The organism is Mesorhizobium sp. ArgA1, from assembly GCF_053714375.1.
Genome location: NZ_JBSKBQ010000001.1, coordinates 1,446,664 through 1,500,161 on the forward strand (window position 1 = coordinate 1,446,664; position 53,498 = coordinate 1,500,161).

Genomic DNA, 53,498 nt, shown 5'->3' on the forward strand with positions numbered 1-53,498 from the left:
GCCTGTCGAACGCCGGGTTGAGCGGCTTGTCGGTCTTCCCCGCCGGGAACATCCAGTTGGTCTCCGGAATGACATCCTGGAATTTCGGCCCGGTCATAAAGGCGAGAAACCTTGCCGCCAGCGGGTTCTTCTCACCCGTGGTGGTGATGCCGGCGACCTCGATCTGCAGATACTCGCCTTCCTCGAAAGACGCCGCCTGATAGCGCTCGGTGTTCTCGGCCACCATGTGGTAGGCCGGCGACGTCGTGTAGGACAGCACCATCGGCGCCTCGCCCTTGGTGAACAGGCCGTAGGCCTCGCTCCAGCCCGGCGTCACCGTCAGCACTTTCGGCTTGAGCTTCGCCCATGCCTCCGGCGCCTTGTCGCCATAGACCGATTTGACCCACAGCAGCAGGCCGAGGCCCGGCGTCGAAGTCCGCGGATCCTGGATGACGATCTTGTCGGCAGCGGCGCCCTCGACCAATTCCTTCAGGCTCTTCGGCGGGTTCTTCAGCTTTTCGGTGTCGTAGACGACGGCGAAATAGCCATAGTCGTAGGGAACGAAAGTATCGTCGCTCCAGCCGCCCGGCACGTTGTTTTCGGCCACTGGCCCATGCGGGACAAACAACCCGGAGGCCTTGGCTTCGGCGGTCAGGTTGGTGTCGAGGCCGAGCACGATATCGGCCTTGGTCGAGGCGCCTTCGAGCTTGACGCGGTTGAGCAGCGCGACGCCGTCGGCGACCGAGACGAAGTCGAGGGTGCAGCCGCATTCGGCCTCGAACTCCTTCTTGACCGCAGGGCCCGGCCCCCAGTCGGCGGTGAAACTCTCATAGGTGTAGACGGTGAGTTTTTCCTGCGCGGAAGCTGGCGCAGCCAGAAGCGAAACAGCAAGGCCCAGGGCTGGGACAAGACGGGACAAGAACATGCGCATCGGCGCCTCCTTCGTTCGTGTTGAAAGGAATTGAGGCGTCGGGCTGTCCGAAGCGTCTAATCCCTCCGCCGGTACAAACCGGATCAGGTTCAGCGGGTTGGCGAGACTGCCTCTCAGCCGGTCCGCGAAGATCGCGTCCGGCACCCCGTTAGAGCGTTTCGACACATAGGCCCGGCCAAGGTGCCACGCAAGCGGAAGTTTGCTCGAGCATGATCCCGAACCGAAGGTCAGCGACCGCAAAGAGTGGGAACCGGTTTTCTCAAAAAAGATCATGCTCCAAAAAAGGATCTGGATCAGGATGACGATTCAACCAAACGTCATCCTGATCTGGCGGCGGAAGGGCTCGGCCTTCCGTTTCACCGGCGGGGCTGGTAAGGGCCACCGGATATGAGCACATTCACCATCCTGCTTGGCGGCGATCTCATCCGCACGCCGCGGCTCGACCGCCAGGTCGAAGGCACGCGCATCATCGCCGCGGACGCCGGCATCGGCCATGCCCGCCTGCTCGGCCTGATGCCGGAGCTTTGGGTCGGCGACTTCGATTCCGTGCCGGCGGACCTGCCGGCCGATCTCGCCGCAGTGCCACGGCAGGTATTTCCGCCCGAAAAGGACAAGACCGACGGCGAACTGGCCATCGCCGCCGCATTGGAACGCGGCGCCACCAGCCTGGTGCTGGCCGGCGCTTTCGGCGGCAAGCGCGCCGACCATGCATACCTGCACCTTGCGCTCAGCCTGCGGCTGGCCGAGGCAGGCACAAAAGTGCTGTTGACCAGTGGCGCGCAAGAAGGCGTCCCCCTTTTGCCGGGCAAGGCCGGCTTCGACTATGACGACGGCACGCTGTTTTCCGTGCTTGGCTTTTCCGATCTCTCGGGCCTCACCGTTTCCGGTGCCAAATGGCCGCTCGACCATGTCGAGGTCGCCTTCGGCTCGTCGCTGACCATCTCCAATGAGGTCAAAGGCAACCTCGAAATCGCGCTTGGCCATGGCCGCGCGCTGCTGCTCGCCCATCCCTATCCCTTGCCTGAAAGCTGACATGGCCCCGCCCCTTCTCAACCTCGACGGGATAAGACTGACCTTCGGCGGCACGCCGCTGCTCGACGGCGCCGAACTCACCGCGTCCGCCGGCGACAAGATCGCGCTCGTCGGCCGCAACGGCTCCGGCAAATCTACGCTCTTGAAGATCGCCGCCGGGATGATCGAGCCGCAGGACGGCGAGGTGTTCCGCCAGCCTTCGGCGACCGTGCGTTATCTCCCGCAGATGCCCGACATGGATGGCTTTGCCAATGTCCGTGCCTATGTCGAGGCCGGGCTCGGTCCCGCCGACGATCCCTACCGAGCCACCTATCTGATGGAGCATCTCGGCCTCACCGGCACCGAAAATCCCAACGATCTTTCCGGCGGCGAGGCCCGCCGTGCCGCGCTTGCCCGCGTCATGGCGCCGGAGCCCGACATTCTGCTGCTTGATGAGCCGACCAACCATCTCGATCTGTCTGTCATCGAGTGGCTGGAAGCGGAGCTTGTCCGCACCTCGTCGGCGCTGATCGTCATTTCGCACGACCGTCGCTTCCTCGAACGCGTCTCGCGCGCCACCGTCTGGCTCGACCGTGGCCAGACCCGCCGTCTGGACAAGGGCTTTGGCCATTTCGAGGAATGGCGTGACCAGGTGCTGGAAGAGGAAGAGCGCGAGCAGCACAAGCTCGGTCGGCAGATCGTGCGCGAGGAGCACTGGCTGCGCTACGGCGTGACGGCGCGGCGCAAGCGCAACATGCGCCGCCTCGGCGAGCTCCAGACCATGCGCCAGCGTTTTCGCGGCCATCGCGGCGCAGAAGGCTCGGCCACCATGGTGGCGAGCGACGCCGCGGAATCCGGCAAGCTGGTGATCGAGGCCAAGAACATCGAAAAGAGTTTTGGCGACCTCACCGTGGTCAAAGGCTTTTCGACCCGCATCCAGCGCGGCGACCGGGTCGGCCTGGTCGGACCGAACGGTGCCGGCAAGACGACGCTGTTGAAGATGCTGACCGGTGAGTTGAAGCCGGATGCCGGCTCGGTGCGGCTTGGCACCAATCTGGAAATCGCCACGCTCGATCAAAAGCGCGAGTCGGTCGACCCGGCCGAGACGCTGGCGCAATATCTCACCGACGGGCGCGGCGAAAACCTCGTCATCAATGGCGAACAACGCCATGTCGTCTCCTACATGAAGGATTTCCTGTTCAAGCCGGAACAGGCGCGCACGCCGGTGCGCGAGCTTTCCGGCGGCGAACGGGCGCGGCTGCTTTTGGCCCGCGTCCTGGCCCGGCCGGCCAACCTTCTGGTGCTTGATGAGCCGACCAACGATCTCGACATGGAGACGCTGGAGCTTCTGCAGGAACTGGTCGCCGGCTTTGCCGGTACGGTCATCCTGGTCAGCCATGATCGCGACTTCCTCGACCGCACCGTGACCAGCATCATCGCGCCGGACGGTGGCGGCCGCTGGATCGAATATGCCGGCGGCTATTCCGACATGCTGGCGCAGCGCGGCGGCACCCGGCTCGACGACCGCAAGGTGCGGACCAAGACTGAGGCCGGCGACACGCCCGCAGCAGGCAGAAGCGAGGCGGCGGCGCCGAAAGGGCCCGCCAAGAAACTGTCGTTCAAGCAGAAATTCGCGCTGGAATCGCTGCCCAAGAAGATCGAGGCGGTGACGGCCTCGATTTCACGGCTGGAGAACAACATCGCCGATCCCGCCTATTACGAGCGCGACCCCGCCTCGTTCCAGAAGACCATTGCCGCCCTCGACAAGGAACGAGCGACGCTGGCTGCGCTGGAGGAAGAGTGGCTGGAGCTAGAAATGCTGCGCGAGGAGATGGAGGGCTAAGCTTGCAGCTTTGCAGGCGTGCTGCCATGCTCTTGTCCATAGATATCGTAGGGCCGTTGAAATGGCTGATGCTCAGTCTTCGCTCAAGCTCTCCATCGAGCTTCCATTGATCGAAGAGGCTGAAGCCTTGGGGATCAACATCGCTCACGCCGCAGAGGCGGGCATCGTCAAAGCGATCGCTGCGGAAAAGACACGTCGATGGCACGAAGAAAACAAGGATGCCATCGACAGCTATAACGACTACGTCAGGCGTAACGGCCTGCCGCTGGCCAAATATCGCCCGTTTTGAACTGGCCTCGATTTCTCTCTGCAACCGAAAGAGCAGCGAACGGATTGAACGTCGCTTCTCAGCCCGCTGTCTTCGCCTGCCAGGCCTTCAGCGCCTCGTCGAAGACCTTCTCGCCGGGGATGCCTTTTTCCATAGTCAGCAGGGCCCGGCGTCCGGTCTTGTAGACCACCGGCACGTCGATCCAGTCCTGTCCCCTGAGCAAGGTCAGATTGGCGTCCTCGTCGGCCTTGGTGTCGTTGAGCGCCACCAGGAAGAAGCCGTCGGCGATCTTGGCCGGAATGCCGATAAGCGGGCTGCCCGCATCCTGCTCCGAGCTCTTCATGGCCACGCGCAGGATGTTGTCAACGCCACCGCCGTCAAAGCCCTGCGGCGTCAGGAAGATCATCTCGATGATGTGGCTGGCCGGCAGCGTCTGGTCGGTGTTGCGGCGGATGGTCATGCGCAGCTGGATGTCCTTGCCGGGAATGGTCGCCTCGGCGCGGATCGCCGGCTCGGGCGGCGCGTCGCCACCGGGCGATTCCTGCACCAGCGACCAGACGATGCTGCCGGGTTCGGCCGAGCCTTGCGAAGTCGAAGTGCGTTCCTCATAGAAGATCGCCTTCTGGCCAACCGCAACGGCCGGCTCGGGAGCGGCGGCCGTCGGCGCCGCGGGCTGCGTGCCGGCTGCGGGCGCCGGCGGAGTGGCCGCGGCATCAGCCGGTGCTGCCCCATTGGCCGGCGGAGCGGCGCCATCGGCTGGCGGCGTTGCCGGCGGCGTGGCGGAAGCGTCAGGCGCCGGTGTGGCGGGCGCGGGCGTGGCGGGCACTGCAGTGGCTGCGGCATCGCTGGGGGGTGGGGTCGCAGGCGCTGGCGTCGCCGCTGGGGCCGGAGCCGGAGGCGGCGGCGTGGTCAGCGCGGCGACGGATTCGCCCTCGCCAATGCCGCTTTGACCGGCCGCGGGACCAGGGTCGGTCTCACCGCCTTCGGGCGTCAGGCGCTGCGTGAATTTGGTTCCCTCGCCGGCAGCAGCCGGTGCGGGCGCCTCGGCCGCGGGCTTGGCCGGCATCGGCTTGACCAGCGGTTCGGTCGAGACCGTCTTGGTGTCGCCAAGACCGAACATCGAGCTGAACGCATCCTTGTTCAGCCAGATGCCGTAGCCGCCGCCGGCGACCACAAGCAGCGCGGCGACAGCGGCGATCAGCCCGCCATAGCTGCGCTTGCGTTCGGCCGGGCGCAGGCGTTGGAATGTATCCCCGGCCGGCTGCTCGTCATTGGCAAACACATCGACGCTGTCGTCGTCGGCGTCCAGCTCCGCGGCCTGCTCGTTGACGGTTTCGGCGCGCGCAGCAGGCGGCGGTGGTGTCGGTGCGGGCCTCTGCCAGCTCGGCTCCGTCCGGGCGACCGGCGCCGGCTGCACGGGTTTCGCCGGCTGCCAGGCCGGTGCAGGTGCCGATGCAGGCGTGGTGGACGGCTTTACATGACTGGGCTGGTTCTTGTTGCGGTCGATGGAGGAGAAGATGTGTTCGAGCTCGGCCAGCGGATCGGATGCCGGTGCCGGTTTGGCATAGTCCCGCTCGACACTCGAAATGGCGTCTTCCAGCGAGCGTTTCTGCTTGGCGATGACATCGGCGGACAGCGGCGGCGAAAAATCGGCGAGCTTCTTGACCAGCGCGGCACGGGCGCCGTCATAGGTCCGCGTGCGCACGTCCAGAGCCGGCTCGCCATACTTGTCGAGCGCCTTTTTCAGAACAGCAACGAAATCTGCCATGCTTCAGTCGACCTGTATTTTTGTTTCCGCGCCGGCCCCCGCAAATCAGCCGCGATGCCCGGAAAGGCTTCAGAAAACTAGTCTTGAAACGGATCGGTCACAAGTATTGTGTCGTCCCGCTCCGGGCTGGTGGAAAGGAGCGCGACGGGTGCGCCGATGAGCTCCTCGATGTAACGGACATATTTGACGGCCTGCGCCGGAAGGTCGTTCCAGCTGCGTGCGCCGGCAGTGGTGCCTTTCCAGCCTTCCAGCGTCTCGTAGACCGGTTCGACACGCGCCTGCGCGCCCTGGCTCGCCGGCAGATAGTCGATCATTTCGCCGTCGAGCCGGTAACCCGTGCAGACCTTGATCTCGTCCAGCCCGTCGAGCACGTCGAGCTTGGTCAGCGCGATGCCCTTGATGCCGTTGACAGCGACGGCCTGGCGCACCAGCACGGCGTCGAACCAGCCGCAGCGGCGCTTGCGCCCGGTGACGACGCCGAATTCGTGGCCGCGCGTGCCGAGGAATTCGCCGATCTCGTTCTTCTGCTCGGTCGGGAACGGGCCTTCGCCCACACGCGTCGTATAGGCCTTGGTGATGCCCAGCACATAGCCGATGGCGCCGGGGCCGACGCCCGAACCGGCAGCGGCCTGGCCGGCGACAGTGTTGGACGAGGTGACGAACGGATAGGTGCCGTGGTCGATGTCGAGCAGCGTGCCTTGCGCGCCCTCGAACAGGATGCGCTCACCGGCGCGGCGCTTGTCGTCGAGGATTTTCCAGACGCGGTCCATATAGGGCAGGATCTCATCGGCGACCGAGGTCAGTTCGGTCATGATCGCCTCATGGGTGACCTCCCCATGGCCAAGCCCGCGACGTAGCGCGTTGTGATGCGTCAGCAGCCGATCGACCTTGAGGGGAAGCGTTTCCAAATCCGCCAGATCCATCACCCTGACCGCGCGCCGGCCCACCTTGTCCTCATAGGCGGGGCCGATGCCACGACGGGTCGTGCCAATTTTCGTCCCGGAATTGGAGGCGGCGTCCTCGCGGAATCCGTCCAGTTCCCGGTGCAGCGACAGGATAAGCGCGGTGTTTTCGGCTATTTTCAGGCGGTCCGGCGTCACCTCGACGCCTTGCGCCTTGAGTTTTGCCACTTCGGCGACAAAGGCGTGCGGGTCGAAGACGACGCCATTGCCGATGATCGACAGCTTGCCTTGCCGCACCACGCCCGACGGCAGCAGCGACAGTTTGTAGACCTTGCCGTCGACCACCAGCGTATGGCCGGCATTGTGGCCGCCCTGGAAGCGCACGACCACGTCGGCGCGCTCCGACAACCAGTCGACGATCTTGCCCTTGCCTTCGTCGCCCCATTGCGAGCCGACGACCACCACATTGGCCATATTTCTTTTCCCTTGAGATGCCGCCCTGGCGGCCTGGATATGGTTCGAAACGACAGGCCTCTATAGCGTCAAGACCTCGCAAGTGCGACCTTTCTTTGCCGCCGAAAATGCCCTGAGGCACAACAATTTTCGGCTTTGACATCATTTACTTGGGCCGGCGGGGGCAATAGGCCGCCAAACACCGCACCTCCGGCGGCCGGAATCCTGCAATGCATCGACACGCCTACCTGTTCTTGGCCGTCACCACCTTGCTGTGGGGCGGCAATTCCGTCGCCGGCAAGCTGGCGGTCGATCATGTCTCGCCGATGATGCTGGTCTTCCTGCGCTGGGTGCTGGCGGTCGCGGTCCTGCTGCCGATCGGCTGGCGGACGATCAAGGAGGACTGGCCCGTGGTGCGCAAACACTGGCTCGTCCTGGCTGCACTGGGGGCCAGCGGCTTCACTTTGTTCAACACCATTTTCTACACGGCGCTCAACTATACGACCGCGATCAACGTCTCGATCGAACAGGCGGCGATGCCGATCCTGATCATCGTTGCCAACTTTATCTTCTTCCGCCTACGCGTGAACTGGGCGCAGATTGCCGGCGTCGTGCTGACCATAGCCGGCGTGGTGCTGACCGCCTGCCATGGCGACCCGCGCCGGTTGCTGACGCTGGAGCTCAATTTCGGCGATGCCATCATGCTGATCGCAGTTATCCTCTACAGCGGCTATTCGGTCGGGCTGCGGCTGAAGCCGGAGATGCGCTGGCAAAGCCTGATGCTGTCGCTGTCGATCGCAGCGCTGATTACGTCGCTGCCTTTCGTCCTGTGGGAAGCCGCCGCCGGTAAGGTCATCGTCCCCGACATCAGCGGCTGGGCGATCATCGCCTACACTGCGGTCGGCGCCTCGGTCATCTCGCAGATATTCTACATCAGGGGCAACGAACTGATCGGCGCCAACCGTGCCGGGCTGTTCATCAACCTGGTGCCGATCTTCGGCACGCTGCTGTCGGTGCTGATCGTCGGCGAGACGTTCCAGCTCTACCAGGCGCTGGCGCTCGTCCTGGTGCTGGGCGGCATCGGTCTGGCCGAACACAGCGGACGCAAGATGGCGAGCGCTCCGTCGACGCGAACACCCTGAACAAAAAAGGCGCGGGCAAGGCCGCGCCTTTCGAACCTCATTGGACGGTCCGGATCACATCGTGTTGACGTCGAACTGCAAGCGCTTGGCCGAGTCGATCGACTTGTGAGCCTTGACCTGCTCCAGCACATCTTCCGGGAATGGCTTGTCGAGATAGAGTAGCGCAATCGCGTCGCCGCCCGGCCGGTTGCGGCCGAGCTGGAAGTTGGCGATGTTGACACCGTTTTCGCCGCACACCGTGCCGAGCAGGCCGATGATGCCGGGCGCGTCGGCATTGGTGGTGTAGAGCATGTGCTGGCCGACCTCGGCGTCGAGATTGATGCCCTTGATCTGGATGAAGCGTGGCTTGCCGTCGGAAAAGCAGGTGCCGGCGATCGAGCGCGTCTTGTGCTCGGTCTTGACCGTCAGCTTGATGTAGCCGTCGAACACGCCCGACTTGTCGCGCTTGACCTCCGCGACGATGATGCCGCGCTCCTTCACCATGATCGGCGCCGACACCATGTTGACGTCGGAGACCTGCGGCCGGATCAAGCCGGCAAGCGTGGCGCTGATCAGCGCCCGCGTGTTCATCGTCGCGGTCGAGCCGTCGAACAGGATCTCGACCTCAGTGATCGGGTCCTCGGTGACCTGGCCGACAAAGGCGCCGAGCACTTCGGCGAGCTTGACGAAGGGTTTTAGCCGCGGCGCTTCTTCCGCCGTGATCGAGGGCATGTTGATGGCGTTGGAAACCGCGCCTTTGATCAGGTAATCGGCCATCTGCTCGGCCACCTGCAGCGCGACATTTTCCTGCGCTTCCGCCGTCGAGGCGCCGAGATGCGGCGTCGCCACCACATTCTCCATGCCGAACAGTTCATTGTTCTCGGCCGGCTCCACCTCGAACACGTCGACGCCTGCGCCGGCCACCTTGCCGCTCTTCAGCGCCGCGACCAGATCGGCCTCGACGACCAGCCCGCCACGGGCGCAGTTGATGATGCGCACGCCGTTCTTCATCTTGGCGATCGCCGCCGCATCGATGATGTTGCACGTCTTGTCGGTCAGCGGCGTGTGCAGCGTGATGAAGTCGGCGCGGGCGAAAAGCTCGTCGAGTTCGACCTTGTCGACGCCAAGCTCCTCGGCACGCTTGTCCGACAGGAACGGGTCGAAGGCAACGACATGCATCTTCAAGCCGACGCCGCGCGTGGCGACGATCGAGCCGATATTGCCGCAGCCGATGACACCCAGCGTCTTGCCGGTGATCTCGACGCCCATGAAGCGGTTCTTTTCCCATTTGCCGGCATGGGTCGAGGCGTTGGCTTCGGGAATCTGGCGGGCAAGCGCGAAGATCATCGCGACAGCATGCTCGGCCGTGGTGATCGAATTGCCGAAAGGCGTGTTCATCACGATGATGCCCTTGCGGCTTGCCGCCGGGATGTCGACATTGTCGACACCGATGCCGGCGCGGCCGACGACTTTGAGCTTTGTCGCGGCATTGATCAGCTTTTCCGTGACCTTGGTCGCCGAACGGATGGCAAGGCCATCATACTGGTCGATCACTTCGAGCAGCTTTTCCTTGTCTTTGCCGAGATCGGGCAAATAGTCGACCTCGATGCCGCGATCCTTGAATATCTGCACGGCGGTGGTGGAGAGTTTATCCGAGACGAGAACGCGGGGCGCCATTGCGGCCTCCTTGAAATGGATTGTCGGGGAACTGGCGGCCCGCAGGCCGCCATGCAATCTCAGGCCGCGGCCTTCAGCGACGCCTTCTGCGTGGCGAAGGCCCAGTCGAGCCAGGGCAGCAGCGCTTCGAGATCGGATGTCTCGACAGTCGCGCCGCACCAGATGCGCAGGCCGGGCGGTGCGTCGCGATAAGAGCCGATATCGTAGGCGACGCCTTCCTTGTCGAGCACAGAGACGATCGCCTTCGCAAAAGCCGCCTGTCCGTCGGCATCGAGCGCCGCAACATCCGGGTCGGTGAAGGACAGACACACGGACGTGTTGGACCGCGTCGCCACATCGATTGCGAGATGGCCGAGCCATGAGGACTTGTCGACAAAACCGTCGAGGACAGCGGCATTGGCGTCCGCTCTGGCGATCAACGCGTCGAGACCGCCGATCGACTTCGCCCAGTCGAGCGCATCAAGATAGTCCTCGACGCACAACATCGACGGCGTGTTGATCGTCTCGCCCTTGAAGATGCCCTGGATCAGCTTGCCCCCCGACGTCAGCCGGAAGATTTTCGGCAACGGCCAGGCCGGCTTGTAGGTTTCAAGCCGCTCGACGGCGCGCGGGCTGAGGATCAGCATGCCGTGTGCGCCCTCGCCGCCCAGCACTTTCTGCCAGGAGAAGGTGACGACGTCCAGCTTCTGGAAATCGAGCCTTTGAGCGAAGGCGGCCGATGTCGCGTCGCAAATGGTCAACCCCTTGCGATCGGCTGGAATGAAATCGCCATTCGGCACGCGCACACCTGAGGTCGTGCCGTTCCAGGTGAAGACCACGTCGCGGTCAAAATCGATCTGGGTGAGATCCGGCAGCTCGCCATAGCCAGCTTCGATCTTTCTGATATCGGCGAGCTTCAGCTGCTTGACGACATCGGTCACCCAGCCGGAGCCAAAGCTTTCCCAGGCGACCATGTCGACGCCGCGCTCGCCGAGCAGAGACCACAGCGCCATCTCGACGGCGCCGGTGTCCGACGCCGGCACGATACCAATGCGGTAATCCGCTGGAACCTGTAGAATTTCCCGCGTCAGCTCGATCGCCTGTTCGAGCTTGGTCTTGCCGATCTTGGCGCGGTGCGAACGGCCGAGCGCAGCATTCTTCAGCGCCTCGACCGACCAGCCGGGACGTTTTGCGCAGGGACCAGAGGAGAAATTGGGATTTGCCGGACGGAGTCCGGGCTTCGTATGCGTCGTCATCGTGGTCTATCCTTCCAGATAGTGGCCCCTCGTTGGGGAGGGGTGGCCCACGGACGGCGATATGCGTTCAGCCCTCAGGCGTCAAGAGGAAAGTTTTTGTCGCTGACAAGATACAAGCAATCCGCGATCAGGATGTCGTGACTTCAAACGCAAACGGCGGATCGAAGAGATCCGCCGTTTGGCTTGGTGTCGACAACAGCTTACCAGAGGTCATAACGCAGCCCGAGCTTGACCTGATGATTGCTGATGCCCTTGCGGATCGGATAGGAGGTCAGGCTCTCGGCCGTGACATATTCAGCATCCGGCGCCGAAAAATACTGATAGCCGAGATCGACGGAGACATTCTTGGTGATCTGATACGCCAAGCCCGCATCCAGCGTATAGGCGAAGGCATACTGGGTCTTGTTGTCGCTCCGGACGAAATCATCGGTAGCGTCGAGATTGTCGGTGAAGTAACTCGCCGACAGCTTGTATTTGCTCCGGACCAACCCGATGCCGGCGCCCAGATAGGGCGTGATCCCGACATAAGTGCCAAGATCGACATAGCCATTGACCATCCCCGACAGGGAATAATTCTCCAGGGATGCCGACGCCACCGTTGCCGTGGCCGGCGGTATCACGATCGCGGTATCGTCGTAGTGGATGCCAACCTTGTTGCCCGGCAGATAGCCGAGATTGATATCGGCGCGCAGATAGTCGTTGAAATGATAGCCGAAGCCGATGCTGGCAAAGGCCGGATCCTGCTTTTCGCTGAAGCTTGCCGGCGCGAAGGTGAAATCCTGATCCTGGTAGCTCTTCTGCGCCAGATAGGAGACGTCGCCACGCAGATACCAGCCCGAGCCGACCTCGACCGGTTGATAGTCCGGCGCCTGATCGACATAGATCGGCGGATCGTAGTCTGCGGCCTGCGCCGGCGTCAGCGGAGCAAGCACGAATGCGGCAAGCGCCAGCGCTGTCAGCGGTTTGAAATTCATGGTCCCCGGCTCCTGAAATTGTCGCCCGTCGTTAATCGCGCGCACCGTTTCAGGAAGCATTGTTAACCATAGTGGTTAAGTGCGGGTTAAGGATAACGAGGGGTTACCGAATTGAATTCGAGGGGCTGTATTCAGCGCACGCAGCCGATGGAAATGCACCGCAATCGCCAAACGAAAACCGCCCGGCATAACCGGGCGGTTCGCGAATTCCAGGATTTCGAAGCGACTACTTGGTGTAGATCGGCTCCGGCTGGGGAACGTAGGGTTCCGGCGATGTGCAACCATTATTGCCGCCGAATTGATAGCGCAGACCGCCGCGTACCTCATGTGTGTTGATGCCATGGTCGAAGCCGGGCCCGGAACTGCTCACATCGAAGTCGAACATGCGGCCTCCCTCAATGTGAGAGTAGCGATAGCCGGCATCCAGGATCACTCTGTCGGTAAGGCAATAGGACGCGCCGGCCATGAGCGCGTAGGCAAAGCGCCAGTTCTTCGACCCGGGGTTGGTCTCGGTTGTGTTCGGGTCGTGGACGGCATCCCATTTGACGTGCGCGCCGCCGATGCCAGCGCCAACATAAGGCGTGAAGCCGTGCCAGGTGCCAATATCGTAATAGGCGTTGGCCAAGAGCAGCAATGCGCTCATTTTCGACACTTCGACCGATGTCGTAACACCATCGTTGGTTGATCCATTGAAGTCCGAAGCGAACCAATAGTCGGCTGTCAGGTCGGTACGGAAATGATCGTTGATCTTGTAGCCAATGCCGGCGCCGAGTGAGAAGCCGCCCTTAAGCTCGCCGGAATCGAAAACATTGCTGCCGGGAGGCGGCCCGTAGGTGATATAGTCGATGCCGCGCAAATCCGACTTATGATAGTCGATGTCGCCGCGGATGTACCAGCCGCCGAAATCGGCGGGCGGGTCATAAGCTACCGGCGGCGGTGCTTCCTCGACCACCGGCGGCTCCACCAGGTCGGCGGCGAATACCGGCCCGGCCACGCCTGCGAACAGCGCGGCAAGGAGAGCCATTTTTGCTGTATTGAACATGCTTCACCCCTGAGAACCGTCGGGAAGTCCAAACCCGCCCGAATATGATTGACCTCAGTTGTGGATAATGAATTGGAAAAGTTAAAAGGCGTTTAACCCTGTCGATTAACCACGAATTATCGACATTTTAGCAAACAGCTGCCGCCCGGCATGATGCTGGAACCGCCCTGGCGAAAACAAAAGGCCCGCCTGGAGGCGGGCCTTGAGGTCTTCGAGCCGGCAGTTCGCGCCTGCCGGTGGAGGCAACGCGATCAGGCGGCGCTGCGCGTTTCCGAAATGATGTCAACGATGTCGTTGACCACGGCTTCGACCAGTTGCGGGTCGTCGCCCTCGGCCATGACGCGGATCAGCGGCTCGGTGCCGGAGGGCCGGATGACCAGTCGCCCGGCCTTGCCGAGACGCTTGCGCGCATCTTCGATCGCGGCCTTGACGGGGGCTTCCTCGAGCGGCTTGCCGCCGGCGATGCGGACATTCTTCAACAGCTGCGGCACCGGCTCGAACTTCTTCGACAATTCGCTGACCGGCCGGTTCTGTCGCTTGATGCAGGCCAGCACCTGCAGAGCCGAGACCAGGCCATCGCCAGTGGTCGAGAAATCGGACAGCACGATGTGGCCCGATTGCTCGCCGCCGACATTCAACCCATGCGCACGCATGTGCTCGACGACATAACGATCGCCGACCTTGGTGCGGTGCAGCTGCAGCTTCATGTCGCCGAGGAAGCGTTCGAGGCCGAGATTGGACATCACCGTCGAGACGACGCCGCCGCCGGCGAGCCGCCCGCTCTGGTGCCAGGACTCGGCGATCAGCGCCATAATCTGGTCGCCATCGACGATCGTGCCGTTCTCATCGACGATGACGACACGGTCGGCGTCGCCGTCGAGCGCGATGCCGATATCGGCGCGCACTTCATGCACCTTCTTCTGCAGGCCGGCCGGATGGGTCGAGCCGCATTCCTTGTTGATATTGAAGCCGTTCGGCTCGACATTGATGGCAATGACCTCGGCGCCCAATTCCCAAAGGGCGGCGGGCGCCACCTTGTAGGCGGCGCCATTGGCGCAGTCGACGACGATCCTGAGACCCGACAGCGACATCGAGCGCGGCAAGGTGCGCTTGGCGAATTCGATGTAGCGGTCATGCACGCCGTCGACACGCTTGGCGCGGCCGAGCCCGTCGGAGTCGGCGAGCGCCAGTTCGATGTCCTTGTCGAGCATACTCTCGATGCGCTCCTCGATCTCGTCGGAGAGCTTGTAGCCGTCAGGCCCAAACAGCTTGATGCCATTATCGAAGTAGGGATTGTGCGAGGCCGAGATCATGACGCCGATATCGGCGCGCAACGAGCGCACCAGCATGGCGACCGCCGGCGTCGGGATCGGGCCGAGCAGGAACACGTCCATGCCGGCGGCACAAAGGCCAGCCACCATCGCATTCTCGATCATGTAGCCGGACAGCCGCGTGTCCTTGCCGAGCACGACGCGGTGGCGGTGGCTGCCGCGCTGGAACGACAGGCCGGCGGCCATGCCGACCCGCATCGCGATCTCAGCCGTCATCGGAAATTTGTTGGCGCGCCCGCGAATGCCGTCGGTGCCGAAATAACGTCCTGCCATGTTAGCCAGAATCCCCGTCGGTTTTTCAGCCGGCTTCTAATGCCACAATTGGCCGGGCCTTACGATCACATTGTGTGATTGTATATTACGAATTCTTAGAAAATCATTGTAGCAGGCTGTCAAGCAGTGTTCGGCAACGCCTCACGGTGACACGGTCTTGCCGCAATATACCGCTCACACTGGCCGTGCGACGCAGGTTCAGTAATCCTTTGCTGTTGAAGGCGGCAGATCGCAAGGATTCCATCACCTTATCGGGAGGACGCGCTTTCCGACGGTACCGGCGCCAGTTAGCATCTGGCGCAGCCTAGCGTTGAGAGCTATTGATTCGCGCAGGGACACCTTATGGGCGGCAGCCACGGGAGAAACGCCATGCTCATCCACCGACTTGCAACTTTGACGGGTCTTGCCGTCGCAACCTTGTTCATGGCGGCGCCCGCCAACGCGCTGACCATGGCCGAGTGCAGTACCAAGTATAATGCCGCCAAGGACGGCGGCACGCTGAACGGACAGACCTGGAACCAGTTCCGTAAAGCCGAATGCGGCACCGATGCAGCCGCCACGACCGAGACCGCCAAGCCGGCCAAGAAGGCGGCCGCTGCCAAGGCAGACACGAAGGCGGCCACCGCCGATCAGGCCAAGGGCCTGACGGCCAAGGAATGCAGCGCCAAGTATCAGGCCGCCAAGACTGCCGGCACGCTGAACGGCATGAAGTGGAACGACTTCCGCAAGACCGAATGCGCCGCCGGCGCCTCGGCCGCGGCAGAGCCCGCCAAGGCAACGACCAAGGCCGCCGCCGCGGCCGACGACGGAGCCAAGGGCCTTACGGCAAAAGAGTGCAGCACCAAGTACCAGGCGGCAAAGGCCGCTGGGACGCTGAACGGCATCAAGTGGAACGACTTCCGCAAGACCGAATGCGCCGCCGGCGCTTCGGCCATGGTTGAACCCGCCAAGGCAACGACCAAGGCATCTGCCGACAGCGGCAAGGGCCTGAGCATGGCCGATTGCAGCGCCAAGTATCAGGCGGCCAAGTCTGCCAACACGCTGGGCGGCAAGAAATGGAACGACTTCCGTAAGGCCGAATGCGGCGCAGGCGCTGATGACGACGACACCGTGCCGGCTCCGAGCGAGGCGACCTATACCAGCGAACCTGAAAAGCCCTCGATCACCGCTCCCAAAGGTGTGAAGTTCCCGACCGCGATCTCGAAGAAATACGCCAGCGAGACGCCGGCCAAGGGCCGTATGCACACCTGCCTCGAGATCTACTATGCCAACAAGGATGCCAACACGCTGAATGGCCTGCGCTGGATCCAGAAGGGCGGCGGCTTCTACAGCCTTTGCAATGCCAAGCTGAAGAGCTGATCGCGTTAGCCATATTCTCCAGACAAAGGCCCGCGCATCGCAACATGCGCGGGCCTTTTTTGTTGCGCGCGAAGACGCCCGGCTTTTCTCGCATCTGCATATCGCGGAAGCTGTCGGCATCATCAATTCGCCCACACTGCCCACCGCCAGACCTCGGTGGTTCGCAAAGATTCCGGTTGAACATATGCAGAACAAACAGTATACAAAAAGACATCGAGCTTTTGTCAACCAGGAGGGTCTTATGTCCAGATTGAAATTGGCGGCATTGATTGTGACGGCATTGCTTGCTTGGAGCGTCGCCCCTGCAAGCGCGCTGACGATGAAGGAATGCGGCGAGGCCTATCGCACAGCCAAGGAAGGCGGCACGCTGAACGGCATGGATTGGACCGCTTTCCGCACGGAGAAATGCGCGACGTCCGCCGCGGAGAATGCCAGCACGGATACGGTCAAAGCCGAGCCGCCGAAAGAGGAAGCCAGCGCGGCGGTCGTTCCCACTGTCGCCCCGGCGGGCGTGACATTCCCGACTATGCTGGCCGCTGAGTTCAAGACCGAAAAACCGGCGAAGGCACGGATGAAGACCTGCCTGCAGGGTTACCACGGCAACAAGGACGCAGGTACGTTGAACGGCCTACGCTGGATCCAGAAGGGCGGCGGCTATTACAGCCTGTGCAATGCCAAGCTGAAGAGCTGATCGCATCAACTGAACATCGAAGGCCCGCGAACCGCAAGGTTCGCGGGCCTTCTGTTGGAAGCGTGATGTTGCCAGCTTCAGACGACCTTCTTTGACAGTTGAAGAAGCTCGACCAGGCTGGAAAGATCCGCGTTGGCTTTGCCTGCCGCCACGCCACGCCTCATCAGATCTTGCATCGGCAAGATCAACTCGGTGCTGACATCAGCCGACCTGCTCGTGTCGATCAGATTGACAAAGGCATCAGCCTGCATGCCGAGACCGGAGACGACATTGCTGGTGTGGTCGCCCGCATCGATTTGCTCTGCCCATTTCGGCAAGCCACCTTGCATCGCGTGCAGCCATGACATCAGCAGCGGCATGAATTCCCCGGCGGGGATTCCGGCGGCTCCCGTCATCGCCAGTGCCTGCAACACGCCCGCGAACAGCCCGTACATGCCGGCCAGAAGCGAGATATCGTAGAGTGGTGCGAGGCCAGCATCTTCTCCGAGATATCTGCTGGTGCCGAGCGCATCGAGTTGTCCCGCGTGAGCGTCGTAGGCTTGCCTGGAGCCGCTATACAGTATCAAGGCATGCCGCCCGCCGATCATCGGCGGCACCGCCATGATGCCGCCATCGATATAGTCGGCGCCGTGCCCGACCACCCAGTCGGACATCGCCCGCGCCTGCTCGGGCGTGCCGTTGGTGAGGTTGACCACTGTGCGACCCGACAGCGCTAGCTGCGCCGGAGCCAGCATTTCATGGACCGTGTCGTAGACGAGCAGGCACACCACGATCAGCTTGCTCGACCTGACGGCGTCCTCAACGCTCACGGCAACGACCGCGCCTCTGGCCGCCAAAGCCTCCGCCTTTGCCGAAGAGCGGTTCCACACCGTCACCCCATGACCCTTGTCGAGGAAGGCTCCGGCAAGAGCCGTGCCCATGGCGCCAAGGCCGATTACTGCAATATCGCTCATCTTGTAACTCCGTCGTTTCAGATTGGGCCGGATCACACCGGCAAGGGGCTCAAGGCCTGCCCAAGGCCGCCATCGACAGTCAGCCGGGCGCCTGTGGTGAAGGTTGCATCGAAAGCCAGGAACAGGACTGCACGCGCCACTTCCTCCATCGTGCCGTGGCGCTTCATCGGGGTAACCGCGTCGCCGATCGCCATGAAGGCCGCCCGCTCCTGGGCCGAGGCATCGGCCACGCCCATCGTCGGTGTGTCGATGAAGCCGGGGCTGACCACATTCACGCGAATCCGGCGCGGCAGAAGTTCGGCGGCCAGGACCTTGGCGAAAGCGCGAAGTGCCGCCTTTGATCCGGAATAGACGCTCATGCCGCCGGTGCCGGATTCGTCGGCGATCGACGAGGTGAAGACGATGGCGCCACCATCCCTGATGAGGGGCAGCAGGCGCTGCACGATGAAGAAAGCGCCTTTAGCATTGATGTTGAAGGTGCGGTCGTAACTGTCCTCGGTGACCCGCTCCAGAGGTTCGAGATTAGCCACCCCGGCATTGACGTGAAGGAAGTCGATCTGGCCGAGCTTCTGCCCCACTTCAGCACCGAGCGTGACGATATCGGCCATGTCGCTGATATCGGACCGCACGATATGAGCTCGCGAAAACAGCTTTCTGCGGGCGGCCTCGATGTTGCGTTGGTCGCGGCCGGTGACCAGAACTTCGGCGCCGTCTTCGATCAGGGCTTCGGCAACGGCGAGGCCCATGCCGTGCGTCCCGCCGATGACCACCGCCTTCTTGTTTGCGTATCGTGTCATGATCCATTCCCTTTTTGACAAAATCAGGCCGCCGACGGCCTTTGCAGGCCGAAGCGAGATACCGATATGATGTTGTGGTGTTCGCCGATGCCGGCGAGCTGGTTTGAAGCTATGGACCGGCTTGGTTTTTCTCAAGTACCGACAAAAACGTAAGCTACCCACCGATTGCTCAGAATTGGATGAAACATGGGAAAGAAACAGCCAGATAGTTGCGGATTGGGGCCGGCGCTGGAAGTTATCAGCGGAAAATGGAAGGCATTACTGCTCTGGCAGATTCACAAGGCGCCGGCACGATTCGGTGAACTGAAACGACTGGTGCCTGAGATCAGCGAAAAGATGCTGATCCAGCAGCTGCGCGAAATGGAGGCTGACGGCATCGTTCACCGCGAGATATTCCCCGAGGTGCCGCCGAGGGTCGAATACTCGATTACCGAATTCGGCATCGAGCTGGACAATGCCCTGGTCCCGCTGGCCAGATGGGGCAAGCAACATGCTGGCCGGACTGATGGTGCGCGCCCCGGCAAAACAAGTGCAACTGAACGGCTTGCTCTTTGATAAGCCCTGGACAGCAAAACGCCGCGGATTGAAGCCGCGGCGTTTTGCTGGATTGAGTGATTTCAGCTCAGCTCGAAGGCTGAGGCTCCATGCCGCCTTCGGGCTCCGGGCCCTTCTTGCGGCGGCCGGACTTCGGCACGGCTGAACCGCGGCTCGGAGGAGTATCATCCCCAAGATCTCGTGCCGGCTTCTGCCCGGCGATCAGCTGCTTGATCTCCTCGCCCGAGAGCGTCTCGTATTCGAGCAGGCCCTGCGCCAGAGCGATCCATTCCTTCTTCTTCTTGGTCAGGATCGCCTTGGCGGTTGAATAGGCGTCGTCGATCAGGCGCCGCACTTCGGCGTCGATGATCTGCGCGGTCTCTTCCGAGATATTCTGCGTCCGCGCCACCGAATGGCCGAGGAAGACCTCCTCCTGGTTGTCGCCATAGGCGACATGGCCGAGCTTGTCGGAAAAGCCCCAGCGCGTGACCATGGCGCGTGCCAGCTTGGTCGCCTGCTCGATGTCGGAGGACGCGCCCGAAGTGATGTTCTCCTTGCCGAACTTGAACTCCTCGGCGACGCGGCCGCCCATCATGATGGCAAGCCGCGAGACCATGTACTTGTAGCTCATCGAATAACGGTCGCCTTCCGGCAGCTGCATGACCATGCCGAGCGCGCGGCCGCGCGGGATGATGGTCGCCTTGTGCAGCGGATCGGCGGACGGCACGTTGAGCGCGAGGATGGCGTGGCCGGCTTCGTGGTAAGCGGTGAGCTCCTTCTCGGCCTGGGTCATTGCCGACGAGCGGCGCTCGGCGCCCATCATGATCTTGTCCTTGGCGTCCTCGAATTCGGCCATGGTGACGAGGCGCTTGTTGCGGCGCGCCGCCATCAGGGCGGATTCGTTGACCAGGTTCATCAGATCGGCGCCGGAGAACCCCGGCGTTCCACGCGCGACCACCTTGAGGTCGACATTGGGCGCCAGCGGCACGTTGCGCACATGCACCTTGAGGATCTTCTCGCGGCCGACGATGTCGGGGTTCGGCACCACCACCTGGCGGTCGAAGCGGCCCGGACGCAACAGCGCCGGATCGAGCACGTCGGGCCGGTTGGTGGCAGCGATCAGGATGATGCTCTCGTTGGATTCGAAGCCGTCCATCTCGACCAGCAGCTGGTTCAGCGTCTGCTCGCGCTCATCATTGCCGCCGCCGAGGCCGGCGCCACGATGGCGGCCGACGGCGTCGATTTCGTCGATGAAGATGATGCAGGGGGCATTCTTCTTGGCCTGGTCGAACATGTCGCGGACACGGGACGCGCCGACGCCGACGAACATCTCGACGAAGTCCGAACCCGAAATGGTGAAGAAGGGCACATTGGCTTCGCCGGCGACCGAACGGGCGAGCAGCGTCTTGCCGGTGCCGGGGGGGCCGACGAGCAGCACACCGCGCGGGATCTTGCCGCCCAGGCGCTGGAACTTCTGCGGATCGCGCAGGAACTCGACGATCTCTTCCAGATCTTCCTTTGCCTCGTCGACGCCGGCGACATCCTGGAAGGTGACACGGCCATGCGCCTCGGTCAGAAGCTTGGCCTTCGACTTGCCGAAGCCCATGGCGCGCCCGGAACCGGACTGCATCTGGCGCATGAAGAATATCCACACGCCGAGGATCAGGATCATCGGCAAGTAGGAGATGAGATAGCTGAACAACGAGGTGGATCCGTCCGATTCAGGACGCGCATTGATGACGACGTTCTTGTCCTGAAGCCGCGAGACTAGCTGCGGATCGCCGGGCGAATAGGTCTGAAAGCCATTGGCGTTGTCGGTGTAGGTGCCCATGATGCGGTCGCCGGCGATGGTCACCGTCTTGACCCGGCCGGCCGCGACCTCCTGCAGGAACTGCGAGTAGGGAACGTCGGTCGATGCTCCGCGCGTCTGCGGCGTCTGGAACAGATTGAAGAGAGCGATGAGCAGGACCGCTATGATCGCCCAGAGCGCGAGGTTGCGATAATTCGGATTCATCAATTGTCCCGTTGGCACCCGATGGGGCACGCGTATGAGAGGAAACTTGGGCCTAACATAGGGAGAGCGCCTCCCCTTGCCAAGCATAACAGCACGTCTGGGTTAAGCTTTCGCGCCACCATCAACCGGCACTGTGGCGGCTGGAAGGCAAGGCCGGGACGGGCGGCGCGCCGGTCAGTTCGGCGACGGCCCCGGCCAGCACCAGATCGAAGCAAGGCAGGAAGCGTGCAAAAGGTGCGACGGCTGGGCTGACCGCAATTGCCGGCGCCGCCGTTGCATCCCCTGCAAAGCCAAGGCATTCGCCGCCACGCCAGAGCGCCGCTTCCGCAGCCAAAGCGGCGCGAACAAGGCTTGCTGGCGCGCCACTCCCGGCAATCCGTTTGGCGGCGGCAGCCGCGCCGAGCGGCGCGATCAACAATGCACCAGAACTGTCGCCCAATGTGATCGCCTCTGCCTCGGTGACCCGCCTGCGACCGTCCCAGAGTCCCGCCGCCAACGGAGCGGCAGGCGGCAGGTCGCGCGATTCACGGTACAGGAAGATGCTGGTGCGCCTGGTGTCGGCGACCGTCCGCGACAATGTGGCGCAAAGCGGTCCGGCCCGCATTTGCTCGAGCAGCGCTTCGCTACGCACCTGGTCCGGCAACAAGGCGACGCCGCCGGTCGCTGCCAGCACAACACGCAGCCCATAAACCGCTGCGCGCGTGTCTTCGGCTCTGACAAAACCGGGATCGAGACGGATGAGACCCTTCGCCGGCCGGCTGGCAAATTCACCGATCAGCGCGGCGGCGCGGCGGCCGAGTTGCTCGCGCTCGGCGGCGGCCCGCCTGGCCAGGCCGATCGCCTCGGCAAAACGCTGCCCGCTCCGGTCTTCGCCGAGCACGGCACGAATGCGCGGCCGTTCGAAATGCGCATCGATGTTGGTCGGGTCCTCCGCCCAGCCGACATGTTCGCGCCGAAGGAAGGCGCGCAATGCCGCGCGCCGTACGCCAAGCAGAGGCCGCGCGATCCAGATCCGCCAATCATAGAGGGTGGCCGGCGCCATGCCGGCGAGGCCTCGGCCTACCGTTTCACCAAGCTCGTGGCCATCATTCCGCGCGGCTCGCATCAGAACGGTCTCGGCCTGGTCGTCGGCGGTGTGGCCGGTCACGACCACACCGATGCCATGCGCCTGCGCGGCCTCGGCCAGCAACCGGTAGCGTGCCTCGCGCGCGGCTGCGGGCAGGCCGGTCGACGGCTTGGCTTCGGTCCAGCTGACTGTGCGGTGCACGATACCGCGTTCGGCGCAAAGCTTTGCAACGGCGCGTGCTTCCGCCGCTGCTTCCGGACGCAGACCGTGGTCGATCGTCACCGCCAGCAGCCTGGCTGTCGGGGCGATGCGGTCGAGATGAGCTTTGAGGAGAAGAAGGAGGGCGGTGGAGTCGCTGCCGCCGGACACGGCCGCTACGGCGCCGTTGGAAAAGTCGATCGTTGAAAAATCCGAAAAGTCAGGCTCGGTATCGAGCATCAGTGCATGTCGCCCAAAAGGGGTCCCCGGATACCGACATGCGAGGGGAAGACTAGCACGCCGCCAGCGCTCTTTCCTGTTTGACGCGTTCCTTGAGCGCGGCCGAAATATCGGGATAGCGCTTGCCGATCTCGCCGAAGGTGGCGCAGGCGACATCCTTCTGCTTGAGGCCGACCAGCGACACGCCGAGCTTCAGGAGCATGTCAGGCGCCTTCTTGGCCTTCGGATAGTCCTTGCTGGCAGAAAGGAAAACCTCGGCCGCGTCATGATATTTCTGCTGGCCAAGCAGGGATTCGCCTAGCCAGTAATGCGCGTCCGCCGCCTTGGCGTCCTTGGGGAAGCGGGCAATGTGGTCGCGAAAACCCTGCTCGGCGGTGCTGTAATCGCCCGACAGGATGAACTGGTAGGAGTTGCGGTAGATCTCTTCCGGATTGTTGGTGGCAGGCAACGCCGCCACCACCGTGCCGTCGGATTTGCCGGCCTTGGGTCCGGTCGCCGGCGCCTCGGCGGCGGGAGCCGCACCTTCCGTCGGCGCGGTCGCCTGCGTGCTGCCGCCGGCATCGACCACATTGCCGTTCTTGTCGACGGTGATGGTACCGAACGTCTTTGGCGGGGTGCCGGTGATCACCTTGCCGGGATCGCCGGTCTGCGATTCGACGATGACTTCACCGACGCTCTGGCCGCCATCCGATTGTGCACCCGAATCGGCCGGCGCCTGCGTTGCCGGGGCCTCGGCAACGCTGTTGTCGGTATTGCCATCCTGCGGCGCCGCCTCTGATTTCTTCTGCGCCGGCGGCTGCCCGCTGGAGCCGCCTTCCAACTGCTGGAAGCGGAACTCGTTGTCTTCCTGCTGCTTGCGCATCTGCTCCTGCATCTGCAGGACCTGGAAATTGAGTTCCTCGATCTTGCCGTTCATCTGCCGCAACTGTTCTTCGAGGCTGGCGGCAGTGGTGCCGTCCTGCTGCTGCGCGATCTGTTGCTGCTCCGGCTTCTCTTTCTTGCCAAAAATGCCGAGCGTCGGCAGATGGAAGGAAAAGCCGCTATCCGCGGGTTGTCCGGTGCCGCTCGCAGTAGCCGCGAAGCCTGATACGAGCAGCAGCGCAAGCGTGCCGCTCAAGACCGATCTGAAATGCATGTGCCTCTCGCCGTGTAATTCGTGAGCCTGTTCGCGCCTTCCAATCACTGTGGAACCAGCCGGGCGCCCTCGGCTCATAGCAGGAGGCGAGACTTCGGCCAAATTTTGTTTCCAAATTTTGTTTCCGGGACCAGAACTGAAAAAGGCGGCCATTGGCCGCCTTTCGCATGGAGGTGTTGCAATTTTGCGACTAAGGCGCCGCAGTCTTGCGTATCAGGAGCCGGCGCCGGAGAGCGTGGTGACCGCGCGACGATTCTGCGACCAGCAGGAGATGTCGTCACAAACCGCGACCGGGCGCTCCTTGCCGTAGGAAATCGTCTTCAGGCGGCTTGCCGAAACGCCCCTGGCGACCAGGAAGTCGCGGGTGGCGGCGGCGCGGCGGGCGCCGAGCGCCAGATTGTATTCACGCGTGCCGCGTTCGTCGGCATGGCCTTCGACGACGATGGCGTACTGCTTGTACTGGTTGAGCCACTGCGCCTGGCGCGACAGCGTCGTCTGCGCATCGGCACGGATCGCGGTCGAGTCCGTGTCGAAGAAGATGCGGTCGCCGATGTTGACGGTAAAGTCCTGCGCCGAGCCAGGCGTTGCCGCACCCGCGCCATTGAGGCCGAGATCGGCAGCGTTGTTGGGGGTTTTCTTCGAGGCGCAACCGGTGATGGCGAGCATCGCGATCAGGGCGATCATCGCCGGGTTTCTGGTAAGTGCTGCAATACGGCCCATGCCGCCTCTCCTTCGTATTTCGAGTGATTTCGTTGATCACCCAGTAACCACGTTTGGGTTAACCGGCATTCAAGAAACACGGTTAAAATTTGGTTTCGGCACCCGTCCGCAGCCGAAATAACTGATGCCACAATGGTCGCGGACCGTAGGCGGAAATGCGGCCAAAAGGCGACTTTGGCGTGAAAAAAGCCCCAAAACGGGGCTTTTGACATGGTGTTGCCGAGTTGCAACGAGCGAGCGATGGCCCGGTCGAAACTTGGTTACTCCAGCAACGGCGACCACGCCGGGTCGGACGCAAAGTTTGCGGTCGGGATCGGCTGCTCGTTGCGGCCGGTGAGATCGACGGAAACCAGTTTTGGGCCACCGGCTGAGTCGCGGAAGAACATCAGCACGCGGCCGTTGGGCGCCCAGGTCGGTCCCTCCTGCTGGAAGCCGGAAGAGAGAATGCGCTCGCCAGAGCCGTCGGTCTTCATGACGCCGATCTGGAATTCGCCGCCGGTCTGCTTGGTAAAGGCGACGAGGTCGCCGCGTGGCGACCACACCGGCGTCGAATAGACGCCGTCGCCGAAGGAAATGCGGGTCTGGCCGGAACCGTCGGCGCCCATCACATAGATCTGCGCGCGGCCGCCGCGGTCGGAAGTGAACACCACCTTGCTGCCGTCGGGCGAATAAGACGGCGAGGTATCAATGGCGGTCGAGTTAGTCAGCCTGGTCGTGGAGCGACTGCGCAGGTCCATGGCGAAGATGTTGGAATTACCGTCATCGCGCAGCAGGCTCATGATCACCTTCTGACCATCAGGCGAAAAGCGCGGCGCAAAGGTCATGCCGGGAAAGTTGCCGACCAGTTCGCGTTGACCGGTCTCGATTTGCAGCAAATAGACCCGCGGCTGACCGCTTTCGTACGACATATAGGTGATTTCCTGCCGGTTCGGCGAGAAACGCGGCGTCAGCACGATCGAGCGGCCGTCCGAGAGATAACGGACGTCGGCGCCGTCCTGGTCCATGATGGCGAGCCGCTTCTTGCGCGCATTCTTGGCGCCGGATTCGTCGATGAAGACGACGCGTGTGTCGAAATAGCCTTTCTCTCCGGTCAACCGCTCATAGATGGCGTCGGCGATAATGTGAGCGACGCGCCTGGTGTTGGCGTCGTTGGCGAAGAACTGCTCGCCGGACATCTGCTGCCCGGCAAAAGTGTCCCACAGCCGGTACTGGGCGCGGATGCGGCCGTCCGCCTCCTTGCCGACGCTGCCGGTCACCAGCGCCTGCGCGTTGATCACCTTCCAGTCGTCGAAGCGGGGCTGCGCATCGGGATTGGCGATCTTCTCGATGAAGGCGCTCTTGTCTATCGGTGCGAACAGGCCGGAACGTTTCAGATCGGCGCTGACGATATCGGATATCTGAGCGCCAATCTCACCTTGAAAATCGGTGATCGCGATCGGCAGCGGCTCGACATTGCCCTTGTTTACGTTGATCTCGACGAGTGCTCGCGCCGGCAAGGTGGCAACGGCAGTCATGCCCAGCGCCATGGCTGCAACCGTCAGGAGCGGCTTGAGGATGGATTTCATGTCTTCTCGCTTCTCTTAACTTTTGTGGACGCTGGGCCTAGAGCCCAAGCATCTCTCTGGGATCGAAAGTGACCCGAACCTGGGCCCAGATATCCTGCTTGCCGGCAGGAAGTTGCAGGCCAGCCATGTTTGCTTTCTGGACGGCACGCACCGCACTCTCGTCGAACTGTTGGTTTCCGCTCGATTTTTCAACGGTCGGACGCCCGTCGAGCTTGCCGGAGGCATCGAGATTGAACACGATCACGGCAACGAAGTTTTCCGAGCCCTCGAGCCCTGCCGGAAGGGTCCAAGCATTGCCGAGCTGATCCGACAAGGCGCCCATTTCGCTTTGCGACAGCTTCTGGCCCTGGTCCTTAGCTCCGCCGAGCGACGCCTGCTGCGTCGAGCGCTTGGCGCCGCCACCGGATGGCTTCTGCTTGTCGAGCAAAGCCGAAATCTCGTCGGCGTTGAACTGCTTGTCATCCGATTTCGGCTTGGAGGAGGCTTCCTTGACCGGCTTGTCTGCGTCCTTGCGGTCCGGCGCCTTGGCGCTTTCGGCCTGTACCGGCTGCGGCTTCGGCCGCGCCTCGGGCGCGGGCGCAGAGTCCGGAAGCTGCGCCTCCTCCGGAGGCTGCTGTTCCGATATGGCCTCGGCGACCGCGTCGGGCTTGACCTCAGGCTTCGGCTCGATGGCGGCGGTCGTGTCCGGCTGTGGCGCTGGCGCCGGCTCCTTCGCCGGGATGGGCTTCGGTTCCACCTGCTTGACCGGCTCGGGCTTGACCTCTTCCTTCGGCTGCGGCGTTGGCGCCACTTCCGTTGCCGGTGTCGGCTTCGGCTCTTCCTTCGGTTTCGGCGTGTCCTCGGTCTTCGGCTTTTCTGTCGGCGTCGGCGCGGGGGCAGCCGTCGCTGTCTTCTCGACCGGCTTCGGCTTGGCCTCGTCCGTCACCGACGCGTCGGTGTCCGTGCTGTTCTCACCCACCTTTTGCGCATCGGGCACGATATCAGGACGCTTGGTCGGTGTGGGCGCAGGCTTTTCGTGCATCACCGCCTTCTTGTCGCCCTGCAGGGTCTGCGCAACGGCTTCCGTCGGTATGATTTCGACCGACACCGATTGGGCATCGGACGCAGGCATGGCCGGTGGCGACGACAGCGTGAACAGGCCGAAGGCCAGCGCCGCCGTGTGCAATATCACCGATGTGGTGAGGCCGGTCCTCATCTCAGATCTACCGATCCTGTTGCTGCAGTGTAAGCAGGCCGATATTCTTGTAGCCGGCCGCCTGGATCAGACCCATCACCACCATCGCGGCGCCATAGTTGGTGGTCTTGTCGCCGCGGATGAAGATGCGCTCTTCATAGCCGGTCTTGGAAATCGCCTGCAGCTTGGCGACCAGTTCGTCCTGCGCAATCTCGGTCTCCTGCAGGAAAATCTTGCCCGTGCCGTCGATCGTAATCGTGATCGGCTGGGTATCGGCGTTCATCGCGCTGGCCTTCGTCTCCGGCAGGTCGACCGGCACGCCGGACGTCATCATCGGCGCAGCGACCATAAAAATGATCAGCAGCACCAGCATCACGTCGACCATCGGCGTGACGTTGATTTCCGACATCAATCCATGGTGACGGCCGCGCCGCCTGTGGCCGCGCCCGCCGCGCCCCGAGATGCCTACCGACATGCCCATCTTGCTGCTCCTCAGGCCTTCGGCGCGACTTTTTCATCAATTTGGCGCGAGAGTATGGCGGAGAACTCATCCGAGAACCCTTCCATGCGCACCGCGATCTTGTTCGCGTCCGACGACAGCTTGTTGTAGGCGATGACCGCCGGTATGGCCGCGAGCAGGCCGATGGCCGTCGCCAGCAACGCCTCGGCAATACCGGGTGCAACCACCGCCAGGCTGGTGTTCTTGGAACCGGCAATGGCCTGGAACGAGGTCATGATGCCGATGACGGTGCCGAACAGGCCGATGAAGGGTGCCGCCGAACCGGTGGTGGCGAGGAAGCCGAGCCGTCCCTCCAGCCGCTCCATCTCGCGCGTCAGCGCCAGGTCCATGGCCTTGTCGATACGGGTCTGCAGGCCGAGCGGCGACTTGGCGCCCTTCTCGAAGCTCTTCTTCCATTCGCGCATGGCGGCGACGAAGATCGCGCCCATGCCAGTGGTCTTGCGATCGGCGAGGGTGCGATAAAGCTCCTCCAGCGACTGTCCCGACCAGAACACCTGCTCGAAGCGATTGAGCGCCAACCGCATGCGCGCATAGCTGACCAGCTTGTCGACGATGATCGCCCAGGTCCAGATCGAAGCGCAGAGCAGACCGATCATGACCAGCTTGACCACCCAGCCGGCCTCGGTGAACAGCGTCCAGATCGACAAATGCGCTGCCGGGTCGGCGAGTGCGATATTTTCCATCGTTCAAGTCCTTAAAGATTTTCCGGGCATCGCTGGCGGCTGGCCCATGGGCATCCCTTGTGGTCCGTTTCGCGCTAGGCTTGCGGATTAACCCCAAAATGCACCGTTGGCGGCCTTTTCGGGGCAAATATTGGTGAAAGGAAGGCGCGCGGATTCTTCCAATCTTCACCAGTCTCTTCATGAACCGTTATGGTTAAGGATGGGTTAGGAAATATGGCGCGGCGCATTGCCGCGCCCAGCGCATCGGCAAGCGATGTCGTGCCGTAAAAATCAGACGCGCTTCGGCCGGCCCCTCGTCGCAGGCCGGCGTGCCGGATAATCAGCCTGCCCTTGGCATGAAGGCAGCGATCCATTCCTTCGGGAAGCGTTTCGGCCTGCCGTTCTCGCCGATGATCGCCGCCTCGACCTTTGCCTCGACCAGCACCTCTGCGCGGCGCTTCAGCTGCTGCGCCATGACGATGCGGGCGCCGGAAATGTCCTGCGTCGACGTGTCGATGGTCAGGATATCGTCCATGCGGGCGGGCGAACGAAAATCGATCTCCATGCGCCGCACCACCCAGACGATGCGTTCGCCATGCTTGCCTTCATGGAGTTCAGTGTGGTGGACGCCGGCGAGCCTGAGATAGTCGGAGCGGCCACGCTCGAAGAATTCAAGATAGCGCGCGTGGTAGACGACGCCGGAGAAGTCGGTGTCGGCATAATAGACCCGCGCCATCAGCCGGTGGCCGAATTCCGTCAGCGCGCCGGAAAGCCCGGCAGTGAGTGCCGCCGATTCACCATGATCGTCCATCGCGCTTTCCTTTTTGCCCCCGGCGGGGCACCTGTCTTGCCAAAATCACCAGCGCAGCAAACCGGATGGCACTGTTGACGGCGATGATCAAGACCTTGATGGCGGCGCTGCTGGTGCTGGCGGCGTCTGCGCTGCCCGGCCACACCGCAAGCTTTTCGATGAAGCGCGGCCTCAACCTCGACCAGTGGACGACCTGGGTCGGGGAAGACAAATGGAACGATCCCAAGGCCATCCTGCCCTATCCGGAATGGCGCAAGTTCCTCAACGAGGATGACCTCAAGACGCTGAAGGCCGCCGGCTTCGACTTCCTGCGCATGCCGGTCGATCCTTCGCCGTTTATGTCGGACCAGACGCTGGCGCTGCGCGACGACCTTTATGCCAGCGTGCGGGACTCGGCACGCATGATCAATCGGGCCGGCCTGAAAGTGATCGTCGACATGCACCTCATCCCGGCTGGTGGTGGCCGCCAGATCGGCATGGGCCAGGTGATGGACGATCCCGCCACCTTCGACGCCTATGTCGAGGTCATCCGCAAAATGGCGCGCACGCTTGGTACCGAGGACCCTACGCAGGTCGCTTTCGAGCCGATGAACGAACCGATCGTCGACTGCGACAGCGATGGCACCAGCCTCTGGCCGGAGCGTCAGCAGAAGCTGTTCGCGGCCGCGCGCGCCTCGGCCACCAGGCTGACGCTTATCCTCACCGGCGCCTGCTATTCCAACGCGGCCTCGCTGGTCAGGATCGACCCGAAGTCGATCCCCGACGACAACATCATCTGGACCTTCCACTCCTACGACCCGTTCCTGCTGACACATCAGGGCGCCACCTGGGCCGGCGACTTCATCCCCTATGTCACCGGCCTGCCCTATCCGCTGACTGCGGTACCGCGTGCCGAACTCGATGCAACGCTGGATGCGATCCGCGCCAAGATGAGGGCTGAGGCGCCGTGGACCAGGCGAAACGGCCTGCTCGCCTATCTCGACGAGCAGGTGGCCAGCATGGACACGAACGAAAAGTTGCTCGGCGTCATGGATGCGCCGTTCGAAAAAGTCGAGGCGTGGGCGAAGGCCAACGCCATCAAGCCGGAAAATATCACGCTCGGCGAATTCGGCATGATCCGCCAGGAATATGGCAACCCCTATGTGATGCCGCCGCAATACCGCGCCGCCTATGTCAAGGACATGATCGCGCGTGCCGAGGCACACGGCTTCTCATGGTCGGTGTGGAGTTTTGGCGGGGCCTTCGGCATCGTCGACGCCTTCAACGGCGAGAAGGCCGAACCTGCTGTGATGGATGCGATCCGGTCGCTCCATTAGCAGTTAGCCGAGGTCTATCTGCAGGATTTCCGGGCGCATACCGAACCGCACCGGTGCGATGCTGAAGCCGAGCCCGCCTGATACAATCAGGTTGCGGTCGTTCTCGACGACATGGCCATAAGCGAAACGATTGCCGAAGCGGGACGGCACCACCGGCGAATAGCCGAACAGCCTGACCTGTCCGCCATGGGTGTGGCCCGACAGCGTCAGCGAAACCCGCCAAGGCACTTTCGGAAAAATGTCAGGCTCGTGTGCGAGGAGGATGACGGGCGCCTGGTCGGTGATCTTGGCCAGCGTGCCGTCGAGATCGTCCAGGCCCTTGCCACGGCTCCGGCCCCAGGCCTGGCCGGGGAGCAATGCCAACTGATCCGCAAGACCGGCAAGCCAGAAGCCGTGCCCGTCCTTTTCCAGGCGCACGACATCGTTTTCCAGCACCGGAATGCCGACGGCCTCCAGCGCCTTGCGTGAAATCGTCGGTCCGGCGCCGGCCCTTTGGGCGGTACGGTCTTCCCACCAGTCATGGTTGCCGAGGATCGACCAGACGCCGAGCGGCGCCTCGAGGCCAGAAAGTGCCGGCGCCCACTCCGACGCATCCACCCAGCCCGTCACCAGGCGTGTACCGGCCGGATAGTCGCCAAGCATAAGGATCACATCCGGCTTGAGGGCATTCGCCTCGGCGGCGAGCGAAGCGATCCGCTCCGGCGTCATCCAGGGGCGGCACGCATGAATGTCGGAAAGCACCGCGACCCGCAGCTTCAGACCCGCCGGCCAATGCGGCGGCGTCAGCTGATAGCGCTTCACATGGGTCAACAGCATCGGCTCGATGCCAACCGCATAGGCGCTCAGCGAAGCAAATGAGAGGAACGAACCCCCGACGAATTTCAGGAACCCGCGTCTGGTGATCACTTTCCTGGCTCCGGCGCTTGATCGGAGCGGTCCGCGCCGACATTGCGACGCTCCATAAAATCCAGGAATGCGCCTTCACGCTGGCGGAGCTTAGGAGATTCTGCGCAGACAAACCGTTGCGAAGAACAAATCTCCGTTACTCTTCCTGGAACAGGTTGATCTGCTGCTGTGCCAGGTCCTTCGGCGCATCGAGGCCGAGATGGCGCCAGGCGTTGGCGGTCAGCACCCGGCCGCGCGGCGTCCGCTGGATGAAGCCCTGCTGGATCAAATAGGGCTCGATGATGTCCTCGATGGCGTCGCGCGGCTCGGACAGGCCGGCGGCGATGGTCTCGATACCGACCGGGCCGCCGCCGAAATTGCGGGCGATCATCGAGAGGTAGCGGCGGTCGAGCGCATCGAGGCCGAGCGCGTCGACCTCAAGCCGCGTCAGGGCTTCGTCGGCAATCTGCTTGTCGACATGACCGTCGCCGGCAACGGACGCGAAATCGCGCACGCGGCGCAGCAGCCGGCCGGCGATGCGCGGCGTGCCGCGGGCGCGGCGCGCGATCTCCAGCGCGCCATCGTCGCCGAGCGGCATTTGCAGGATACGTGCGCCGCGGCGCACGATCTGCTCCAGTTCCTCGACCGAATAGAAATTTAGCCTGACCGGAATGCCGAAACGGTCGCGCAGCGGGTTGGTCAACAGACCGAGCCGCGTGGTGGCGGCGACCAGCGTGAAGCGGGCAAGGTCGATCTTGACAGAGCGCGCCGCCGGTCCCTCGCCGATGATCAGGTCGAGCTGGAAATCCTCCATCGCCGGATAGAGGATTTCCTCCACAGCCGGATTGAGCCGGTGGATCTCGTCGATGAACAGCACGTCGCGGTCTTCAAGATTGGTCAAGAGAGCCGCGAGATCGCCGGCCTTGGCGATGACCGGGCCAGAGGTCGAACGGAAATTGACGCCCAGCTCGCGCGCCATGATCTGCGCCAGCGTCGTCTTGCCGAGCCCCGGCGGGCCGACGAACAGCACATGGTCGAGCGCCTCGCTGCGGCCCTTGGCGGCCTCGATGAAGACTTTGAGATTGGCCCGCACCGCCGCCTGTCCGACGAAATCGGCGAGCGTCTGCGGCCGCAACGTCTGCTCGGCATCCTCGCCGTGCTTTTCCGGCGTAATGAGGCGGGGTGAAAGACTCATGCCGCCTTCCTCGCACAGGGCAAAGTACGGGACAAGCAACCGCTCACCGCGCCAGTTCCTTCAGCCCGAAACGAATGAGCTTCGAGGCATCCGCATCTTCGCCGGCCGTCTTTAGCGCCGCCGCCACCGCGTTGGCTGCCGTGTCGCGCGAATAGCCGAGATTGACCAGCGCCGAGACGGCGTCGGTGATCGGCGCCGGCGCCACGCCCTCGCCGAGCTCCTGCTTGAGGCCGATCGTGCCGGAGGCGGTTCCGGCATAGGCCGGCGCCTTGTTCTTCAATTCGGTGACGATCCGCTCGGCCACCTTCTTGCCGACGCCCGGCGCACGGCTGACCATGGCGATGTCGCGCAGCGCGATGGCATTGGCGAGGTCGGCCGGCGCCAGCGTCGACAGGATGGCCAGCGCCACCTTGGCGCCGACGCCTTGCACATTGTTCATCAAGAGCCGGAACCATTCGCGCTCCAGCACCGACTGAAAGCCATAAAGCCGGATCATGTCCTCGCGCACATAGGTCTCGATGAACAGCACCACCGCCTCGCCCGGCGGAGGCAGCGAAGCCAGCGTACGCGCCGAGCAATAGGCGACATAGCCGACGCCATGCACGTCGACGAGACAGAAATCCTCGTCGACCTCGTCCAGCGAGCCCTTGAGCTTGCCGATCATGCCAGATCTTTCATCGAGGACTTCATGAATGGGTTTCCGGAGAGATGATGTCGAGGTCGGGAAAATAGCTGCGGTAGCGCGCGGCGTCGCGGGTCAAAAGCCGATGACCGGCAACGGTCGCATGAGCACCGATGAAGAAGTCAGGCAAAGTGCGCTCCCGCACGCCGCCGGCCCGGCGATAACGGGAATGGGTGACGCCGGCGAGAAATGCCGCCTCCCAAGGTAGAGATTCCCGATCCATCTCGAGCATATCGACTGCCTTTCGAAGCGCGGTCTCCGTCGCTATCAGCGGCGCAAGCTCGGACCAGACAATCGTGTTGACCACCAATGCCCCATCGCGACGGCAGGAAACGATCGCCGACGCCGACCATTTTGTATTGGGTCCAGCCGGTCCCCAGACGTCGATGAGAACATTGGTGTCAATCAACGTCGAGTTCTTCACGCGGCCCCCTTAACCACTCCATATATTCGTCGGTGCTCATACCGCCCAGATCCAGGGATCCCTCCATCCGGTCAAGCAACTCGCTGAACCTGCGGGAAACCTCCTCTTCCGACAGGTTTTCGTTGACCGCTACAAGACGAGCACCTTCGTCCGTCGCCACGAATTCCACCTCGGAACCCGGCCCGATGCCTAGATGGTCCCGTATCTGCTTTGGGATTGTGACTTGCCCCTTGGTGGTGACGCGCATGGTAATACCTCTGAGGTATTACTTATCGCTACACCGTGAACAAGTCAAGAACATACCTAGCCGGCAATCGCCATCCTGTAAGCGATGCTCTGCCGGTGATGCGCGTGACAGATGGCGATGGCCAGCGCGTCGGCGGCATGTTCGGTGTCGAACGTGGCTTTCGGCAACAGCACCTTGACCATCATATGGATCTGTTTCTTGTCGCCATGGCCAACGCCGATCACGGCCTTCTTGACCGCATTGGGCGCGTATTCGGCGACGACAAGGCCCGCGCGCGCCGGCACCAGCATGGCTATGCCGCGCGCCTGGCCGAGCTTCAGTGTCGCCACCGCATCCTTGTTGACGAAGGTTTGCTCGACGGCCGCTTCGTGCGGCATGGCCGCATGCAGGATCTCGGCCAATCCGTCATGCAATTGACAAAGCCGAGTCGCCAGCGCCGCCTTGTCGTCTGAGCGCACAGTGCCCGAGCCGACGAAGCGCAGCGAATTGCCGAGGCTTTCGACGATGCCCCAGCCGGTGCGCCTAAGCCCCGGGTCGATACCGATGATGCGAATCGCTTCCCCCATCCGCCAAGTCTACCTCCGGCGGACAGCGATGCCAGCGAAATGTGAACAAACCGGAAACGGGAGGCGTTTAACCCCGGGCGAAAGCCGTGTTCAGCAGCGTGATCTGGTCGGAAACCGGATTGACGCGGCGGACGGCGGGCGGCGTTTCGGCGAACGCGCCGCCATAAATCTCCTCGTCCATGCGGCGCACCAGCGCCTGCAGGCGCAGCGAACGGGTGACGAGGTCGAGGAAATCCTTCGGCAGTTCGTTCCAGCCGACCGCTTCGTCATACGCCGACGCGGTGTCGAGACGCACCTTGGATTTTTCCGAAGCGACCTGGTCGCGGGTCATCTCGCCGGAATTCGCCGCCCGCTGCAAAAGCAGCCAGGAGGCAACCTGCATCAGCCTGGTGGTCAGCCGCATCGATTCGGCCGCATAGAGCGTCGCCGCCAGCCTGGACAGCTTTTTCGCCTCGGCCCGGCCCTTGCCGTCGAGATATTCGGCTGCCTGCTCAACCAGGCCCATGCCTTCCTGGTAAAGCGGTTTGAAGGATTGGGAGAAAACCCGGCGTTCCGCCAGTTTGATGGTTTTCGCGCTGCCTTTCGAAGGCTCGTTCATCGTACGCCCCTGCACTGCCCCGTCGGCTGATTCGGCTTCTTCGCCGTCACGCCGGCACCCTAGATGACTGAGGCTTGAAAATGCGCTTCACCGCTGGTGAAGGCAAGCACATGTTTAACAAACGGTTAACGCCGGCGCATGGGCGCGAGGCAGCCCAAAATGCGAACAAAAAAAGAGCCGCGGATAAGGCGGCTCTCAGGAGTTTAACAGGGAGGCGTCAAACGAAGTGGCTCCAACCACTCGGTAAGAATCCAGATAACTGGATGCACATAGTAAACACCTGTAAAGCTTAATGAACCCTTAACGGCGCGGATATTTCTTGATCGACCGCTGCCCTTCTGTGCCGTATCAGCACAACGGCCTTCGGGACGTAATCGTCAGCTTGCTCAAGCCTGCTTCCAGATAGCCGGCAAGGAAATGAAGGCGAAGAGCAGCATTCCCAAATAAGCCCCATCGAGAGAGCCTGTCCGGTTTTTAAATGACCGCCCGTCTGGCATTCGGGCGTGCCGTCACAGGCTTGCGGCCACATGAGTGATCAAACTGCGGTAACAGGCTGGAGCGCCGACGCGACATCGTTCCGAAACACACGTTGCGCTAAACGCCCGCTCCTCACACCGTCGCGCGCAAATCCGTGCCGCCGCAACCCATCGGAACTGCCCAGGAGAAACCTATGGACTGGTATTCGATCGTCAAATTCCTCCACGTCGTCACAGCCATTTTGTGGGTCGGCGGCGGGTTCGTACTGTTTCTGCTGGGAGTGCTTGCCGAGCGTGCCGGCAGCGTCGAGGAAAAGTTGCAGGCGATACGCGCCAGCGGACAGTTGGGCGGCCGGTTTTTCGCGCCGATGTCAATGTTGACCCTGATCTTCGGCCTTATCATGTGCAGCTTCTGGGTCGGCTTCGCCGATCTATGGATCGTCATTGGTCTCATCGGCTACGCCACAACCTTCTCAATCGGCATGTTCATCTTCAAACCGATCGGCGAGCGTCTGGGGGCTATGATTGCCAAGGAGGGCGTCTCGCCTGCTGTCCTAGCCATGGCACAGCGCATGACGATCGCGGCGCGCTTCGACTATGCGGTGATGCTGGCGGTCATCGCCGACATGGTACTTAAACCAACCGCGAATGACTTCGGAATCATCGCCGCCATGGCAGTGGTCATCCTTGCAGGTGCCATGCTGGCCTTTGGTGGCAACCGGCGCCTCACGCCGAGCGCCGCCTGATTGCGGCAGATGGTGAAGGCGGCCGCATGGTTGCCTCTCCTCTACAACAGGCCGGCGATTCCGTCCCACAGCAGCTTGACCGCGACCACGGCCACGGTCGCATAGGTGAAGGGATAAAAGATTTCCGGCCGCATGCGCCGCACCAGCCAGGCGCCGGCAATGGTAGCCAGCGGCGCCAGCGGCATCAGCACGGCGGACGCCGTCAGGTTGGCGGTGTCGAACTGGCCAAGCGCGAAATAGGGGATCAGCTTCAGCGCATTGGTGGCGGCAAAGAAGATCGCCGATGTTCCGGACAACACCTTCGGGTCGAGCCGGATCGGCAGCGCATAGACCTGGAATGGCGGTCCGCCGACATGGGCGACGAAGCTGGTGAAGCCGGCAACGGTGCCCCAGAAGGCGGCGGCGATGCGGTTGGGCGCCGCCGCATGGTCGGAACCGTGGCGGAACTGCAGATAGAGCCAGCGCAGCACGAAGATCAGCGCGACAGCGCCGACGATGAGCCGCACCATTTCTTCGGTAACCAGGGCTGCCGTCAGCCAGCCCAGCCCAATGCCGATCAGCGCGCCCGGCATCATGTCGACCAGCATCTTGCGGTCATAGACGCCCCACCACGTCCACACCGAAACGATGTCCATCAGGCACAGGATCGGCAGCAGGATGGCGGCCGCCTGCACCGGCGGCATGGCCAGCGCCATCAGCGGCACGCCGACGAAGCCGACGGCGCCGCCGAAGCCGCCTTTCGACAGGCCGACAAGAATGACCGCCGGAATGGCGGCGGCATAAAACCACGGATCGCCGAGCAGACCTGACATGGGATGAAGGCGGCTGGAGGGAAGACAGTGACCCCTGCAATAGCCCACAAACCCGTGCGCCGCGACAGCGAAAATTGCGGCAACGGCGATCAACTGTGCGTAATTCGCCGTTTCCCGATTTGCGGCAGGGCTGCCGCCGATGCATAACGTCGCCATCCCTACGCACCAGGGGTTTTGACAATGAGCGAAATCCACATCCGTCGCGCCGAGATAACCGATCTTCCGGCCATCGTTGCCATGCTTGCGGACGATTCCCTCGGACGCAGCCGCGAAGACGCCAGCGAACCGCTGGCCAAGGCCTATCTCGATGCCTTTGCGGCTGTGAACGCCGACCCCAACCAGTCTCTGGCCGTCATGACGGCCAACGGCGAGGTGATCGGCACGCTGCAGATCAGCTATCTTGCCGGCTTGTCGCAGCAGGGCGCTTGGCGCGGCCAGATCGAGGCTGTCCGCGTTGCCGCCGATCGGCGCCGCGAAAGGCTGGGGCAGCGCATGCTGGAATGGGCGATCGAACAGTGCCGCGCACGCGGCTGCAAGATTGTCCAGCTGACCACCAACAAGAGCCGCCAGGACGCGCATCGCTTCTACGATCGGCTCGGCTTCAAGGCCAGCCACATCGGCTACAAGCTGGAGCTTTAGAGAGCAATTCCAGGAAAGCCGCTTAGCCCAGCGGCGGCGGGCGCCGGCGGATCGGCTGCGCCTTGATGATGGCGGTGCTGGTCTCGGCCTTGTCGGCGATGCGGTCGAGCAGCTTGTCGAGCTCGCCCATCGACCGCACGTAGAGCCGGGCCACGAAACAGTCGTCGCCGGTGACCTTGTCGCACTCGCCGAATTCGGGAATCTCCTCGATCAGCTGCTGCACGATGTGCAGCTTGCCGGGCAGCGGCCGCACGCGCACGATCGCCTGCAGCGGATAGCCCAAGGCCTCAGGATCGATCTCGACGGTGAAGGCGCGGATGACGCCGCGTTCCTCAAGCCGCCGCAGCCGTTCCGAGACGCTTGGCGACGACAGCCCGACCTGGCTCGCCAGCTCCTTCAGCGAGGTCCGGGAATCCTTGACCAGTATGTCGAGAAGTTTCCTGTCCAGCTCGTCCAGCATTTCAATTCTCCGGAAAACGGCACATAGGCCTTATTAAATAAGGCAACCATCGCATATCACCTTTAGCAACGCATATAAACCCTCTGCCGCGCATGAGATTATCAAGCCTCAACAGCTTGCAGAGGTATCCCCATGGACAGCACGGTGCGCGGCACGATCGAGATGACGGCGGCGATGACAATCATCGGCACGATCGGCTGGTTCGTCGTCATGTCGGGTCAGCCCGTCATGGACGTGGTGTTCTGGCGTTGCGCTTTCGGCGCGGTGGCGCTGCTCATCACCTGTGCCGCACTTGGGCTGCTGCGCGGCAGGCTGACGTTGCGCATTCTTGCCATTGCCGCGCTCGGGGGCGCGGCCATCGTCATCAACTGGCTGTTGCTGTTCAGCGCCTTCTCCCGCGCCTCGATCTCCATCGCCACGGCGGTCTACAACACCCAGCCCTTCATGCTGGTCGGCTTCGGTGCGCTGTTCTTCGGCGAGCGGCTGACCCTGGCCAAGCTGACCTGGCTCGGTATCGCCTTCGCCGGCATGCTGCTGATCGTGCAGACAGGGCCTGATGCGGGTCTCGGCTCCGGCATCACCGGCACCGATTATGTCATCGGCATCGTCATGGCGCTTGGCGCCGCCTTCTTCTGGGCTGTCGCCGCAATCGTCGCCAAGAAGCTCAAGGGCACCCCGCCACATCTGATCGCGCTGATCCAGGTCTGCGTCGGCGTCGTCATGCTGGCGCCCTTTGCCAACCTTTCCCATTTGCCTGCCGACACCTGGAGCTGGGCCATGCTGGTCACGCTTGGCGTTGTCCACACCGGCCTGGTCTACATATTGATGTATGGCGCCATCCAGAAACTGCCGACGCATCTGCAGGGGTCGCTGTCCTTCATCTACCCTGTCGTGGCGATCCTGGTCGATGTCGTTGCCTTCGGCCACCGTTTGCACCCGGCCCAGCTCGTCGGCGCCGCCGCCATCCTGATCGCGGCCGCAGGCATGAATCTCGGCTGGACATTGTGGAAAGCCAAACAGCCGGCCGAAAGCCCGCAAGCCGTCAAATGAGCGGCCGGGCGACCGCCTCCTGCGGTAGTAAACCAAAGCCATAGCATCGATCCCCGCCCGCCTGTTCAAGGCGGGCGGTTTGCTCTATGCCGCAATGCAACCATCTTCGCCCGGCATAGGCGAAACCCGGGATCGAAAGCCAATGAACGACGCAACACCCCCCAACCGCTGCCGCATCGTGCTGATCGCGCCCAAGGACGCGCCGGCCGAGCGCATCGCCGCGGCCTTCGAGGGCGGCGATGTCGCTTCGCTGATCCTGCCCGAGAACGGCATGGACGAGGCTGCCTTCCAGGCTTTTGCGGAACAGATCGTGCCGGCGGCGCAGGCGGCCGGCATCGCCGTCATCATCGCCGGCGACACCCGCATCGCCGGCCGCGTTCAGGCCGACGGCATTCATGTCGAGGTCTCCAAGGACGCACTCGCCGAGACCATCGAACACTTCCAGGGAAAGATGATGGTCGGCGCCGGTGGCGCCAAGACGCGCGACGACGCGCTGGAGCTCGGCGAAACCAGGCCCGATTACATCTTCTTCGGCCGCTTCGGCTACGACAACAAGCCGGAGCCGCATCCGCGCAATCTGTCGCTCGGCCGCTGGTGGGCCGACATGATCCAGATCCCATGCATCGTCATGGCCGGATCGGAACTGGCCTCGGTCGAGGCGGTGGCGGACACCGGTGCCGAATTCGTGGCGCTGTCCAGCGCTGTCTTCGCCGACGGCGTCGATCCGAAGGCGGCGATTGCTGCCGCCAATATGCTGCTCGACCAAACCGCGCCGCGCTTCGAGGACTGACGTGCGCCGTCCCGGACTTCCTCTCGCGATTCTCGTTGCGGCCTTGATGAGCGGTGCAGCGATTGCGGCGGAAACCGTTCCTCTGCCGCAGCCGAGGCCCGATACCGGCACACCCGACATCAGCGCGCCGGCTACGGGCGCCCCCGATGCGGGTGCCGCAAAGGCCGGTGCCCCTAAGGCCGATGCCACCGATTCCGGGGTTCATGTCGACAAGCCGATCGAAACCCCGCTGCCGCAACCCGCGACGACCGCTCCGCTGCCCTCGGCCGACGCCATCAATCCCGAGCGCTTCGGCGCCAAGCCGGCGGACCCTGCCTACGGCGCTTTCCAGCGCGGCCTCTACAAGACCGCCTACAATCTGGCGCTGGTGCGGGCCCAGAATGGCGACCCGGCGGCGCAGACGCTGGTGGCCGAGATCCTGTCGCGCGGGCTGGGGGTGCCGCTCAATCCTGCCGAGGCCGCCAAATGGTATGCGCAGGCCGCCGAGCAGGGCATCCCGGAATCGCAATTCCAATATGCGCTGATGCTGCTCGATGGCCGCTACGTCAAGAAGGACGAGAAGGGCGCGTATGCGTTGATGCAGGCCGCTGCCGAGGCCGGCAACCGCCTGGCGCAGTTCAACTTCGCGCAGCTGCTGGTTCAGCAGGATCCGGGCGATGCCGGCATCGCCAGGGCCGTGCCCTATTATGAGCGCGCCGCGGCGACCGGCCTTGCCGATGCCCAGTATGCGATGGCGCAGGTGTATGCCAATGGCGTCGGCGGCAAGCAACGCGACGACGCAAAGGCGCGCCGCCTGCTGGCGCAGGCTGCCAGGCAGAACTACGACACCGCGCAGATCGATCTTGCCGCCTGGATGATCGAGGGCCGCGGCGGTGTTCGCGACCTGAAATCCGGCTTCAACTGGATGAAGCAGGCGGCCGAAGGCGGCAACGTCGCCGCCCAGAACCGTCTGGCAAAGCTCTATATGGGCGGCATCGGCACCGATCCCGACCTGGTCCTGGCCGGGGCCTGGTACGTGGTCGCCCGCCGCGCCGGCCTAATCGACCCGGAGATGGACGATTTCCTGCAAGGGCTGGCCGACGACCAGACCAAGCAGGTGCTGCAGAAGGCAAACCGCCTGCCCTGACGCCTTTTTCGGCAAACAGCTGCCGAAGGGCGTGACGCTTGTCGAAACGGGGGCAATCGACCTGTCCCTGCAGGGCGTCGCCCTGCGATCGCCGCATATCCATCGGCTGGCGAAGGTCGCCTACGCCATCGCCGAAGCGGTCGGTACGGTCGTCAATCAGCACGGCTGATAGTGTCTGCGTCGGCGCCGCATCCAGTACCCGACTTGCTGATATCGATGCCTTCCGGTCGGCGCCGACCTGCCCGCTCCCTTGCCTCTTTGGGGGATTTGTGGTCTTGGGGGCCCGAAATCGCTTGTCCAGCGACCATCTCATTCCCGGATCAACATCATCATGGCCAAGATCAATGGCAACGAAATCCGTCCCGGCTATGTCATCGAGCACGATGGCGGGCTCTGGGTGGCGGTCAAGACCAACACCGTCAAGCCCGGCAAGGGCGGCGCCTACAACCAGGTCGAGCTGAAGAACCTGATCAACGGCACCAAGCTCAATGAGCGCTTCCGTTCGGCCGAGACCGTCGAGCAGATCCGGCTCGATCTGAAGGATTTTTCCTTCCTCTACGCACAGGACGACGCTCTGGTGTTCATGGACACCCAGAGCTACGAGCAGCTCGAATTGGCGAAGGATTTTGTCGGCGACCGTGCCGCCTTCCTGCAGGACGGCATGATGGTGACGGTCCAGCTCTATGAGGAAAGGCCAATCGGCATTTCGCTGCCGGATCAGGTGACGCTGACCATCACCGAGGCCGACCCGGTGGTGAAGGGCCAGACGGCGGCGTCCTCCTACAAGCCGGCGGTTCTGGAAAACGGCATCCGAGTCCTGGTGCCGCCATTCATCGGCGCCGGCGAACGCATCGTCGTCGACACCAACGAACTCACCTACATGCGTCGCGCTGACTGATGCATGTCGCCCAAAAGTGGCCCCGGTTCCGGGTCACCGACATGCATCAAGACCAAGGTACGAAGCAGGAAGAAATACGATGGCACGCTCAGCACTTCTCAATGTCATGGTCCAGGCCGCCATGAAGGCCGGCCGCTCGCTGTCGCGCGACTTCGGCGAGGTGCAGAACCTGCAGGTGTCGATGAAGGGGCCTGGCGACTATGTCAGCCAGGCCGACCGCAAGGCCGAGGACATCCTGTTTGCCGAACTGTCGAAGGCGCGGCCGGGCTATGCCTTCCTGATGGAAGAGCGCGGCGCGGTCGAAGGCGACGACGACCAGCACCGCTGGATCGTCGACCCGCTCGACGGCACCACCAATTTCCTGCACGGCATCCCGATCTTTTCCATCTCGATCGCGCTGGAACGCCAGGGCCAGCTCGTCGCTGCCGTCATCTACAATCCGGCAATGGACGAACTCTACACGGCCGAGCGCGGCGGCGGCGCCTTCATGAACGATCGCCGGCTTCGCGTTGCCGGCCGCAGCAAGCTGACCGACTGCGTTATCGGCTGCGGCGTGCCACACCTCGGCCGCGGCCAGCACGGCAATTTCCTCGTCGAACTGCGCAATGTGATGGCCGAGGTCTCGGGCGTGCGCCGCCTGGGTTCCGCCGCACTCGATCTCGCCTTAGTCGCCGCCGGCCGCATGGACGGTTTCTGGGAAACCGGCCTGTCGGCCTGGGACATTGCCGCCGGCCTGCTGCTGGTCCGCGAAGCCGGCGGCTTCGTCTCCGACATGGATGGCGGCCAGGACATGCTGGATAACGGCTCGGTCGTTGCCGGCAATGAAGTCATTCAGCGCGCGCTGCTCAAGGCGGTGAAGAAGCCGCTTTCCGCACGCTGACAGGAGTGCCGCGCTGAAGCGCCGCAGTCGTAAAACCGCAACCAAAGCTTGAAATACTGCCCGGCGACCGCCCAGATAGGGAGCGATGCAGGACTTCGCGCATGCCGCCGCTATCCCCGCCAGAATCGCCAATTGAGATCCCCCCAATGGAGATCCCGTTTGTCGGGCGCTGGCACTATTCGCGTGCGGAGATGATCGCCGACGGCATCGTCCATGCGGTCGGCATCGTGCTGGCGATAGCTGCGGGCTCGGCCTTGCTGGCGCTGGCCGCCTTCCATGCCGGCCCCGGCGAATACATCGCCGCCGTCTTCTTTGTGGTGTCGCTGCTGACCGTGCTGTCGGTTTCGCTGACCTACAATCTGTGGCCGGTGACGTCGCCGGCGAAATGGATCTTGCGGCGGTTCGACCATGCCGCGATCTATCTCCTGATCGCCGCGACCTACACGCCCTTTCTGGCCCAGCTTGACGGCTCGCCGCTGGCGCTGCCGATGATTGTCCTTGTCTGGACCGCGGCATTGACCGGCATCGCCATAAAAGTGTTCCTGCCCGGCCGCTTCGACCGCCTGGCCATCGTCTTCTATCTCGCCATCGGCTGGAGCGGCATAGTTCTGGTCAAGCCGCTGGTCGCGACGTTGCCGACGACGTCGATCGCGCTGATCGTCGCCGGCGGCATCGTCTATTCGTGCGGCGTCATCTTCTTCGCCTGGAAGGGGCTGCGCTTCCACAATGCCGTCTGGCACGGTTTTGTCATCACCGGCGCCGGACTGCATCTTGCCGCCATGGTCGATTGCCTGGTCATCAACCGCCTCTAAACGGCGCAGCGCCGCCCGGTCTGTCGGGCAATATTGCCAAGCACCATTCAATTTGGTCACAATTCCGTTTAGAGTCGCGAATTACGTGATCGGCGGCACTGGAGCAACTCCAGGGAAATTGTGAGCGGTTTCCCGTTCGGAATTGCGTCAAGGCAAATAAGAGCATCGGAAACGGGGCACGGATGGCTTTTCTCAGATCCTTCGGCGTGGGCAGGCGTTCTGATGTCCTGATGTACGATCCGCACAAACTGTCGAGCCCGCAGGTTTTCCTCCTGACCATGGTCATCTTCCTGGTCATCGTCGCCTTCATCGCCGCCATCCTCACCCGCCAGATCTCGACCGCCTTCGGCAGCAATCCCGGCCTCAACGGCCTGATCGTCGGCGTGCTTGTGGTCGGCATCCTGCTTGCCTTCACACAGGTCGGACGGCTGTTTCGCGAAGTGCGCTGGGTCAACTCCTTCCGCGCCGGTTCCGAAACCACCGAGCCGGTGCTGCTGGCGCCGATGAAGGCGATGATCGGCCGTTCGTCGACGGTGGCCTTCTCGACGTCTTCGATGCGCACCATGCTGGATTCGATCGCCACCCGCCTCGACGAAAGCCGCGACACCTCGCGCTACCTTGTCGGACTGCTGGTGTTCCTCGGCCTGCTCGGCACCTTCTGGGGCCTGCTCAACACCATCGGCTCGATCCGCGAGACCATCGAAGCGCTCGACCCCGGCACCGGCGACGCCGCCGCCGTGCTCGATTCGCTCAAACAGGGGCTGTCGGCGCCGCTGGCCGGCATGGGCACCGCCTTCTCGTCCTCGCTGTTCGGTCTATCCGGTTCGCTGGTGCTCGGCTTCCTCGACCTGCAGGCCGGCCGCGCCCAGACCCGCTTCTACACCGAGCTTGAAAACTGGCTGTCTTCGGTCACCGATCTCTCCTCCGACATCGTCGTTGCCGATCCGGCCAAGAGCGAACCTTCCGACGAGATCCGCCTTCTGTCGGAACGGCTGCGCAGCATGCAGGAAAACGGCGGCGGCTCCAATCCGCGCGTCGCCACCGCGATGGCCAATCTCGCCGACGGCATTTCCGGCCTGGTCAAGAACATGCGCTCCGAGCAGCAGATCATGCGCGACTGGGTGGAAGCCCAGTCGGACGAGCAGAAGGCGATGCGCAACACGCTGGAAAAGATCGCCGACGCGCTGAAGAAACCCGGGGTGCATTAGCATGGCGCTCGCCAGGGGCCGGCGCACCGACCGCCGCATCGACTATTGGCCGGGCTTTGTCGATGCGCTGTCGACGCTGCTGCTCGCCATCATGTTCCTGCTCACCGTCTTCGTGCTGGCGCAGTTCCTGCTCGGCCGCGAGCTCTCCGGCAAGGATACCGCGCTCACACGCCTCAATTCACAGATCAACGAGCTGACCCAGCTTCTGGCGCTGGAGCGTTCGACGACGCAGGACAAGGACGATTCGCTGGCCAATCTGCAGGCGTCGCTGTCGGCGGCGGTAGCAGAAAAGAGCCGGCTGGAGCAATTGCTGGCGCAAGGTGCGGGCGCCGGCGACGCCGCCAACCAGCGTGCGGCTCAACTGGGCGGCGAACTCGACAACCAGCGCCAGATCAGCCAGCAGGCGCTGAGCCAGGTCGAGATCCTCAACCAGCAGATCGCGGCACTGCGCAAGCAGATCGGCGCGCTCGAGGACGCCCTCAACGTCTCTGAAACGCGCGACCGCGATTCCAACACCAAGATCGCCGATCTCGGCCGCCGGCTGAACGTCGCGCTGGCGCAGCGCGTACAGGAACTGAACCGCTACCGCTCCGACTTCTTCGGCCGCCTGCGCGAAATCCTCGCCGATCGCGAGAACATCCGCATCGTCGGCGACCGCTTCGTCTTCCAGTCGGAAGTGCTGTTCCCGACCGGCTCCGAAGTGATCAACGATGCGGGCAAGGTCGAGATGAAGAAGCTCGCCGACGCCATCATCGAACTGCAAAAGGAAATTCCCCCGGAGATCAACTGGGTGCTGCGCGTCGACGGCCACACCGACAACAAGCCACTGTCCGGCACCGGCCGCTACCGCGACAATTGGGAGCTGTCGACGGCGCGTTCGACCTCGGTGGTCAAATACCTGATCGAGAATGGCGTGCCCGCCAACCGACTGGTCGCAGCCGGCTTCGGCGAATTCCAGCCGCTCGACCCCGCCGACACCGAAGATGCCCGCAACAAGAACCGCCGCATTGAACTGAAGCTCACCGAACGGTGATTTTTAGTCACGCGAATTTGTTCGTCGGCTCAACTCTAGGGCGCAGGGCAGCCTCGGCAAGGCCTGAAAACATTATCTTTTTTTAATTACACTTCGCGTTTCTGGCCTCCTAATTTGCCGCGCAGGGCCGAGAACCGCCGGCGATGCCTGCCATCGCGACGCGACGGAACGCGACGGCCCGCGTCGGGAAGGTGGAGCGAAGCGCTCGCCCCTTCCACAGCAGGAGGAGACGCACATCATGCGCCCTTTGAAGACTCTCAGGACTGCAGCTTTCACAACACTTCTGATCGCCATACCGTTTACCGGCGCCTATGCCGCCGGCCACCACAGCAAGGGCGCCCTCGATGCCAGCGACCCGACCGACATGACCGGTCCGCGCGTGACCGGCCTGATCGAGCAGATACGGGGCGTCGACCAGGGCATCACCGACGCGCGTGCGGCCAACAGCATCTCCACCTCCGAGGCGCAACGGCTGCATCAGCGCGCCGCGCATATCAGCCAGGCCGCCGAACGGGTCGCCGGTTCGGACCATGGCAGGATCCCGGCTGCGCAGTACCACGACCTGCTGCGCCGCCTCGACAACGTCAACCAGAAGCTGATGGTCGATACCGGCAGCGGCTTCCTGATGGGCGATGGCTCCGACGGCGGCCACTATCCGAACGGCTGAGGTCCGCTCTTGATATCTCGAGAGTGAGGAAGGAACTGTCTGACGCCCGAGGGACCTGGCCCCAAGGGCGTCCTTTTTGTTACCAGCCGAGCCACAGCGCAGCGAGCGCCAGCACCGCCGGCACGGTCTGAATATACAGGATCTTCCTGCTGGCGGTCGCCGCGCCATAGAGCCCGGCGATGGCAACGCAAGCCAGAAAGAACACCTTGATCTGGAAACCGGTCGCGCCGAGATAGAGGCCCCAGATCAGCCCGGCGGCAAGGAAGCCGTTGTAAAGCCCCTGATTTGCGGCCAGCACCTTCGAGGCACTGGCGAAGTCCGGCTTGAGGTTGAACGCCTTGTGGCCACGCGGCGTATCCCATGCCACCATCTCCAGATAGACGATGTAGCAGTGGACCAGCGCCACCAGCCCCACCAGCATATTGGCGATCATGTCTTTCTCCCCCAGACGGCATCACGCCGTCGGGCCATATTGAGCACGGGCGGCACGGCATGCAAGGTTGCACCGCGTTGCGCGCATCAACCGACGCCCGCTAACCGGCACTTGTGCAGGGTTGCCAATGCCGCCGCATTGGTATCTTTTCCCGCCGTCCAAAACGCGGAACCTGCCATGTCCTTTCAGAAACTCGATGATCTCGGCCACAAGCTCGAAGCGCTGGAACATGCGCTCGCCATCCTCGGCGCCGACGAGGCGACCCACATGGCAGTCGGTGGCGGAGAGAAGCGCGCCGAAGCCATGTCTTCGCTTGCCGGCATGCTGCATGCCCGGGCGACGGCGCCGGAAATCGCCGACTGGCTCGCCGCCGCCGAACAAGAAGTGCTGAACGAGGAGCAGCAGGCGGCGGTCCGGGAATTGCGCCGGCAATACACCAACCTGACCTGCCTGCCGGTCGAATTCGTCGAGCGCCAGACGGTGGCGCGCATGCGCTCCGAGCAACTCTGGCGTGACCTGCGCGCCAAGAATGCCTGGGCCGGCTTCCTTCCGGCACTCGAAGGTGTCATCGCGCTGGTGCGCGAGGAGGCAGCGCTGCGCGCCGAAGCGCTCGGCCTCGATCCCTACGACGCACTGATGGAGCAATATGATCCCGGCAACCGCGCCGCCGACATCACGCCGGTCTTCACCGAGCTGAAGACCTTTCTGAAGGGCTTCGTGCCGGAGGCGTTGGCCGTGCAGGAAGCACGGCTGGCCAAGCGCCCGCTGAAGGCGCTCTCCGGCAGCTATCCGATCGACAAACAGCGCGAACTTGGCCTCGCCATGATGGCGGCGGTCGGCTTCGACCTCACCCATGGCTCGCTGTCGGTGTCGCATCACCCATTCTGCGGCGGCGTGCCGAGCGACGTGCGCATAACCACCCGCTACAAGACTTCCGATTTCCTGTCGGCGCTTATGGGCGTGCTGCACGAGACCGGCCACGCGCTCTACGAGCAGAACCTGCCGAAGGCCTGGGCGCACTGGCCGCTGGGCAAGGCACGCGGCATGGCCGTGCACGAAAGTCAGAGCCTGTTCGTCGAAAAGCAGATCGGCCGCAACCCGCAATTCTGGCGCTGGGCGCTGCCCGTGGTCGAAAAGTATCTCGGCGAAGCCTGGTCGCTCGACGACATCCTGCCGCATGTGCATCGGGTCGAGCGCGGCCTGATCCGCGTCGACGCCGACGAGGTCACCTACCCGCTGCATGTCATCCTGCGCTACGAGCTGGAGCAGGAGCTTGTCTCGGAGCGGCTGCGGGCCGCCGACCTGCCAGAGGCGTGGGACGCCAAGATGCGGGAGTATCTTGGCCTGTCGACCATCGACAACCCGGCCGACGGGCCGATGCAGGACGTGCATTGGCCAGGTGCGGCCTTCGGCTATTTCCCGTCCTATACGCTGGGCGCGATGATGGCGGCGCAGCAATGGGCGGCGCTGACCAGCGAGCATCCTTCTGCCGACGACGATCTTGCCAAGGGCAATTTCGCCGCCATCAACGACTGGCGCCGCGACAAGATCTGGTCGCAGGGCTCGCGCTGGTCGACGCCCGAACTGCTCGAGCGCGCCACGGGCGAGAAACTGAATGCCGCGCATTTCACCAATCATCTGAAGCAGCGCTACGGGGCCGACTAGTTCCGGCTGCTGCAGGCCCCAAAAACATCGGCCGATGGGCTTTACTTCTGCCGGAAAGCCTCTGAAAAAGAGTTGTTTTTGGAATTGCGTCCAAACAAAGGGATAGAGCGGTTCAGCATTTCCGTGAAACGCTGAACCGGTCTAGAGTTGGCGAAGCTGGATGTCGGCGTGTATTGGTTTTCGTGTGATCAAGTCTTGCTGGCGGCTCATCGGCCTCGCCCTCTTTCTGATCAACCTGAGTTCTCCGGCCCTGTCCGACGACGTGGTCCTTGTCGGACCGGCGCCGGCCTGGACCAGGCTGATCGATGTTCCCTCGGCTGACGCCACCCGATCCGACCAGATCAGGAACGGCATCTCGTGGCTGCTCTCGGACGACCAGATCGTCCATCGCAGCGGCGGCTACGACCAGTACTCGCGCACGGTCTACAAGATCGTCGACCGGCCCGGCCTTGAGCAGGGCGCCGGGATCAACCTGCAGTTCGATCCGTCGCGCCACAAAGTCACCTTGAACCATTTGCGCATCATCCGCGATGGCGCCGTGATCGACCGGCTGGCAAGCACGAAATTCGATATTTTCAGGCAGGAAAAGGACGCCGAGAAAGGCCTGTACGACGGCTGGCTGACGGCCCATGTCAACGTCGAAGATGTGCGTGTCGGTGACATTGTCGACTATGCGACGACCTACGAAATCACGCCGCTTGTCGGCAAGGATCTTTTCTTCTTCAGCTTTGCGACCGAGTGGGAAGAGCCGGTGGCGCTCATTCGCGCAAACATCACCTGGCCCGCCGGTCAGCCGCTTCAGATCAAGGCAAGGGGAACGGAACTCAAGCCGGTAATCTCATCGTCGGGATCGGACACGATCTATTTGTGGGAGATCCGCAATCCCGAACCGGTCAAGGTCGAGGACAACCTGCCGGTGCAGTACCCAGCCTGGGGCTCCGTCGACGTGGCCTCAACCGCAGACTGGCAAAGCGTCGTCGACGCCATAGCGCCCCACTACAGGCCGGTGACCGATTTTCCCGCCGATTTCGCAGCCAAGCTCGACGACATCGCCGTCAAGCATCCCGTCGCCGAAGACCGGATGATCCAGGCGACGCGGCTGGTGCAGGACCAGATCCGTTATGTCAGCCTGTCGATCGGTGCGGGATCCTATGTTCCGCGCGATCCAGCGACTGTCCTGCAAAGCGGCTTTGGCGATTGCAAGGACAAGGCATTGCTGCTTGCCTCGTCGCTTGTGCGACTCGGCATTTCTGCCGAAGTCGCCCTGGCCGATCTCGACCATGGGCGGGCCTTGGACCAGCACCTGCCGGCGCTGCGCGATTTCGACCATGCCATCGTCAAGGCGAAGATCGGAACCCAGACATACTGGCTGGATGCCACCAATGACCTCCAGGGTGGCAAGGCATACAATCTTGCGCAGGCCGACTATGGGTTCGCGCTGCCGCTTTCCAGCACCGGCGGATTGGAGAAGATGCCGACCCCGGAGCTCACCAGCCCATCGATCCAGGTCGCCGAGGAATTCGACTTTCCCGAGAAGCCGGGCGATCCGTTGTCGCTGACGGTCTTTTCCATGTACGAAGGCGCCGACGCCGACTCGATGCGCAACAGGCTGGCTGGCCAGTCGCTGACCGAGATGTCGGACAACTACCTGAAATATTACAGCAAGCAGTATCCGGGCATTCAAAGCACCGCAAAGCTGGAAATTCTGGACCGACGCGACGGCAACATCGTCAGCGTGAAAGAGAGCTATTCATTGCCGGCGCAGGCGCTGGCCGCCAACGACCTTGCCAAGAATTTTCCTGTCCAGGCGGCGGATCTCGGCAACTATCTCCCGACCCCGACCATCGTCGGCCGCCGCGGCCCCATATCCCTTGGCGTTCCGTATTACCGTCGACACAGCGTGACGGTGCGCAACCTCAAGGCGCGGTTTTCCGGCGAGGACATAAAAAACATCGTGACACCCTATGTGTCGCTGAAGACGTCGTGGAGCAACACAGCAACCGAATTCCGCGCCGAATGGAATTTGCAGACGCTGGCGAGCGAAGTCCCCGCCAACGTGATTGCGGATTACCTGAAATCCGTCGAGGACATCTCTAAGGACGTTCAGTGGGAGTATGACTTTACCTACGTCGACCCCCCGCCAGCCGAGGTGAAGGTCAGCGATCCGGACACGCAGCAGCGACAGATCATCGCCAGCATGTTCCTCTTGACCTTGTTCGTCGGCGTCCCGGTATTCATCGCTGTCCGGCGCGGGCGACGCCAGCCTGCCCGCGGCTGAACTCTATCTGCGCGGCAGCGCCTACTCCGCAGCACCCCTGAACGCGCTGGCGCCGGTTTCGAACTGCAGCTTGGCCAGTTGGGCATAGATGCCGCCTTTGGCGACCAGGCTCTGATGCGTGCCTTCCTCGACGATGCGGCCGCCATCCATGACCAGGATGCGGTCGGCCTTCAGCACCGTTGCCAGCCGGTGGGCGATGACGATGGTGGTGCGGCCCTGCATCAGCCGTTCCAGCGCCTTCTGCACCAGCGTCTCGCTCTCGGCGTCGAGCGCCGAGGTCGCCTCGTCGAGCAGCAGGATCGGCGCGTCGCGCAGGATGGCGCGCGCAATCGCGATGCGCTGGCGCTGGCCGCCGGACAAGGTCACGCCGCGCTCGCCGACCTGGGCATCATAGCCCTTGTCGAGTTTCAGGATGAACTCGTCGGCCAGTGCGTCCCTGGCCGCCGCCTCGATCTCGGCATTTGAGGCGCCCGGCCGGCCGAAGCCGATATTGTCGCGCGCGCTCGCGGCAAAAATGGTGACATCCTGCGGCACAATCGCGATACGCTCCCGGACATCGGCCGGATCGGCCTCGCGCACGTCGACGCCGTCAATGGCGATGTGGCCGGTCTCGGGATCGTAAAAACGCAGGATCAGCGAAAAGACCGTGCTTTTGCCGGCGCCCGAAGGGCCGACGATCGCCACGGTCTCGCCCGGCTTGACCTGAAAACTCAAGCCATGGACGGCGGCGCGGTCCGGCCTTGCCGGATAGGAGAAGGAGACATCGTCGAAGCTGATCGCGCCTTTCGCCTTGGCTGGCAGCGGCAGCGGCCTCGCAGGCGCCAGGATTGCCGGCTTCTCGTCGAGGATCTCGGTCAGCCTTTCGGCAGCACCTGCCGCCTGGGAGAGCTCGGCCCAGACTTCCGACAGCGCGCCGAGCGCGCCGGCGGCAAACACCGAATAGAGCAGGAACTGGCCGAGCGTGCCGGGCGACATCGTGCCGGCGAGCACGTCGCGTGACCCGAACCACAGCACCGCCACGACCGAGGAAAAGATCATGAAGATGGCAAAGAAGGTGAGCAGCGAGCGGGCGAAGATCGACGAACGCGCCGCCTGGAAGGCAGCCTCCACCGCGGCCGAGAACCGCCCGGTGACCAGCGTTTCGTTGGTGAAGGCCTGCAGCGTACGCACTGCGCCGATCTGCTCGCTGGCATAGGCGGTTGCTTGCGCCAGAGTATCCTGCGCCTGCCGCGATCGGCGCCGGACCGAGCGGCCGAAGGCGACCAGCGGCAGCACGATCACCGGAATGGCCGCGATGACCAAGCCGGACAGTTTCGGGCTGGTGACGATCATCATCGCCACCGCGCCGAGACCGAGGATGACGTTGCGCAGCGCCACCGAGGCCGTCGCGCCGACAGCGGATTTCACCTGCGTCGTGTCGGCTGCGAGCCGTGAGACGATCTCGCCCGATTGCGCGGTGTCGAAAAAGGCTGGCGACAGCGTCGTGACATGCGAAAACACATCGCTGCGGATGTCGGCCACAACCCGCTCGCCGAGCGTGATGACGAAATAGTAGCGGCCGGCCGATGCCGCAGCCAGAAGCGCGGCCATCGCCACCAAAGCGGCGAAATACTCGGCGATGAAGGTGGTGCCGGACGGGGTAAATCCGTGGTCGATCATGCGCCGCACCGCAAGCGGCAGCGTCAGCGTCGTCGCCGCCGCAATGGCGAGCGAAATGACGGCGCCGATGACCAGCTTGCGGTAGCGGGCGATGTAGGGATAGAGCCGCCTGAGCGGTCCGAGCGAGCGTCTGCGCTCGTCTTGCTCGCCGCTGATATCCGCCATGACCGTTTCCTCTGGCTGCTTCCAGGCCGTCGCTTTCAATATGCGCCTGCCGCGGCCTTGTGATTCAATTCCGGCTGATGTATAGGCTCGCCGACCGTTTTAGAAGCCGTGGCTTTCAATAGCTGCGGCTTCGAGTTTTAAAAAGGGGCGCATCGACGCAGGCCACCGGCCCGTCGGCAGCGCACAAGCCAGGAAACACGACAATGAAGGCCGACATCCATCCCGACTACCACACCATCAAGGTCGTCATGACCGATGGCACCGAATACATGACCCGTTCGACCTGGGGCAACGAAGGCGATACGATGAACCTCGATATCGACCCGACCACGCACCCGGCCTGGACCGGCGGCCAGCAGACCCTGCTCGACCGCGGCGGCCGCCTGTCGAAGTTCAAGAAACGCTTCGAAGGTTTCGGCCTCTAAGCTGGATACGCCTGCAGATTTTGAAAAAACCCGCCTTCGTGAACTGACCCCCGAAAGTTGGACACAACCTTCGGGGGTTTTGCATGTCCAGACACAGTGCGAGTTTCAAGCGCTCG

General features: G+C 63.1%; 53 protein-coding genes and 1 riboswitch (1 of these 54 running past the window's edge). Of the genes, 23 read left to right on the forward strand and 30 right to left on the reverse strand.

Translation table 11 applies throughout. The annotated features are described in order from the left end of the window. Positions 1-910, reverse strand: partial view of a thiamine ABC transporter substrate binding subunit gene (gene thiB, locus ACWGTI_RS07120; protein ID WP_454586401.1) — the 5' portion only. The gene continues 98 nt to the left of window position 1, outside the view; the window shows 910 of its 1,008 coding nt (coding positions 1-910); its start codon is at positions 908-910; its stop codon lies beyond the left edge, outside the window. 43 nt (positions 911-953) lie between these two features. Then, a riboswitch (TPP riboswitch) is annotated at positions 954-1,068 on the reverse strand. Positions 1,069-1,297: 229 nt separating this feature from the next. Here thiB and ACWGTI_RS07125 point away from each other — a divergent pair. The 3 genes from ACWGTI_RS07125 (at position 1,298) to ACWGTI_RS07135 (ending at position 4,053) form a co-directional block, all read left to right on the forward strand. After that, entirely contained in the window at positions 1,298-1,942 is a 645-nt protein-coding gene (locus ACWGTI_RS07125; RefSeq protein WP_454586402.1) for a thiamine diphosphokinase, read from the forward strand. 1 nt (position 1,943) lies between these two features. Continuing rightward, complete coding sequence (locus ACWGTI_RS07130) at positions 1,944-3,764, forward strand: ABC-F family ATP-binding cassette domain-containing protein (protein ID WP_454586403.1); 1,821 nt, start codon at positions 1,944-1,946, stop codon at positions 3,762-3,764. 61 nt (positions 3,765-3,825) lie between these two features. Then, positions 3,826-4,053 (forward strand): type II toxin-antitoxin system CcdA family antitoxin, encoded by a 228-nt coding sequence (locus ACWGTI_RS07135; protein WP_454586404.1) that lies wholly within the window; start codon positions 3,826-3,828, stop codon positions 4,051-4,053. Between the two features lie 58 nt (positions 4,054-4,111). Here the strand turns inward: ACWGTI_RS07135 and ACWGTI_RS07140 are convergent, their stop codons facing one another. Both ACWGTI_RS07140 and ACWGTI_RS07145 read right to left on the reverse strand, forming a co-directional pair. Next, positions 4,112-5,800, reverse strand: a complete 1,689-nt coding sequence (locus ACWGTI_RS07140) for a hypothetical protein (protein ID WP_454586405.1) — start codon at positions 5,798-5,800, stop codon at positions 4,112-4,114. A gap of 77 nt (positions 5,801-5,877) precedes the next feature. Next, positions 5,878-7,176 (reverse strand): adenylosuccinate synthase, encoded by a 1,299-nt coding sequence (locus tag ACWGTI_RS07145; RefSeq protein ID WP_142869266.1) that lies wholly within the window; start codon positions 7,174-7,176, stop codon positions 5,878-5,880. A 209-nt stretch (positions 7,177-7,385) separates the two neighbouring features. Here ACWGTI_RS07145 and ACWGTI_RS07150 point away from each other — a divergent pair, with 209 nt between their 5' ends. Then, a complete protein-coding gene (locus ACWGTI_RS07150; RefSeq protein WP_454586406.1) occupies positions 7,386-8,297 on the forward strand; it encodes a DMT family transporter in 912 nt (303 codons plus the stop codon). A gap of 54 nt (positions 8,298-8,351) precedes the next feature. On the opposite strand, the gene serA is transcribed toward ACWGTI_RS07150, so the two are convergent. The 5 genes from serA to glmM all read right to left on the reverse strand — a co-directional run bounded on the left by serA (position 8,352) and on the right by glmM (position 14,808). After that, complete coding sequence (gene serA, locus ACWGTI_RS07155; RefSeq protein WP_454586407.1) at positions 8,352-9,953, reverse strand: phosphoglycerate dehydrogenase; 1,602 nt, start codon at positions 9,951-9,953, stop codon at positions 8,352-8,354. 59 nt (positions 9,954-10,012) lie between these two features. Continuing rightward, positions 10,013-11,188 (reverse strand): phosphoserine transaminase, encoded by a 1,176-nt coding sequence (locus ACWGTI_RS07160; RefSeq protein WP_454586408.1) that lies wholly within the window; start codon positions 11,186-11,188, stop codon positions 10,013-10,015. Between the two features lie 200 nt (positions 11,189-11,388). Continuing rightward, positions 11,389-12,162: an outer membrane protein gene (locus ACWGTI_RS07165; protein WP_454586409.1), complete on the reverse strand. Its 774-nt coding sequence runs from the start codon at positions 12,160-12,162 to the stop codon at positions 11,389-11,391. Between the two features lie 226 nt (positions 12,163-12,388). After that, positions 12,389-13,204 carry an outer membrane protein gene (locus tag ACWGTI_RS07170; RefSeq protein WP_454586410.1) on the reverse strand — a complete coding sequence of 272 codons (816 nt, stop codon included), beginning with the start codon at positions 13,202-13,204 and terminating at the stop codon, positions 12,389-12,391. A gap of 251 nt (positions 13,205-13,455) precedes the next feature. Then, positions 13,456-14,808, reverse strand: a complete 1,353-nt coding sequence (gene glmM, locus ACWGTI_RS07175) for a phosphoglucosamine mutase (RefSeq protein ID WP_454586411.1) — start codon at positions 14,806-14,808, stop codon at positions 13,456-13,458. Between the two features lie 705 nt (positions 14,809-15,513). Here glmM and ACWGTI_RS07180 point away from each other — a divergent pair. Together ACWGTI_RS07180 and ACWGTI_RS07185 are read left to right on the forward strand one after the other, a co-directional pair. Continuing rightward, a complete protein-coding gene (locus ACWGTI_RS07180) occupies positions 15,514-16,167 on the forward strand; it encodes a hypothetical protein (RefSeq protein ID WP_454586494.1) in 654 nt (217 codons plus the stop codon). Between the two features lie 241 nt (positions 16,168-16,408). Then, complete coding sequence (locus tag ACWGTI_RS07185; protein ID WP_454586495.1) at positions 16,409-16,858, forward strand: hypothetical protein; 450 nt, start codon at positions 16,409-16,411, stop codon at positions 16,856-16,858. A 77-nt stretch (positions 16,859-16,935) separates the two neighbouring features. Here ACWGTI_RS07185 and ACWGTI_RS07190 read toward each other — a convergent pair whose 3' ends face one another. Together ACWGTI_RS07190 and ACWGTI_RS07195 are read right to left on the reverse strand one after the other, a co-directional pair. Next, complete coding sequence (locus ACWGTI_RS07190; protein WP_454586412.1) at positions 16,936-17,847, reverse strand: NAD(P)-dependent oxidoreductase; 912 nt, start codon at positions 17,845-17,847, stop codon at positions 16,936-16,938. Then, positions 17,844-18,608 (reverse strand): SDR family oxidoreductase, encoded by a 765-nt coding sequence (locus ACWGTI_RS07195; protein ID WP_454586413.1) that lies wholly within the window; start codon positions 18,606-18,608, stop codon positions 17,844-17,846. The genes ACWGTI_RS07190 and ACWGTI_RS07195 overlap by 4 nt, the downstream gene beginning before the upstream one ends. A gap of 186 nt (positions 18,609-18,794) precedes the next feature. Here ACWGTI_RS07195 and ACWGTI_RS07200 point away from each other — a divergent pair, with 186 nt between their 5' ends. Then, entirely contained in the window at positions 18,795-19,163 is a 369-nt protein-coding gene (locus ACWGTI_RS07200; protein WP_454586414.1) for a winged helix-turn-helix transcriptional regulator, read from the forward strand. A 67-nt stretch (positions 19,164-19,230) separates the two neighbouring features. Here ACWGTI_RS07200 and ftsH read toward each other — a convergent pair whose 3' ends face one another. The 9 genes from ftsH to ybgC form a co-directional block, all read right to left on the reverse strand. Then, positions 19,231-21,156 carry an ATP-dependent zinc metalloprotease FtsH gene (gene ftsH, locus ACWGTI_RS07205; RefSeq protein ID WP_454572996.1) on the reverse strand — a complete coding sequence of 642 codons (1,926 nt, stop codon included), beginning with the start codon at positions 21,154-21,156 and terminating at the stop codon, positions 19,231-19,233. Between the two features lie 121 nt (positions 21,157-21,277). Next, positions 21,278-22,660 (reverse strand): tRNA lysidine(34) synthetase TilS, encoded by a 1,383-nt coding sequence (gene tilS / locus ACWGTI_RS07210; RefSeq protein ID WP_454586415.1) that lies wholly within the window; start codon positions 22,658-22,660, stop codon positions 21,278-21,280. Between the two features lie 52 nt (positions 22,661-22,712). Then, a complete protein-coding gene (ybgF, locus tag ACWGTI_RS07215) occupies positions 22,713-23,795 on the reverse strand; it encodes a tol-pal system protein YbgF (RefSeq protein ID WP_454586416.1) in 1,083 nt (360 codons plus the stop codon). Positions 23,796-24,008: 213 nt separating this feature from the next. Beyond that, a complete protein-coding gene (gene pal / locus ACWGTI_RS07220) occupies positions 24,009-24,515 on the reverse strand; it encodes a peptidoglycan-associated lipoprotein Pal (RefSeq protein WP_023684182.1) in 507 nt (168 codons plus the stop codon). A 260-nt stretch (positions 24,516-24,775) separates the two neighbouring features. Beyond that, complete coding sequence (gene tolB / locus ACWGTI_RS07225) at positions 24,776-26,080, reverse strand: Tol-Pal system beta propeller repeat protein TolB (protein ID WP_454586417.1); 1,305 nt, start codon at positions 26,078-26,080, stop codon at positions 24,776-24,778. 37 nt (positions 26,081-26,117) lie between these two features. Further along, positions 26,118-27,275 carry a TonB family protein gene (locus ACWGTI_RS07230; RefSeq protein WP_454586418.1) on the reverse strand — a complete coding sequence of 386 codons (1,158 nt, stop codon included), beginning with the start codon at positions 27,273-27,275 and terminating at the stop codon, positions 26,118-26,120. A 7-nt stretch (positions 27,276-27,282) separates the two neighbouring features. Continuing rightward, a complete protein-coding gene (gene tolR, locus ACWGTI_RS07235) occupies positions 27,283-27,735 on the reverse strand; it encodes a protein TolR (protein WP_454586419.1) in 453 nt (150 codons plus the stop codon). Between the two features lie 11 nt (positions 27,736-27,746). Further along, entirely contained in the window at positions 27,747-28,457 is a 711-nt protein-coding gene (tolQ, locus tag ACWGTI_RS07240; RefSeq protein WP_454586420.1) for a protein TolQ, read from the reverse strand. Positions 28,458-28,776: 319 nt separating this feature from the next. Next, entirely contained in the window at positions 28,777-29,247 is a 471-nt protein-coding gene (gene ybgC / locus ACWGTI_RS07245) for a tol-pal system-associated acyl-CoA thioesterase (protein ID WP_454586421.1), read from the reverse strand. Positions 29,248-29,312: 65 nt separating this feature from the next. Here ybgC and ACWGTI_RS07250 point away from each other — a divergent pair, with 65 nt between their 5' ends. Beyond that, positions 29,313-30,563: a glycoside hydrolase family 5 protein gene (locus ACWGTI_RS07250; RefSeq protein WP_454586422.1), complete on the forward strand. Its 1,251-nt coding sequence runs from the start codon at positions 29,313-29,315 to the stop codon at positions 30,561-30,563. A gap of 3 nt (positions 30,564-30,566) precedes the next feature. On the opposite strand, the gene ACWGTI_RS07255 is transcribed toward ACWGTI_RS07250, so the two are convergent. The 7 genes from ACWGTI_RS07255 to rcdA all read right to left on the reverse strand — a co-directional run bounded on the left by ACWGTI_RS07255 (position 30,567) and on the right by rcdA (position 35,160). Then, on the reverse strand, positions 30,567-31,469 hold the full coding sequence (locus ACWGTI_RS07255; protein ID WP_454586423.1) for a metallophosphoesterase: 903 nt from the start codon (positions 31,467-31,469) through the stop codon (positions 30,567-30,569). A gap of 136 nt (positions 31,470-31,605) precedes the next feature. Continuing rightward, complete coding sequence (gene ruvB, locus ACWGTI_RS07260; RefSeq protein ID WP_454586424.1) at positions 31,606-32,643, reverse strand: Holliday junction branch migration DNA helicase RuvB; 1,038 nt, start codon at positions 32,641-32,643, stop codon at positions 31,606-31,608. A gap of 43 nt (positions 32,644-32,686) precedes the next feature. Continuing rightward, the gene (ruvA, locus tag ACWGTI_RS07265; protein ID WP_454586425.1) at positions 32,687-33,307 is read right to left on the reverse strand and encodes a Holliday junction branch migration protein RuvA; all 621 of its coding nucleotides are present in this window, start codon (positions 33,305-33,307) and stop codon (positions 32,687-32,689) included. Positions 33,308-33,329: 22 nt separating this feature from the next. Then, a complete protein-coding gene (locus ACWGTI_RS07270) occupies positions 33,330-33,749 on the reverse strand; it encodes a type II toxin-antitoxin system VapC family toxin (RefSeq protein ID WP_454586426.1) in 420 nt (139 codons plus the stop codon). Further along, complete coding sequence (locus tag ACWGTI_RS07275; RefSeq protein WP_454572984.1) at positions 33,727-33,996, reverse strand: AbrB/MazE/SpoVT family DNA-binding domain-containing protein; 270 nt, start codon at positions 33,994-33,996, stop codon at positions 33,727-33,729. Before ACWGTI_RS07275 ends, ACWGTI_RS07270 begins: the two co-directional genes overlap by 23 nt. A 56-nt stretch (positions 33,997-34,052) precedes the next feature. Next, a complete protein-coding gene (gene ruvC, locus ACWGTI_RS07280) occupies positions 34,053-34,562 on the reverse strand; it encodes a crossover junction endodeoxyribonuclease RuvC (protein ID WP_454586427.1) in 510 nt (169 codons plus the stop codon). Between the two features lie 67 nt (positions 34,563-34,629). Further along, on the reverse strand, positions 34,630-35,160 hold the full coding sequence (gene rcdA, locus ACWGTI_RS07285; protein ID WP_454586428.1) for a protease adaptor protein RcdA: 531 nt from the start codon (positions 35,158-35,160) through the stop codon (positions 34,630-34,632). A gap of 670 nt (positions 35,161-35,830) precedes the next feature. On the opposite strand from rcdA, the gene ACWGTI_RS07290 reads away from it, so the two are divergent. Then, positions 35,831-36,382, forward strand: a complete 552-nt coding sequence (locus tag ACWGTI_RS07290; protein ID WP_454586429.1) for a DUF2269 family protein — start codon at positions 35,831-35,833, stop codon at positions 36,380-36,382. 41 nt (positions 36,383-36,423) lie between these two features. Here ACWGTI_RS07290 and ACWGTI_RS07295 read toward each other — a convergent pair whose 3' ends face one another. After that, positions 36,424-37,194, reverse strand: a complete 771-nt coding sequence (locus ACWGTI_RS07295; protein ID WP_454586430.1) for a sulfite exporter TauE/SafE family protein — start codon at positions 37,192-37,194, stop codon at positions 36,424-36,426. A gap of 180 nt (positions 37,195-37,374) precedes the next feature. On the opposite strand from ACWGTI_RS07295, the gene ACWGTI_RS07300 reads away from it, so the two are divergent. Beyond that, positions 37,375-37,833 (forward strand): N-acetyltransferase family protein, encoded by a 459-nt coding sequence (locus ACWGTI_RS07300; protein ID WP_454586431.1) that lies wholly within the window; start codon positions 37,375-37,377, stop codon positions 37,831-37,833. Between the two features lie 22 nt (positions 37,834-37,855). Here ACWGTI_RS07300 and ACWGTI_RS07305 read toward each other — a convergent pair whose 3' ends face one another. Then, complete coding sequence (locus ACWGTI_RS07305; protein ID WP_454572978.1) at positions 37,856-38,293, reverse strand: Lrp/AsnC family transcriptional regulator; 438 nt, start codon at positions 38,291-38,293, stop codon at positions 37,856-37,858. Positions 38,294-38,425: 132 nt separating this feature from the next. On the opposite strand from ACWGTI_RS07305, the gene ACWGTI_RS07310 reads away from it, so the two are divergent. From ACWGTI_RS07310 to ACWGTI_RS07355, 10 genes are all read left to right on the forward strand, one after another. After that, a complete protein-coding gene (locus ACWGTI_RS07310; RefSeq protein WP_454586432.1) occupies positions 38,426-39,343 on the forward strand; it encodes a DMT family transporter in 918 nt (305 codons plus the stop codon). Positions 39,344-39,485: 142 nt separating this feature from the next. Next, the gene (locus ACWGTI_RS07315) at positions 39,486-40,133 is read left to right on the forward strand and encodes a thiamine phosphate synthase (RefSeq protein ID WP_454586433.1); all 648 of its coding nucleotides are present in this window, start codon (positions 39,486-39,488) and stop codon (positions 40,131-40,133) included. A 46-nt stretch (positions 40,134-40,179) separates the two neighbouring features. Further along, positions 40,180-41,259, forward strand: a complete 1,080-nt coding sequence (locus tag ACWGTI_RS07320; RefSeq protein ID WP_454586434.1) for a tetratricopeptide repeat protein — start codon at positions 40,180-40,182, stop codon at positions 41,257-41,259. 31 nt (positions 41,260-41,290) lie between these two features. Beyond that, positions 41,291-41,428, forward strand: coding sequence for a hypothetical protein (locus tag ACWGTI_RS07325; protein ID WP_454586435.1), 138 nt, complete (start codon positions 41,291-41,293; stop codon positions 41,426-41,428). A 162-nt stretch (positions 41,429-41,590) separates the two neighbouring features. After that, positions 41,591-42,157, forward strand: a complete 567-nt coding sequence (gene efp, locus ACWGTI_RS07330; RefSeq protein ID WP_454586436.1) for an elongation factor P — start codon at positions 41,591-41,593, stop codon at positions 42,155-42,157. Between the two features lie 79 nt (positions 42,158-42,236). Further along, positions 42,237-43,037, forward strand: coding sequence for an inositol monophosphatase family protein (locus ACWGTI_RS07335; protein ID WP_454586437.1), 801 nt, complete (start codon positions 42,237-42,239; stop codon positions 43,035-43,037). A gap of 146 nt (positions 43,038-43,183) precedes the next feature. Next, complete coding sequence (gene trhA / locus ACWGTI_RS07340) at positions 43,184-43,849, forward strand: PAQR family membrane homeostasis protein TrhA (RefSeq protein WP_454586438.1); 666 nt, start codon at positions 43,184-43,186, stop codon at positions 43,847-43,849. Positions 43,850-44,031: 182 nt separating this feature from the next. Further along, positions 44,032-45,057: a MotA/TolQ/ExbB proton channel family protein gene (locus ACWGTI_RS07345; RefSeq protein ID WP_454586439.1), complete on the forward strand. Its 1,026-nt coding sequence runs from the start codon at positions 44,032-44,034 to the stop codon at positions 45,055-45,057. Between the two features lies 1 nt (position 45,058). Then, the gene (locus tag ACWGTI_RS07350) at positions 45,059-46,090 is read left to right on the forward strand and encodes a peptidoglycan -binding protein (RefSeq protein ID WP_454586440.1); all 1,032 of its coding nucleotides are present in this window, start codon (positions 45,059-45,061) and stop codon (positions 46,088-46,090) included. Positions 46,091-46,328: 238 nt separating this feature from the next. After that, entirely contained in the window at positions 46,329-46,757 is a 429-nt protein-coding gene (locus tag ACWGTI_RS07355; protein ID WP_454586441.1) for a hypothetical protein, read from the forward strand. A 79-nt stretch (positions 46,758-46,836) separates the two neighbouring features. Here ACWGTI_RS07355 and ACWGTI_RS07360 read toward each other — a convergent pair whose 3' ends face one another. Continuing rightward, positions 46,837-47,190: a DUF1304 domain-containing protein gene (locus ACWGTI_RS07360; protein WP_454586442.1), complete on the reverse strand. Its 354-nt coding sequence runs from the start codon at positions 47,188-47,190 to the stop codon at positions 46,837-46,839. A gap of 177 nt (positions 47,191-47,367) precedes the next feature. On the opposite strand from ACWGTI_RS07360, the gene ACWGTI_RS07365 reads away from it, so the two are divergent. Together ACWGTI_RS07365 and ACWGTI_RS07370 are read left to right on the forward strand one after the other, a co-directional pair. Beyond that, positions 47,368-48,855, forward strand: coding sequence for a carboxypeptidase M32 (locus ACWGTI_RS07365; RefSeq protein ID WP_454586443.1), 1,488 nt, complete (start codon positions 47,368-47,370; stop codon positions 48,853-48,855). Positions 48,856-49,015: 160 nt separating this feature from the next. Further along, entirely contained in the window at positions 49,016-51,133 is a 2,118-nt protein-coding gene (locus ACWGTI_RS07370) for a DUF3857 domain-containing transglutaminase family protein (protein ID WP_454586444.1), read from the forward strand. A 21-nt stretch (positions 51,134-51,154) separates the two neighbouring features. On the opposite strand, the gene ACWGTI_RS07375 is transcribed toward ACWGTI_RS07370, so the two are convergent. After that, entirely contained in the window at positions 51,155-52,957 is a 1,803-nt protein-coding gene (locus ACWGTI_RS07375; protein WP_454586445.1) for an ABC transporter transmembrane domain-containing protein, read from the reverse strand. Between the two features lie 203 nt (positions 52,958-53,160). On the opposite strand from ACWGTI_RS07375, the gene rpmE reads away from it, so the two are divergent. After that, entirely contained in the window at positions 53,161-53,382 is a 222-nt protein-coding gene (gene rpmE / locus ACWGTI_RS07380) for a 50S ribosomal protein L31 (protein WP_454586446.1), read from the forward strand. Positions 53,383-53,498 lie beyond the last annotated feature (116 nt).

Bases quoted from the DNA above. Each gene is read 5' to 3' on its own strand.
- ACWGTI_RS07355 (WP_454586441.1), top strand. From the start codon at position 46,329: ATGCGCCCTTTGAAGACTCTCAGGACTGCAGCTTTCACAACACTTCTG.
- ftsH (WP_454572996.1), bottom strand. From the start codon at position 21,156: ATGAATCCGAATTATCGCAACCTCGCGCTCTGGGCGATCATAGCGGTC.
- ACWGTI_RS07310 (WP_454586432.1), top strand. From the start codon at position 38,426: ATGGACAGCACGGTGCGCGGCACGATCGAGATGACGGCGGCGATGACA.
- trhA (WP_454586438.1), top strand. From the start codon at position 43,184: ATGGAGATCCCGTTTGTCGGGCGCTGGCACTATTCGCGTGCGGAGATG.
- ACWGTI_RS07305 (WP_454572978.1), bottom strand. From the start codon at position 38,293: ATGCTGGACGAGCTGGACAGGAAACTTCTCGACATACTGGTCAAGGAT.
- ruvC (WP_454586427.1), bottom strand. From the start codon at position 34,562: ATGGGGGAAGCGATTCGCATCATCGGTATCGACCCGGGGCTTAGGCGC.
- ACWGTI_RS07125 (WP_454586402.1), top strand. From the start codon at position 1,298: ATGAGCACATTCACCATCCTGCTTGGCGGCGATCTCATCCGCACGCCG.
- ACWGTI_RS07375 (WP_454586445.1), bottom strand. From the start codon at position 52,957: ATGGCGGATATCAGCGGCGAGCAAGACGAGCGCAGACGCTCGCTCGGA.
- pal (WP_023684182.1), bottom strand. From the start codon at position 24,515: ATGGGCCGTATTGCAGCACTTACCAGAAACCCGGCGATGATCGCCCTG.
- tilS (WP_454586415.1), bottom strand. From the start codon at position 22,660: ATGCTCGATACCGAGCCTGACTTTTCGGATTTTTCAACGATCGACTTT.
- ACWGTI_RS07135 (WP_454586404.1), top strand. From the start codon at position 3,826: ATGGCTGATGCTCAGTCTTCGCTCAAGCTCTCCATCGAGCTTCCATTG.
- ACWGTI_RS07170 (WP_454586410.1), bottom strand. From the start codon at position 13,204: ATGTTCAATACAGCAAAAATGGCTCTCCTTGCCGCGCTGTTCGCAGGC.
- ybgC (WP_454586421.1), bottom strand. From the start codon at position 29,247: ATGGACGATCATGGTGAATCGGCGGCACTCACTGCCGGGCTTTCCGGC.
- ACWGTI_RS07300 (WP_454586431.1), top strand. From the start codon at position 37,375: ATGAGCGAAATCCACATCCGTCGCGCCGAGATAACCGATCTTCCGGCC.
- rpmE (WP_454586446.1), top strand. From the start codon at position 53,161: ATGAAGGCCGACATCCATCCCGACTACCACACCATCAAGGTCGTCATG.
- ACWGTI_RS07345 (WP_454586439.1), top strand. From the start codon at position 44,032: ATGGCTTTTCTCAGATCCTTCGGCGTGGGCAGGCGTTCTGATGTCCTG.
- ACWGTI_RS07315 (WP_454586433.1), top strand. From the start codon at position 39,486: ATGAACGACGCAACACCCCCCAACCGCTGCCGCATCGTGCTGATCGCG.
- ACWGTI_RS07150 (WP_454586406.1), top strand. From the start codon at position 7,386: ATGCATCGACACGCCTACCTGTTCTTGGCCGTCACCACCTTGCTGTGG.
- ACWGTI_RS07360 (WP_454586442.1), bottom strand. From the start codon at position 47,190: ATGATCGCCAATATGCTGGTGGGGCTGGTGGCGCTGGTCCACTGCTAC.
- tolQ (WP_454586420.1), bottom strand. From the start codon at position 28,457: ATGGAAAATATCGCACTCGCCGACCCGGCAGCGCATTTGTCGATCTGG.
- ACWGTI_RS07320 (WP_454586434.1), top strand. From the start codon at position 40,180: ATGAGCGGTGCAGCGATTGCGGCGGAAACCGTTCCTCTGCCGCAGCCG.
- tolB (WP_454586417.1), bottom strand. From the start codon at position 26,080: ATGAAATCCATCCTCAAGCCGCTCCTGACGGTTGCAGCCATGGCGCTG.
- ACWGTI_RS07130 (WP_454586403.1), top strand. From the start codon at position 1,944: ATGGCCCCGCCCCTTCTCAACCTCGACGGGATAAGACTGACCTTCGGC.
- ruvA (WP_454586425.1), bottom strand. From the start codon at position 33,307: ATGATCGGCAAGCTCAAGGGCTCGCTGGACGAGGTCGACGAGGATTTC.
- ybgF (WP_454586416.1), bottom strand. From the start codon at position 23,795: ATGCATTTCAGATCGGTCTTGAGCGGCACGCTTGCGCTGCTGCTCGTA.
- serA (WP_454586407.1), bottom strand. From the start codon at position 9,953: ATGGCGCCCCGCGTTCTCGTCTCGGATAAACTCTCCACCACCGCCGTG.
- ACWGTI_RS07230 (WP_454586418.1), bottom strand. From the start codon at position 27,275: ATGAGGACCGGCCTCACCACATCGGTGATATTGCACACGGCGGCGCTG.
- ACWGTI_RS07275 (WP_454572984.1), bottom strand. From the start codon at position 33,996: ATGCGCGTCACCACCAAGGGGCAAGTCACAATCCCAAAGCAGATACGG.
- ACWGTI_RS07200 (WP_454586414.1), top strand. From the start codon at position 18,795: ATGGGAAAGAAACAGCCAGATAGTTGCGGATTGGGGCCGGCGCTGGAA.
- ACWGTI_RS07180 (WP_454586494.1), top strand. From the start codon at position 15,514: ATGAAGTGGAACGACTTCCGCAAGACCGAATGCGCCGCCGGCGCCTCG.
- tolR (WP_454586419.1), bottom strand. From the start codon at position 27,735: ATGGGCATGTCGGTAGGCATCTCGGGGCGCGGCGGGCGCGGCCACAGG.
- ACWGTI_RS07370 (WP_454586444.1), top strand. From the start codon at position 49,016: ATGTCGGCGTGTATTGGTTTTCGTGTGATCAAGTCTTGCTGGCGGCTC.
- glmM (WP_454586411.1), bottom strand. From the start codon at position 14,808: ATGGCAGGACGTTATTTCGGCACCGACGGCATTCGCGGGCGCGCCAAC.
- ACWGTI_RS07350 (WP_454586440.1), top strand. From the start codon at position 45,059: ATGGCGCTCGCCAGGGGCCGGCGCACCGACCGCCGCATCGACTATTGG.
- ACWGTI_RS07165 (WP_454586409.1), bottom strand. From the start codon at position 12,162: ATGAATTTCAAACCGCTGACAGCGCTGGCGCTTGCCGCATTCGTGCTT.
- ACWGTI_RS07195 (WP_454586413.1), bottom strand. From the start codon at position 18,608: ATGACACGATACGCAAACAAGAAGGCGGTGGTCATCGGCGGGACGCAC.
- ACWGTI_RS07160 (WP_454586408.1), bottom strand. From the start codon at position 11,188: ATGACGACGCATACGAAGCCCGGACTCCGTCCGGCAAATCCCAATTTC.
- rcdA (WP_454586428.1), bottom strand. From the start codon at position 35,160: ATGAACGAGCCTTCGAAAGGCAGCGCGAAAACCATCAAACTGGCGGAA.
- ACWGTI_RS07140 (WP_454586405.1), bottom strand. From the start codon at position 5,800: ATGGCAGATTTCGTTGCTGTTCTGAAAAAGGCGCTCGACAAGTATGGC.
- ACWGTI_RS07185 (WP_454586495.1), top strand. From the start codon at position 16,409: ATGTCCAGATTGAAATTGGCGGCATTGATTGTGACGGCATTGCTTGCT.
- efp (WP_454586436.1), top strand. From the start codon at position 41,591: ATGGCCAAGATCAATGGCAACGAAATCCGTCCCGGCTATGTCATCGAG.
- ACWGTI_RS07295 (WP_454586430.1), bottom strand. From the start codon at position 37,194: ATGTCAGGTCTGCTCGGCGATCCGTGGTTTTATGCCGCCGCCATTCCG.
- ACWGTI_RS07145 (WP_142869266.1), bottom strand. From the start codon at position 7,176: ATGGCCAATGTGGTGGTCGTCGGCTCGCAATGGGGCGACGAAGGCAAG.
- ruvB (WP_454586424.1), bottom strand. From the start codon at position 32,643: ATGAGTCTTTCACCCCGCCTCATTACGCCGGAAAAGCACGGCGAGGAT.
- ACWGTI_RS07335 (WP_454586437.1), top strand. From the start codon at position 42,237: ATGGCACGCTCAGCACTTCTCAATGTCATGGTCCAGGCCGCCATGAAG.
- ACWGTI_RS07250 (WP_454586422.1), top strand. From the start codon at position 29,313: ATGGCACTGTTGACGGCGATGATCAAGACCTTGATGGCGGCGCTGCTG.
- ACWGTI_RS07290 (WP_454586429.1), top strand. From the start codon at position 35,831: ATGGACTGGTATTCGATCGTCAAATTCCTCCACGTCGTCACAGCCATT.
- ACWGTI_RS07365 (WP_454586443.1), top strand. From the start codon at position 47,368: ATGTCCTTTCAGAAACTCGATGATCTCGGCCACAAGCTCGAAGCGCTG.